General features: G+C 72.2%; 47 protein-coding genes and 3 pseudogenes. 27 read left to right on the top strand and 23 right to left on the bottom strand.

Features of this window, described 5'->3' with window-relative positions:
- Positions 1-222: 222 nt before the first annotated feature.
- Positions 223-813: a TetR/AcrR family transcriptional regulator gene (locus tag AC0B9F_RS36980; RefSeq protein ID WP_472010079.1), complete on the bottom strand. Its 591-nt coding sequence runs from the start codon at positions 811-813 to the stop codon at positions 223-225.
- Positions 814-1,005: 192 nt separating this feature from the next.
- Between AC0B9F_RS36980 and AC0B9F_RS36975 the strand changes: the two genes are divergently transcribed.
- On the top strand, positions 1,006-2,958 hold the full coding sequence (locus AC0B9F_RS36975; protein ID WP_472010077.1) for a serine/threonine-protein kinase: 1,953 nt from the start codon (positions 1,006-1,008) through the stop codon (positions 2,956-2,958).
- Between the two features lie 119 nt (positions 2,959-3,077).
- On the opposite strand, the gene AC0B9F_RS36970 is transcribed toward AC0B9F_RS36975, so the two are convergent.
- Entirely contained in the window at positions 3,078-3,476 is a 399-nt protein-coding gene (locus AC0B9F_RS36970) for a PLD nuclease N-terminal domain-containing protein (protein WP_472010075.1), read from the bottom strand.
- Positions 3,477-3,564: 88 nt separating this feature from the next.
- On the opposite strand from AC0B9F_RS36970, the gene AC0B9F_RS36965 reads away from it, so the two are divergent.
- The 11 genes from AC0B9F_RS36965 to AC0B9F_RS36915 all read left to right on the top strand — a co-directional run bounded on the left by AC0B9F_RS36965 (position 3,565) and on the right by AC0B9F_RS36915 (position 12,597).
- On the top strand, positions 3,565-5,016 hold the full coding sequence (locus tag AC0B9F_RS36965; RefSeq protein ID WP_472010073.1) for a menaquinone biosynthesis decarboxylase: 1,452 nt from the start codon (positions 3,565-3,567) through the stop codon (positions 5,014-5,016).
- Complete coding sequence (mqnP, locus tag AC0B9F_RS36960; protein WP_472010071.1) at positions 5,013-5,915, top strand: menaquinone biosynthesis prenyltransferase MqnP; 903 nt, start codon at positions 5,013-5,015, stop codon at positions 5,913-5,915. Before AC0B9F_RS36965 ends, mqnP begins: the two co-directional genes overlap by 4 nt.
- 146 nt (positions 5,916-6,061) lie before the next feature.
- A complete protein-coding gene (locus tag AC0B9F_RS36955) occupies positions 6,062-6,730 on the top strand; it encodes a UbiX family flavin prenyltransferase (RefSeq protein ID WP_472010070.1) in 669 nt (222 codons plus the stop codon).
- Positions 6,731-6,850: 120 nt separating this feature from the next.
- Positions 6,851-7,306 (top strand): Lrp/AsnC family transcriptional regulator, encoded by a 456-nt coding sequence (locus AC0B9F_RS36950; RefSeq protein ID WP_472010068.1) that lies wholly within the window; start codon positions 6,851-6,853, stop codon positions 7,304-7,306.
- A 38-nt stretch (positions 7,307-7,344) separates the two neighbouring features.
- The gene (gene mqnE, locus AC0B9F_RS36945) at positions 7,345-8,508 is read left to right on the top strand and encodes an aminofutalosine synthase MqnE (RefSeq protein ID WP_472010066.1); all 1,164 of its coding nucleotides are present in this window, start codon (positions 7,345-7,347) and stop codon (positions 8,506-8,508) included.
- 109 nt (positions 8,509-8,617) lie between these two features.
- Positions 8,618-9,265 carry a UdgX family uracil-DNA binding protein gene (locus AC0B9F_RS36940; RefSeq protein ID WP_472010064.1) on the top strand — a complete coding sequence of 216 codons (648 nt, stop codon included), beginning with the start codon at positions 8,618-8,620 and terminating at the stop codon, positions 9,263-9,265.
- 16 nt (positions 9,266-9,281) lie between these two features.
- Complete coding sequence (locus AC0B9F_RS36935; RefSeq protein ID WP_472010062.1) at positions 9,282-9,806, top strand: GNAT family N-acetyltransferase; 525 nt, start codon at positions 9,282-9,284, stop codon at positions 9,804-9,806.
- Positions 9,807-9,893: 87 nt separating this feature from the next.
- A complete protein-coding gene (locus AC0B9F_RS36930) occupies positions 9,894-10,205 on the top strand; it encodes a DUF4229 domain-containing protein (RefSeq protein ID WP_472010060.1) in 312 nt (103 codons plus the stop codon).
- A 137-nt stretch (positions 10,206-10,342) separates the two neighbouring features.
- A complete protein-coding gene (locus tag AC0B9F_RS36925; protein WP_363268919.1) occupies positions 10,343-10,444 on the top strand; it encodes a putative leader peptide in 102 nt (33 codons plus the stop codon).
- A gap of 64 nt (positions 10,445-10,508) precedes the next feature.
- Entirely contained in the window at positions 10,509-11,825 is a 1,317-nt protein-coding gene (locus tag AC0B9F_RS36920; protein ID WP_472010058.1) for a dicarboxylate/amino acid:cation symporter, read from the top strand.
- 115 nt (positions 11,826-11,940) lie between these two features.
- Complete coding sequence (locus AC0B9F_RS36915; RefSeq protein WP_472010056.1) at positions 11,941-12,597, top strand: TetR/AcrR family transcriptional regulator; 657 nt, start codon at positions 11,941-11,943, stop codon at positions 12,595-12,597.
- A 38-nt stretch (positions 12,598-12,635) separates the two neighbouring features.
- Here the strand turns inward: AC0B9F_RS36915 and AC0B9F_RS36910 are convergent, their stop codons facing one another.
- Entirely contained in the window at positions 12,636-13,475 is an 840-nt protein-coding gene (locus tag AC0B9F_RS36910; protein ID WP_472010055.1) for a MaoC family dehydratase, read from the bottom strand.
- Positions 13,475-14,881, bottom strand: a complete 1,407-nt coding sequence (locus tag AC0B9F_RS36905) for a 3-oxoacyl-ACP reductase (protein ID WP_472010053.1) — start codon at positions 14,879-14,881, stop codon at positions 13,475-13,477. Before AC0B9F_RS36905 ends, AC0B9F_RS36910 begins: the two co-directional genes overlap by 1 nt.
- A 394-nt stretch (positions 14,882-15,275) precedes the next feature.
- Here AC0B9F_RS36905 and AC0B9F_RS36900 point away from each other — a divergent pair, with 394 nt between their 5' ends.
- Both AC0B9F_RS36900 and AC0B9F_RS36895 read left to right on the top strand, forming a co-directional pair.
- On the top strand, positions 15,276-17,204 hold the full coding sequence (locus tag AC0B9F_RS36900) for an AMP-dependent synthetase/ligase (protein ID WP_472010051.1): 1,929 nt from the start codon (positions 15,276-15,278) through the stop codon (positions 17,202-17,204).
- Positions 17,205-17,251: 47 nt separating this feature from the next.
- Positions 17,252-17,701, top strand: coding sequence for a nucleoside deaminase (locus AC0B9F_RS36895; RefSeq protein ID WP_472010049.1), 450 nt, complete (start codon positions 17,252-17,254; stop codon positions 17,699-17,701).
- Positions 17,702-17,745: 44 nt separating this feature from the next.
- On the opposite strand, the gene ccsB is transcribed toward AC0B9F_RS36895, so the two are convergent.
- The 7 genes from ccsB to hemL form a co-directional block, all read right to left on the bottom strand.
- Positions 17,746-18,825, bottom strand: coding sequence for a c-type cytochrome biogenesis protein CcsB (gene ccsB / locus AC0B9F_RS36890; protein ID WP_472010047.1), 1,080 nt, complete (start codon positions 18,823-18,825; stop codon positions 17,746-17,748).
- The gene (gene resB, locus AC0B9F_RS36885) at positions 18,822-20,582 is read right to left on the bottom strand and encodes a cytochrome c biogenesis protein ResB (RefSeq protein WP_472010045.1); all 1,761 of its coding nucleotides are present in this window, start codon (positions 20,580-20,582) and stop codon (positions 18,822-18,824) included. The genes ccsB and resB overlap by 4 nt, the downstream gene beginning before the upstream one ends.
- Before the next feature lie 4 nt (positions 20,583-20,586).
- Complete coding sequence (locus AC0B9F_RS36880; RefSeq protein WP_472010044.1) at positions 20,587-21,366, bottom strand: cytochrome c biogenesis CcdA family protein; 780 nt, start codon at positions 21,364-21,366, stop codon at positions 20,587-20,589.
- A gap of 1 nt (position 21,367) precedes the next feature.
- Entirely contained in the window at positions 21,368-22,000 is a 633-nt protein-coding gene (locus AC0B9F_RS36875) for a TlpA family protein disulfide reductase (protein WP_472010042.1), read from the bottom strand.
- An 89-nt stretch (positions 22,001-22,089) separates the two neighbouring features.
- Positions 22,090-23,343, bottom strand: coding sequence for a polysaccharide deacetylase family protein (locus AC0B9F_RS36870; RefSeq protein ID WP_472010040.1), 1,254 nt, complete (start codon positions 23,341-23,343; stop codon positions 22,090-22,092).
- Between the two features lie 143 nt (positions 23,344-23,486).
- Positions 23,487-24,134, bottom strand: coding sequence for a histidine phosphatase family protein (locus AC0B9F_RS36865; RefSeq protein ID WP_472010085.1), 648 nt, complete (start codon positions 24,132-24,134; stop codon positions 23,487-23,489).
- A 35-nt stretch (positions 24,135-24,169) separates the two neighbouring features.
- Positions 24,170-25,486 carry a glutamate-1-semialdehyde 2,1-aminomutase gene (gene hemL, locus AC0B9F_RS36860; protein ID WP_472010038.1) on the bottom strand — a complete coding sequence of 439 codons (1,317 nt, stop codon included), beginning with the start codon at positions 25,484-25,486 and terminating at the stop codon, positions 24,170-24,172.
- Positions 25,487-25,781: 295 nt separating this feature from the next.
- Here hemL and AC0B9F_RS36855 point away from each other — a divergent pair, with 295 nt between their 5' ends.
- Positions 25,782-26,471 carry a hypothetical protein gene (locus tag AC0B9F_RS36855; protein ID WP_472010036.1) on the top strand — a complete coding sequence of 230 codons (690 nt, stop codon included), beginning with the start codon at positions 25,782-25,784 and terminating at the stop codon, positions 26,469-26,471.
- A 13-nt stretch (positions 26,472-26,484) separates the two neighbouring features.
- On the opposite strand, the gene AC0B9F_RS36850 is transcribed toward AC0B9F_RS36855, so the two are convergent.
- Positions 26,485-27,024 (bottom strand): flavoprotein, encoded by a 540-nt coding sequence (locus tag AC0B9F_RS36850; RefSeq protein WP_472010034.1) that lies wholly within the window; start codon positions 27,022-27,024, stop codon positions 26,485-26,487.
- Positions 27,025-27,157: 133 nt separating this feature from the next.
- On the opposite strand from AC0B9F_RS36850, the pseudogene AC0B9F_RS36845 reads away from it, so the two are divergent.
- A pseudogene (locus AC0B9F_RS36845) lies at positions 27,158-27,343 on the top strand (phosphorothioated DNA-binding restriction endonuclease family protein); the annotation flags it as partial.
- 61 nt (positions 27,344-27,404) lie between these two features.
- Here the strand turns inward: AC0B9F_RS36845 and AC0B9F_RS36840 are convergent.
- Positions 27,405-28,181, bottom strand: a complete 777-nt coding sequence (locus AC0B9F_RS36840) for an MBL fold metallo-hydrolase (protein ID WP_472010033.1) — start codon at positions 28,179-28,181, stop codon at positions 27,405-27,407.
- A gap of 93 nt (positions 28,182-28,274) precedes the next feature.
- On the opposite strand from AC0B9F_RS36840, the gene AC0B9F_RS36835 reads away from it, so the two are divergent.
- Positions 28,275-28,895: a CGNR zinc finger domain-containing protein gene (locus AC0B9F_RS36835; RefSeq protein WP_472010031.1), complete on the top strand. Its 621-nt coding sequence runs from the start codon at positions 28,275-28,277 to the stop codon at positions 28,893-28,895.
- A 379-nt stretch (positions 28,896-29,274) separates the two neighbouring features.
- Here AC0B9F_RS36835 and AC0B9F_RS36830 read toward each other — a convergent pair whose 3' ends face one another.
- The 5 genes from AC0B9F_RS36830 to AC0B9F_RS36810 form a co-directional block, all read right to left on the bottom strand.
- Positions 29,275-30,015 carry a GNAT family N-acetyltransferase gene (locus AC0B9F_RS36830; RefSeq protein ID WP_472010029.1) on the bottom strand — a complete coding sequence of 247 codons (741 nt, stop codon included), beginning with the start codon at positions 30,013-30,015 and terminating at the stop codon, positions 29,275-29,277.
- 194 nt (positions 30,016-30,209) lie between these two features.
- Positions 30,210-31,655 carry a sensor histidine kinase gene (locus AC0B9F_RS36825; RefSeq protein ID WP_472010027.1) on the bottom strand — a complete coding sequence of 482 codons (1,446 nt, stop codon included), beginning with the start codon at positions 31,653-31,655 and terminating at the stop codon, positions 30,210-30,212.
- A 1-nt stretch (position 31,656) separates the two neighbouring features.
- Positions 31,657-32,394 (bottom strand): response regulator transcription factor, encoded by a 738-nt coding sequence (locus tag AC0B9F_RS36820; RefSeq protein ID WP_472010025.1) that lies wholly within the window; start codon positions 32,392-32,394, stop codon positions 31,657-31,659.
- 233 nt (positions 32,395-32,627) lie between these two features.
- Complete coding sequence (locus AC0B9F_RS36815) at positions 32,628-33,236, bottom strand: FMN reductase (RefSeq protein WP_472010023.1); 609 nt, start codon at positions 33,234-33,236, stop codon at positions 32,628-32,630.
- The gene (locus AC0B9F_RS36810) at positions 33,233-34,345 is read right to left on the bottom strand and encodes an LLM class flavin-dependent oxidoreductase (protein WP_472010021.1); all 1,113 of its coding nucleotides are present in this window, start codon (positions 34,343-34,345) and stop codon (positions 33,233-33,235) included. The genes AC0B9F_RS36815 and AC0B9F_RS36810 overlap by 4 nt, the downstream gene beginning before the upstream one ends.
- Positions 34,346-34,444: 99 nt before the next feature.
- On the opposite strand from AC0B9F_RS36810, the pseudogene AC0B9F_RS36805 reads away from it, so the two are divergent.
- The 3 genes and pseudogenes from AC0B9F_RS36805 to AC0B9F_RS36795 all read left to right on the top strand — a co-directional run.
- Positions 34,445-34,631: pseudogene (locus AC0B9F_RS36805) on the top strand (hypothetical protein); the annotation flags it as partial.
- 173 nt (positions 34,632-34,804) lie between these two features.
- Positions 34,805-35,851 carry a hypothetical protein gene (locus AC0B9F_RS36800; protein ID WP_472010019.1) on the top strand — a complete coding sequence of 349 codons (1,047 nt, stop codon included), beginning with the start codon at positions 34,805-34,807 and terminating at the stop codon, positions 35,849-35,851.
- A gap of 101 nt (positions 35,852-35,952) precedes the next feature.
- Positions 35,953-36,672, top strand: coding sequence for a class F sortase (locus tag AC0B9F_RS36795; protein ID WP_472010017.1), 720 nt, complete (start codon positions 35,953-35,955; stop codon positions 36,670-36,672).
- On the opposite strand, the gene AC0B9F_RS36790 is transcribed toward AC0B9F_RS36795, so the two are convergent.
- Together AC0B9F_RS36790 and AC0B9F_RS36785 are read right to left on the bottom strand one after the other, a co-directional pair.
- Positions 36,669-37,142 carry a MarR family winged helix-turn-helix transcriptional regulator gene (locus tag AC0B9F_RS36790; protein WP_472010015.1) on the bottom strand — a complete coding sequence of 158 codons (474 nt, stop codon included), beginning with the start codon at positions 37,140-37,142 and terminating at the stop codon, positions 36,669-36,671. The genes AC0B9F_RS36795 and AC0B9F_RS36790 overlap by 4 nt on opposite strands.
- Before the next feature lie 88 nt (positions 37,143-37,230).
- Complete coding sequence (locus AC0B9F_RS36785; RefSeq protein ID WP_472010014.1) at positions 37,231-37,731, bottom strand: hypothetical protein; 501 nt, start codon at positions 37,729-37,731, stop codon at positions 37,231-37,233.
- A 486-nt stretch (positions 37,732-38,217) separates the two neighbouring features.
- Between AC0B9F_RS36785 and AC0B9F_RS36780 the strand changes: the two genes are divergently transcribed.
- Together AC0B9F_RS36780 and AC0B9F_RS36775 are read left to right on the top strand one after the other, a co-directional pair.
- Positions 38,218-38,556 (top strand): YnfA family protein, encoded by a 339-nt coding sequence (locus AC0B9F_RS36780; protein WP_472010012.1) that lies wholly within the window; start codon positions 38,218-38,220, stop codon positions 38,554-38,556.
- A gap of 78 nt (positions 38,557-38,634) precedes the next feature.
- Positions 38,635-39,411, top strand: coding sequence for an SDR family NAD(P)-dependent oxidoreductase (locus AC0B9F_RS36775; protein ID WP_472010010.1), 777 nt, complete (start codon positions 38,635-38,637; stop codon positions 39,409-39,411).
- 356 nt (positions 39,412-39,767) lie between these two features.
- Here the strand turns inward: AC0B9F_RS36775 and AC0B9F_RS36770 are convergent, their stop codons facing one another.
- Together AC0B9F_RS36770 and AC0B9F_RS36765 are read right to left on the bottom strand one after the other, a co-directional pair.
- Entirely contained in the window at positions 39,768-41,063 is a 1,296-nt protein-coding gene (locus AC0B9F_RS36770; RefSeq protein WP_472010009.1) for an MFS transporter, read from the bottom strand.
- The gene (locus tag AC0B9F_RS36765; RefSeq protein WP_472010007.1) at positions 41,060-41,599 is read right to left on the bottom strand and encodes an ArsR/SmtB family transcription factor; all 540 of its coding nucleotides are present in this window, start codon (positions 41,597-41,599) and stop codon (positions 41,060-41,062) included. Before AC0B9F_RS36765 ends, AC0B9F_RS36770 begins: the two co-directional genes overlap by 4 nt.
- Before the next feature lie 307 nt (positions 41,600-41,906).
- On the opposite strand from AC0B9F_RS36765, the pseudogene AC0B9F_RS36760 reads away from it, so the two are divergent.
- Positions 41,907-42,215, top strand: a pseudogene (locus AC0B9F_RS36760) (recombinase family protein); the annotation flags it as partial.
- A gap of 456 nt (positions 42,216-42,671) precedes the next feature.
- Entirely contained in the window at positions 42,672-43,943 is a 1,272-nt protein-coding gene (locus AC0B9F_RS36755; protein ID WP_472010083.1) for a GNAT family N-acetyltransferase, read from the top strand.
- On the opposite strand, the gene AC0B9F_RS36750 is transcribed toward AC0B9F_RS36755, so the two are convergent.
- Positions 43,933-45,126, bottom strand: coding sequence for an RtcB family protein (locus tag AC0B9F_RS36750; RefSeq protein ID WP_472010005.1), 1,194 nt, complete (start codon positions 45,124-45,126; stop codon positions 43,933-43,935). The genes AC0B9F_RS36755 and AC0B9F_RS36750 overlap by 11 nt on opposite strands.
- A gap of 200 nt (positions 45,127-45,326) precedes the next feature.
- Between AC0B9F_RS36750 and AC0B9F_RS36745 the strand changes: the two genes are divergently transcribed.
- The 3 genes from AC0B9F_RS36745 to AC0B9F_RS36735 all read left to right on the top strand — a co-directional run.
- A complete protein-coding gene (locus AC0B9F_RS36745; RefSeq protein WP_472010003.1) occupies positions 45,327-46,193 on the top strand; it encodes a DUF3558 domain-containing protein in 867 nt (288 codons plus the stop codon).
- 118 nt (positions 46,194-46,311) lie between these two features.
- Positions 46,312-47,250 (top strand): DUF3558 family protein, encoded by a 939-nt coding sequence (locus tag AC0B9F_RS36740; protein WP_472010002.1) that lies wholly within the window; start codon positions 46,312-46,314, stop codon positions 47,248-47,250.
- 154 nt (positions 47,251-47,404) lie between these two features.
- Positions 47,405-47,541 (top strand): DUF2637 domain-containing protein (locus AC0B9F_RS36735; RefSeq protein ID WP_472010081.1); only part of this gene is annotated, 137 nt, incomplete at its 3' end.

Raw genomic sequence — 47,541 nt, 5'->3', positions numbered from 1 at the left:
ACCGACCAACAGCGAGCGCGTCGGAAACGGCCGGCCGGACCGAGGACGGACACCCCCCACCCCGGCCCCGACCCACAACGCACCGCAGGCGCGACAGCAACCGACCACCGGACCGCAACGGGCCGCCGCAGGCACAAAAGGGGCGCGGGGAACGGCGCGACCAGCCACAACGCACCCGCAGACGAAACACGACCCAGCGCCGCAGGCACCCGCACCCGCCGACTAAACCCGAATCGCCCGCCAGATCCGCTCCGGCAGTACCCGCCCCGCCTCCTCCAGATCCACGTCCCCCACCGACAGCCACCGCCGCGCCACCCCGATCACCGGCCCCAGCACCAACGACTCCAGCAGCGCCGGCGGCAACTCCGCGAGCTCCCCCCTGCGGGCCCAGAGGGCAAACCGCTCCGCCAGCGGTGACAACCGTGCCTCCTGCGCGTCCCGCAGCTGCCTGCCCTGCGCCATCCCCAGCCGGTCCGCGTGCGAGGAGTGCAGCAGCATCCCCGCCTCCGGATGCTCCCGTACGAACGCCAGGTAGGCCCGTACGACCGCCCGCACCCCCGTCCGAGGCGTGCGCGCATGCTCCAGCGCAGCCCCCAGCTCCGTCAGCAACCGCTCCAGCCACCGCATCACCAGCGCGTTCATGAGCCCGTCGACGCTGCCGAAGTGGTGGTAGAGGCTCCCCAGACTCACCCCGCTGGCGCGCGTCACCGCACTGACCGTCAGCCCCTGCTCCCCCGCCTCCGCGTACACGCGCAGCGCGGCGTCCAGGAGCAACTCGGCGGTGGCCTCGCCACGTTGCTGCTTGGGGCTCATCGGCGGACCGTCCTCGCCTGCGGTGCTGGTCCGGCACCCCGTACGGCACCGTGACGGTCAGCGTAGAACACCTGCTTCCGCCCCGGCCCGCAAGGGAATTTCCCGAACTATTTTCTAGAAACCCATTCTAGTTCAGCGCCTCCCTGCGTCACACTGACGGAACCGTACGCACGCTGAACAAACGGGGAGAACGTGAACGGGGAAGACGGCTTCGACCTGGCCGGCAGCGGCGCCGAACCGCTCCAGGACGACGATCCGCGGCACATCGGACCGTTCCCGCTGCTGGGGCGGCTCGGCGCGGGCGGCATGGGCCGCGTGTACCTCGGCGTGCACGCCGCCGAGTACGCCGCGGTCAAGCAGGTCCTGCCCTCCGTCGCCGGCGAGGACAAGGACTTCCTGCGCCGCTTCGGGCACGAGCTGGACAACCTCGCCCGGCTCCCCGCGCACGCCACCGCCCGCCTCCTCGCCAGCGACCGCGAGGCCCACCCGCCGTGGTTCGCCACCGCGTACGTCCCCGGCCTGACCCTGCGCGAGGCCGTCGACCTGCACGGCGGCCCGCTCCCGGCGGACGCGCTGTGGCTGCTGCTGCACGAGTCCGCGAAGCGCCTCGCCGCGGTGCACGACCTCGGCATGGTGCACCGCGACGTCAAACCGTCCAACGTGATGCTCACCGTGGACGGGCTCACCCTCATCGACTTCGGCGTCGCCCGCGCCGCCGAGCAGAGCCAGCTGACCCGGACCGGCATGGTGGTCGGCACGCCCGCCTACATGTCCCCGGAGCAGGCGTCGGGCGCGCGCCGGCTGACCGGCGCCGTGGACGTGTTCGCGCTCGGCTCGGTCGTCGCGTACGCGGGATGCGGACGGCCGCCGTTCGGCGACGAGTCGGGGCACGCCGTGCTGTACCGGATCGTCCACGAGGAACCCGGCCTGGACCCGCTGCGCGCGCTCGACGCCGAGCTGGCGTCCGTGGTGGCGTCCTGCCTGGACAAGGACCCCGAGGGCCGCCCCACCGCCACGGAACTGCTCGACCTGGCCGCCCCGCACGTCCCGCGGGTCACCGCCTGGCCCGGCACCGTCACCGAACGCCTCGCCGAGCGGGCGTCCTTCGCGGCGACGACACCACCGGCACCGACCCCGACGGCCACCACACCGGCCCCCGCCCCCGCCCCCATCCCCATCCCCGTCCCCGCCTCGGGAGAACCGCAGCCAGGACAGGCCCCGGACGAGCCTCCCGTCGTCACCACCAAGGGCTCGCAGGACCGCGAGCGACGTGGCCGCCGTACGTTGCTGGCCGTCGTACCGGTCGTGGTCGTCGCGGCCACCACCACCGTCGTCCTGCAACTCCTCCCGTACGCCTCCGCGCCGTCCCACGGCGACGAGGGGCGGCCCGGCGCGTCCGCACCGGTGGCCTCGTCGGGAGGCCAGACCTCGACGGCGAGCGCCACGGCCACCGCGTCGACGAGCGCACGGCCCTCCGGCGACCGCCCTTCGGCCTCCCCCTCGCCCGGCGACCCGAAGGCCCCACCGGCCCCGGCGGGGGCGGCCGCCGGAACCACAGCCGACGCCGCACAAGGCGGCCAGACCGGCACCACCACTGGCGGCACCACCGGCTCCACCGGCTCCACCGGCTCCACCGGACGGAACGGCGCCGGAACCACCGGCGGATCAGGCTCCACCTCCACAGGAACCGACACCGGAACCGGAACCGGAACCGGAAGCAGCACGGGCACCGGCACCAACACGACCGCCGGAGGCACAGGCACCGCCCCCCATCCCCCCGCCCCCACCGCCGCCCACCTCCGCAACGCCGAGAACGGCAAATGCGTGACCCAGGTCTACGGCTCCACCACTCTCGGCGCCTGCTCCGGCTCCGCCGCCACCTGGGCCCTGCGCAGCGCCGGCAACGGCACCGTGAAGGTCGTCAACCAGTCCAGCGGCTCCTGCCTGAGTGCCAACTTCAACGGCCAGTCCGTCGTGGTCAGCGACTGCTCCCAGGCCACCAGCGCCGTGCTGTGGCGCACCGGCTCCGGCTCCACCCTGATCAGCTCGTTCAACGGCGGCTGCCTGGACGTCGCCTTCGGCGGCGGTGTGACGACGCAGACGTGCCAAAGCGGGGCGGCGTCCCAGCAGTGGGGGAGGTCATGACCGGCCCGCACCGACACCACCCCGGCCCGGTCCGCCGTGGCGCAACCGACCGTTGGGGCAACCGACCGTTGGGGCAACCGGCCGTGGGATAACCGGCCGTGGGGCAACCGGCCGTCGGCTCAGTCCGCCGCGGAGTCCTCGCCGCGCTCCTTGCGGCGCAGTTCCTCCTCGCGGCGGCGCAGGTCGGCCTCCCACTCCTTGAGCAGGGCCTCGTCCTTCTTGTTCTCTTCCTTCAGCGACTTCAGGAACTCGGGGTTGTCGTCGGGGGCGACCCACTCGGTGCGGTGCCCGCGGTGCCATTCCGACGGCGTCGAGCCGCCCGCCGGCCGCGGCCCCCGCTGCCTCCCGGCCACCAGCCAGGCGATCGGACCGACCAGCACCTCACCGAAGAGCAGGATGATGATCACCCAGACCACCTTCGGCAGCCCCCGCACCTCCTCCTCCGGAGTGTTCAGGCAGTCGATGAACGCGTAGATCCACAGCGCCAGCACCAGCAGGAACGGCAGATACCTGAGCATGGACGGGAGTTCCCCCAGCAGACGGCGAGGGGCACACGACGGGCCCCGGTGACGGGCTCAGACTAGCCCGTGCCGGATACTGGGACGCATGGCTTATGACGATCTTCGCTCCCTGCTCAGGGCGCTGGAGCGCGAGGGCGACCTCAAGCGCATCAAGGCCGAGGTGGACCCGTACCTGGAGGTCGGGGAGATCGTCGACCGGGTGAACAAGGCCGGTGGTCCCGCCCTCCTCTTCGAGAACGTCAAGGGGGCCTCCATGCCCCTGGCGATGAACGTCTTCGGCACCGATCGTCGCCTGCTCAAGGCGCTCGGCCTGAAGTCGTACGCGGAGATCTCCGAGCGGATCGGCGGCCTGCTGAAGCCCGAGCTGCCGCACGGGTTCGTCGGGGTACGCGAGGCGTTCGGCAAGCTCGGCGCGATGACCCACGTACCGCCGAGAAAGGTCAAGGACGCCCCCGTCCAGGAGGTCGTCCTCACCGGCGACGACGTGGACCTGGAGCAGCTGCCCGCGCTGTTCACCTGGCCCAAGGACGGCGGCTCCTTCTTCAACCTGGGCCTGACCCACACCAAGGACCCCGGGACGGGCGTCCGCAATCTCGGTCTGTACCGCCTGCAGCGCCACGACCGGCGCACCATCGGCATGCACTGGCAGATCCACAAGGACAGCCGCAACCACTACCAGGTGGCCGCGCGGCGCGGCGAGCGGCTGCCCGTCGCGATCGCCTTCGGCTGCCCGCCGGCCGTCACCTACGCCTCCACCGCCCCGCTCCCCGGCGACATCGACGAGTACCTCTTCGCTGGGTTCGTCGCGGGCAAGCGGATCGAGATGGTCGACTGCAAGACGGTCCCGCTCCAGGTGCCGGCGCAGGCCGAGGTGGTGCTGGAGGGCTGGCTGGAGCCGGGCGAGATGCTCCCGGAGGGCCCCTTCGGCGACCACACCGGCTTCTACACGCCGCAGGAGCCCTTCCCCGCCCTGACGATCGACTGCGTCACGATGCGCAGGCGCCCGCTGCTGCAGTCGATCGTGGTCGGGCGTCCCCCGACGGAGGACGGCCCGCTGGGCAGGGCGACGGAGCGGTTCTTCCTGCCCCTGCTGAAGATCATCGTCCCGGACATCGTGGACTACCACCTGCCCGAGGCCGGCGGCTTCCACAACTGCGCGATCGTCTCGATCGACAAGAAGTACCCCAAGCACGCGCAGAAGGTGATGCACGCGATCTGGGGTGCGCACATGATGTCCCTGACCAAGCTGATCGTCGTCGTCGACGCCGACTGCGACGTGCACGATCTGCACGAGGTCGCCTGGCGCGCCCTCGGCAACACCGACTACGCCCGTGACCTCACGGTCGTGGAAGGCCCAGTCGACCACCTGGACCATGCCTCCTACCAGCAGTTCTGGGGCGGCAAGGCGGGCATCGACGCGACGAGGAAACTGCCCGAGGAGGGCTACACGCGCGACGGCGGCTGGCCGGACATGGTCGAGTCCGACCCCGCGACGGCGGCCCTGGTGGACCGCCGCTGGAAGGAGTACGGCCTGTGAGCAGCGCGTCCGCAGCGATCCCCCAGCCGGGACGCACGAAAGCCTTCCTGCGCCTGGTGATGATCGAGCACTCGGTCTTCGCCCTGCCGTTCGCCTACATCGCCTCCCTGACGGCGATGTTCGCGTGGGACCGGAACATCCACTGGGCCCGGCTGCTGCTGGTCACCGTCTGCATGGTCGGCCTGCGCACCTTCGCGATGGCCGTCAACCGGATCATCGACCGTGAGATCGACGCCCGGAACCCGCGCACGGCCCACCGCGAGCTGGTCACCGGCGCGATGTCCGTCCGCCACGCCTGGACCGGCGCGCTGGTCGCCCTGGTGGTCTTCCTGGGCGCGGCCGCGCTGCTGAACCCGCTCTGCCTGGCGCTGGCCCCCGTCGCGGTGATCCCGATGGTGGTCTACCCCTACGGCAAGCGGTTCACGAACTTCCCGCAGGCCATCCTGGGTATCGCCCAGGCGATGGGCCCGATCGGCGGCTGGCTGGCGATCAGCGGCGAGTGGTCGTGGACGGCGGCGATCCTCGGTCTCGCCGTGGGCGTCTGGATCGGCGGCTTCGACCTGATCTACGCCTGCCAGGACGTCGAGACCGACCGCGAGATCGGCGTGATGTCGGTCCCGGCCCGCTTCGGCATCCCGGGGGCCATCTGGGGCGCGCGGGCCTGCCACGCCGTCACCACGGCCCTCTTCGCCTGGTACGCGGTGGTCACCCACGCCGGTGCCTTCTTCTGGCTGGGCCTGCTGATCGTCGCGGGGGCCTTCGTCTACGAGCACACGATCGTCCGCCCGCACGATCTGACCCGCCTGAACAGGGCCTTCTTCCAGGTGAACGGCTTCATCGGCATCGCCCTGTTCGCCTGCGCCCTGATCGACCTGCTGGTCCGCGGCCTGACCGTGTGACGCGGCCGGTCCCCGCCGGTGAAGGACGGCCGACCCCGTCGCAGTAGGCCGGCCGGCCCCGTCGCCGTAGGGCGGCCGGTCCCCGTCGGTGCGGCGCGGGCGGTCCCGGGCCGGGGCATCGCTGCACACCCCGGTACGCTCAAGCTGTGAACGCAGGGAAATCGCAGCGTGCGCCTTGGATCGTGGGGGTGTCCGGCGCGTCCGGGACGCCCTATGCCGCTGCCGTGCTGCGGGCGCTGATCGCCGCCGGGGAGAGTGTCGACCTGGTGGTCAGCCGGGCCTCGCGGCTCACGCTGCTCGACGAGACCGGCATCTCCTTCCGGGACGCGCACTGGCGGGAGGACCTCACCCAGTGGCTGGCGCGGGGCGCCGACGGCAAGCCGGACAGCTTCGCCGTGGACGTCTCCGGCGTGCGGTACTGGAACGCCGGTGACCTGGCCGCAGGGCCGTCGTCGGGGTCGTATCCGGCGAAGGGCATGCTGATCGTCCCGGCCTCCACGGCGTGTGTCGCCGGGGTGGCGCTGGGGCTGTCGAAGGATCTGCTCCAGCGGGCGGCGAGCGTCACCCTGAAGGAGCGCCGGACGCTGGTCGTGGCCGTACGGGAGACCCCCTTGAACGGCCAGACGCTGCGGCACCTGGTGGCTCTGGACGACGCGGGCGCGAGTGTGGTGCCTGCCTCGCCGGCGTTCTACGCGGGGGCGACGCACATCCAGGACCTGGTGGACTTCGTCGCCGGACGCGTCCTGGACGCCGCGGGTGTCCCGCACGACCTGTACCGCCGCTGGAAGGGCGAACTGGGCGGCGGCACCGGCTGACCGCCACGTCCGGCCGCGACGCCGGCCCGCATCCACGCCCCCACAGCTCTCACCGAACTCCCAGACGCTCAACCCCCAGACCTCAACTCCAGATCTTCTCAGCGGAAGGCTTTCAATCGCATGGACGCGGTGGACAGGCAGCTCATCCAGGCCCTGAGGGAGAACGGCCGGGCCTCCTACGCCGAGCTGGGGCGCCTCGTCGGCCTGTCGGGCCCCAGCGTCACGGACCGCATCAACCGGCTGGAGGCGGCCGGTGTCATCACCGGCTACCGCGCCACCGTCGACGCGCCCTCGCTCGGCCTCGGCGTCACGGCGCTGGTCGGCATCTCGCTGTCCGACGCCGCCGACCACGAGGACGTGGCGCACCGGCTGAAGGACCTGCAGGAGATCGAGGACTGCTGGTTCATCGCCGGCGAGGACTCCTACATGCTCAAGGTGCGCGCGACCGACGTGGACGGCCTGGAGAGGATCATCCGCCGGCTGTCCGGGACCCGGGGCGTCTCCCGCACCCGTACCACCATCGTGCTGTCGACGAAGTGGGAGAACCGGGTCGGGGAGCTTCCCGAAGAGGTCTAGGGATACCGTTGGCCGTGCTGTCGGAGAAAGGTGTTGGCATGGACGTCGGGCTCAAGCGCGAGCTGGAGGAGAAGGTCCGCTCCGGTGAGCGGCTGACCCGCGAGGACGGCATCGCGCTGTACGAGTCGGACGACCTGGCGTGGCTGGGCGGTCTGGCGCACGAGGTGCGGACGCGGAAGAACGGTGACGTCGTCCACTTCAACGTCAACCGGCACCTGAACATGACCAACGTGTGCACGGCCTCCTGTGCGTACTGCTCCTTCCAGCGCAAGCCGGGCGAGAAGGACGCGTACACGATGCGCATCGAGGAGGCCGTGAAGCTCGCCAAGGCGATGGAGTCGGACAACCTCACCGAGCTGCACATCGTCAACGGGCTGCACCCGAACCTGCCGTGGCGCTACTACCCGCGGTCGCTGCGGGAGCTGAAGGCGGCGCTGCCGGAGGTGTCGCTGAAGGCGTTCACGGCGACGGAGATCCACCACTTCGAGACGATCTCGGGGCTGACCGCCTCCGAGATCCTCGACGAGCTGATCGACGCGGGGCTCGAGTCCCTCACCGGCGGTGGCGCGGAGATCTTCGACTGGGAGGTGCGGCAGCACATCGTGGACCACAAGACCCACTGGGAGGACTGGTCCCGCATCCACCGGCTGGCGCACGAGAAGGGCCTCAAGACGCCGTGCACCATGCTGTACGGCCACATCGAGGAGCCCCGTCACCGCGTGGACCACGTGCTGCGGCTGCGTGAGCTGCAGGACGAGACCGGCGGTTTCCAGGTCTTCATCCCGCTGCGCTACCAGCACGACTTCGTGGACATGAAGGACGGCAAGATCCGCAACCGGCTCCAGGCGCGGACGCAGATGGCGACCGGGGTGGAGGCGCTGAAGACGTTCGCCGTCTCGCGGCTGCTGTTCGACAACGTCCCGCATGTGAAGGTGTTCTGGGTGATGCACGGTGTGCAGACGGCCCAGCTGGCGCTGCAGCACGGTGCGGACGACATGGACGGCTCGGTCGTCGAATACAAGATCACGCATGATGCGGACAACTTCGGCACGCCGAACAAGCTGACCCGTGAGGATCTGCTGGAACTGATCCGCGACGCGGGGTTCCGGCCGGTGGAGCGGAACACGCGGTACGAGATCATCCGGGAGTACGACGGGCCGGACGCCGGGCGCCGGGAGTCGCCTCAGCCGATGCGGGTCTGAGCGCCGGCAGGCAGTCGTTCGGGTGCGGGCGCGTGGGGGCCGGTCGCGCCCACGCGGCGGAGCCGCATATCGACGGGGTCCCGCGCCCTTGGGTGGGTACTCGTGGTGCATGCCCACGACGGCGCCCGAAGATCAGTACACCGCCACCCCCTTCGTTCCCGAGCGCGGCGGGCTTCCGGCCCTGCGCAAAGCCGCCGCCGGCTGCCGGGGCTGCCCCCTGCACCGGGACGCGACGCAGACCGTCTTCGGCGCCGGGGACGCGCACGCGCGCGTGATGCTCGTCGGGGAGCAGCCCGGGGATCAGGAGGACCGGCAGGGCAAGCCGTTCGTCGGCCCGGCCGGCAAGCTGCTGGACCGGGCGCTGGCGGAAGCCGGCCTGGACCCGGCGGAGGCGTACGTCACCAATGCCGTCAAGCACTTCAAGTTCACCCAGGCCGAGCCGCGCAAGCGGCGGATCCACAAGGCGCCGAGCCTCAAGGAGATGACGGCGTGCGGGCCGTGGCTCGCCGCCGAGCTGGCCGTGGTGGAGCCGGAGCTGATCGTGGTGCTGGGTGCCACCGCGGGCAAGGCGCTGCTCGGCTCGTCGTTCAAGGTGACCGAGGTGCGCGGGACGGTGCTGGAGCGGGAGATCCAAGGGCGCAGCGAGCGGCTGGTGCCGACCGTGCATCCGTCGTCGGTGCTGCGCGCGGAGGACCGTGAGTCGGCGTTCCAGGGGCTCGTCTCGGATCTCAAGACGGCGGCTCGCGTCCTGTCGTAATAGATACGATGGGCCAATGCCCCTTACCTTCACCTTGGACCCCGCCGTCGACGCCGGTCTGCGCGACGGCATCCTCGATCTGTGGACGGACGTCTCCAACGCCGGCGGGGCCGTCGGTTTCGTGGCGCCGGTGACGCGGGAGACGATCCGGCCCGAGCTGGTGCGGCACTTCGCGGCGATGGCCGAGGGACGGACCCGGCTGCTGGCCGGCCACGACGAGGGCGGGCGGGTCGCGGCGACGGCCTTCTTCTCCTTCAACAGCCACCGGCTGATGACGCACTGGGTGTGGCTGTACACGGTGATGGTGCACCCGCGGCACCAGGGCCGGGGCTACGGCCGTGACCTGCTGGCGGCCGCGGCGGACGCGGCGCGCGGTTTCGAGGGCATCGAGGCGATCCGGCTGACCTGCCGGGGCGGCCTCGGCCTGGAGCGGTTCTACGGCTCCTGCGGCTACAAGGAGGTCGGCCGGGTGCCCGGGGCGATCCGGGTGGCGCCGGGGGACGACCGGGACGACATCACCATGCTGCTGCCGCTGCCCTGACGCGCGGACGCACCCCCCTCAGTGATCGGTACCAGGGCGTGCTTCACTGGAGACTGCCCCTGTTTGGATTCGGAAGAGTGGATTGAGATGCTCCGCTACACGCTGATGCGCCTCGGGATCTTCGTGGCCTGCCTCGTGGTCGTCTCGGGTCTCGTCTACTCCGGTGTCGTGCCGCGCGGCCTCGGCTCGTCCAACGGCATGTGGGCCGTTCTGCTCGCGCTGGTGATCTCCGCGCCGATCAGCTTCGTCGCGCTGCGCGGGGAGCGGGACCGGGCGTCGCAGAAGATCGCCCCCAAGGTGGACCGCATGCGCGCCAACATGCAGGCGAACCTGCAGGCGAACCAGAGCCAGGAGGACGTCGCCGACGACGCCGCCCGTGCGCAGGGCCAGCCGTCGTAAGGCACTCCGTCGCGCTGACAGCAGCGCCCCGGTGACCTCGGTCGCCGGGGCGCTTTGCGTTGTATGGGTCGATGCGGTGTCCGGCCTCTCAAAGCAAGGCTTTGAGATTCTCAAAGTTCAAGTGTTAACGTCTTGGGGTGAAGTCAGCAGCCGCGTCCCCTCAGTTCCCGAGCCTTCTGCTCGTGGCGCGCCTGCACGTGGATCTCTGCCGGTGCGCGTCCGGGATCTGTCGCCCCTGACGTCTCGCGACCTCTGTCTCGCGACCGCTCGTCCACGTCAGCCCCTACGCGTCCCCAACGGAGCATGTCCGTGTCCTCGAACACGAAGTCCTTCAAGGTGCCCTTCTGGGCCCAGATAGCCGCCGGCCTCGCCCTGGGTGTCCTGCTGGGCTGGATCGCCCGCAGTCAGGACGTGTCCTGGCTGGTGACCACCCTGGAGAAGATCGGCGACACCTTCATCGGCCTGCTGAAGCTCGCCGTCGCCCCGCTCGTCTTCTTCGCGATCCTGGTCTCGATCACCAACCTGCGGAAGGTCAACAACGCGGCGCGGCTGGCGACCCGCACCCTTCTGTGGTTCATGATCACCTCGCTGATCGCGGTGAGCATCGGTCTCGCCATCGGTCTGCTCACCCACCCCGGCGCCGGCACCGGGCTCACCCCGGCCGACGGCGGCAAGCCCCAGCACACCGGTTCCTGGCTCGACTTCCTCACCGGCATCATCCCGACCGACGTGATCACGCCGTTCACCGAACTGAACGTGCTCCAGATCGTCTTCATGGCCGCCGTCGCCGGTATCGCCGCGCTCCAGCTCGGCGACAAGGCCCAGCCGATCCTCACCCTGAGCGAGTCCGTGCTGGAGCTGCTGCAGAAGGCCCTGTGGTGGGTCATCCGGCTCGCCCCGCTCGGCACCGTCGGCCTCATCGGCCGCGCCATCGCCACCTACGGCTGGGACCTGATCGGCAAGTACGCCACCTTCACCGCCGACATCTACGCCGGCTGCGCGATCGTCCTCTTCGTCGTCTACCCGACGCTGCTGGCGACCGTCGCCAAGGCCAACCCGCTGCAGTTCTTCAAGGGCGCCTGGCCCGCGATCCAGCTGGCGTTCGTCTCCCGCTCCTCCGTCGGCACCATGCCGGTCACGCAGAAGGTCACCGAGCGGCTCGGCGTGCCGAAGGAGTACGCCTCCTTCGCGGTGCCGTTCGGCGCGACCACGAAGATGGACGGCTGCGCCGCGATCTACCCGGCGATCGCCGCGATCTTCGTCGCGCAGATCTTCGGCATCCAGCTGAACGTGGGCGACTACCTGCTGATCGCGTTCGTCTCCGTGGTCGGCTCCGCCGCCACCGCCGGCCTCACCGGCGCGACGGTCATGCTGACGCTCACCCTGTCCACGCTGGGCCTGCCGATGGAGGGCGTCGGCCTGCTCCTCGCGATCGACCCGATCCTGGACATGATGCGCACCGCCACCAACGTGGCCGGCCAGGCCCTGGTCCCGGTCATCGTCTCGGCCCGCGAGAACCTCCTGGACCGCGAGGCCTACGACGCGGTGGGCGGCGCCTCCCCGGTGGACGAGCCGGAGCACAGGCCGGAGCCGGAGCCGGCGACGGCGGCAGCGGCCTGACCGGCCAAGCCTCCGGGCACCAAGGGCGGCGGGACGATTCCCGCCGCCCTTCGGCATGCCCGGCGTCCTCGCGGACCGGGGCGGTGGTGAGCGAGCGGCCCGTACGCTGGTGCGCATGGGTTCGGGTTCGGGTTCGGTGAAGACCAGGCGGATGCCCCGGGCGGTCCGTGAGCGGCAGATGCTGGACGCGGCCGTACGCGTCTTCGGCCGGCGCGGCTACATGGCCGCCTCCATGGACGACATCGCCGAACACGCCGGTGTCTCCAAGCCGTTGGTGTATCTGTACCTGAACTCCAAGGAAGACCTCTTCACGGCCGTCATCCGCCGGGAGGCCACCGCGCTCACCGAGGCCGTCCGTCTCGCCGTCGACCCGGAGCTGCCCGCCGACCGCCAACTGTGGGACGGTCTGCTGGCGTTCTTCACGCACACCGCGCACCACCCGGACGCCTGGTCCGTGCTGCACCTGCAAGCCCGCACCCACGGGGAGCCGTTCGCCACCGAGGTCGCCGCGCGGCGCGCGGAACTCGTCGCCGTCGTGACCCGGCTGATCGTGGTCGCGGCCCGCGACGCCCACCACAACCCCGACCTCGCCGAGCGTGAGGTCGCCGGGCTGGCCGAGGCCCTGGTCGGCGCCGCCGAGTCCCTCGCCGCCTGGGGCAACGCCACCGACGGCGTCTCGGCCCGGCAGTCGGCGGCCACCCTGATGAACTTCGCCTGGTCGGGCCTCGGCAACCTGATGGCGGGACACCGCTGGTCACCCCCGCCGGCGTGAGCCGGGTGCCACCTCCTCGCATGCGACTCCGGCCCGCGTCACCCGAGCGGTGTGACGCGTCCCGTCAGGTGCACCGTCTCGGCGCCGCGCAGCGCGAACCGTCCCTCGCCGTCCGCCGCGTACCGCACCGTGCCCGGCAGGAGCACCGGCGCCCGGAACTCCGCCCGGACGAACGCCGCTTCGGGCACGCCGTGCGCGGCCAGGCAGCGCGCCACGGTCCACATGCCGTGCGCGATGGCCCGCGGGAAGCCGAACAGCCGGGCGGTGAGCGGATGCAGATGGATGAGGTTGCGGTCGCCGGAGACGGCGCCGTAGCGGCGGCCGAGGTCCGCGCCGAGCCGCCACTCGCCGACCACGGGAGGCGGCTGCGGGGCGGCCCCGGTCTGTCCGGCGGCCTCCGGCGCCGTGCGGTGCCGCGCCAGATACGTGCTCGTCGACTCCCATACGACGCCGCCACCGGCCCGCAGTTCGGTCACCACGACCGCCTCGGTGCCGCGCCGGTGCGGTGCCAGCCGCTCGACGCGCACCCCCACGTCGTACGTCCCCGTGGCGGTGAGCGCCGTGTGCCGGGTGATCTCGATCGACGTGTGGACCAGGCCCGGCAGCGGCAGCGGGAAGTCACGGGCGCTCATCAGGCGCAGGGCGAGCGGGAAACCGAGAAGGTGCGGGTAGGTGACCGGCAGGGCGTCGTCGCCGGCGAAGCCGCACACCCGCTCGTAGGCGGCCAGGCGCGCGAGGTCGACGCGCAGGCCGGGCAGCAGCAGCCGGACGGCGGGGGCGGCCGCGCCGGGGCGGGGCCGCTTCAGCGGGGACAGCAGCGCGCCGCGCACCAGCAGGGGCGTGAGGGCCGGCGGCCGGGTGAGGGTCTTCTCGCGCATCACGCCCCCAGCAGGCTCTGCCCGCAGACCCGCACGACCTGCCCGTTGACCGCGCCGGAGGCCGGGTGGGCGAGCCAGGCGGTGGTCTCGGCGACGTCGACGGGCAGTCCGCCCTGGGCGAGGGAGTTCATACGGCGGCCCGCCTCGCGGATGAACAGCGGTATCGCGGCCGTCATCGCCGTCTCGATGAAGCCCGGCGCCACCGCGTTGACGCTCACCCCGTGCTCGGCGAGCGCCCGCGGCGCCAGCGCGCGCACGAGCCCGGCGATGCCCGCCTTGCTCGCGGCGTAGTTGGTCTGCCCCGCGTTGCCCGCGAGCCCGGCGATGGAGGCCGTGGCCACGATCCGCCCGCCGCGCCTGAGCGTGCCCCGGTCGAGCAGCGCGTCCGTGGTGCGCAGCACGCTCGCGAGGTTGACGTCGAGGACGGAACTCCACCGGTCGGCGGGCATGTTGGCCAGCCGCCGGTCGCGGGTGATCCCGGCGTTGTGGACGAGCACGTCGAGGCCGTCGGGCAGGGCCGCGGCGATGCGCTCGCCCGCGTCGGCGGCCGTGATGTCGAGGGCGAGGGCGCTGCCGCCGAGCCGCTCGGCGACGCGCCGGGCGTCCGCCTCGGCCTGCGGCACGTCGAGGACGACGACCCGTGCCCCGTCCCGGGCGAGGGTCCTGGCGACCGCCTCGCCGATGCCGCGGGCGGCGCCGGTGACGAGGGCGGTGCGGCCGGCCAGGGGCCGCTCCCGGCCGTCCGGCACCGCACCCTGGACGTCCGGCACCTCACCCCGGGCGTCCGGCACCTCACTCCGGGCGTCAGGCGCCTCACCCCGGGCGTCCGGCACCCCGCCCCGGTCGTCCGGCGCCTCGCCGGGGAAGGCGCCGACCTCGATCACCTGCCCGCTGACGTATGCGGACTTCGGCGACAGCAGGAAGCGCAGGGTCGACTCCGCGGCGGCCGCGTCGGTGAGCCGGACCAGGTTGACCGTGACGCCCCGGCCGATCTCCTTGCCGAGGGAGCGGGTGAAGCCCTCCAGGGCCTGCTGGGCGGCGGCCCGGTGGTGGTCGCCCGGGTCGAGCGGCGCGCCGAGGACGACGATCCGTCCGCTGGTGGCGACCGACCGGACGACCGGGTGCAGGGCCGCGTGCACTTCGGCCAGCGCGGTCACGCCGGTGACGCCGGTGGCGTCCAGGACGACGGCGGCCGGACGCCCGGTGGCGGCGCCGAGGCCGGTGCGGGCCAGTACGGGTGCGAGGTCGAGCCGCGAGGGGCCGGCCCTCAGGTGCAGCAGTCCGCCGGTGAGCGCCGGCGCCTCGGGCGACCAGCGGTGCAGGGCCGCGGGCCGGGGCAGGCCGAGCCGGCGGGTGAGGAAGCGGCCGGGCGCGGTGGCGGTGAGGCTCAGGTAGCGGTCGGCCATGGAGCGCTGTCTCCTCGGGGATGCATAGTGCTTACTCATGAGTAAGGTTACCGCCGGTAAGGCTATGCCACGCGGGAGGAGCGGGTCGAGATGAACCCCTGACGCGCCACCGGGCCCCCTGCCGGACGGGCGCCCCTTCCGCCGGCCGCCGACGCGCCGTATCCCGTGTGACCTGCGCAACGTCAGCCCCTCTCACACGGTTCCCGACGCTGCACAGCCCCGGCTCCGGACCCCCTCGGAACCCGCACACGCCCCCCACAGGGGCCCCGTACGATTCCCCTGCCCGACCGCCGGTAACCGTCCGCCGACGCCACCGCCGGTGAACGCCCCGCCGGGCGAGGCACGTACGTCTTGCAGCCAGCAGTGCCGCTGCTGCACGCACCAGGAGCCGCCCGTGTCCACGCCGTACCCCACCTCCGCCGACTACGCCGGCCTCCGGGGCCCCGTCCTGGTGGCGCCGGAGACCAAGCGGATGGGCGGGGCGGTACGCGAGGCGTACGTCCCGGCCCTCGCCCGGCCCGTCCGCCACGGCTCGCTCGCCGACCTGCCCTTCGACAACGCCGACGCCGCGCCGGACGCCGTGGTGCTCAGCCGCCGCGACCCCTCCGGCAGCTGGCGGGACGTGACGGCGGCCGCCTTCGCCGCCGAGGTACGGGCCGTGGCGAAGGGACTGCTCGCCGAAGGCCTGATGCCGGGCGACCGCATCGCGATCATGGCGCGCACGACGTACGAGTGGACGCTGCTCGACTTCGCCGCGTGGGCGGCCGGCCTGGTCACCGTGCCGGTCTACCCGACCTCCTCGCCCTTCCAGACCCGCTGGATCCTGCAGGACTCCGGCGCGGTCACCCTGGTCACCGAGACCGTCGCGCAGGCCGCGGCGATCGGACCCGAGCGGGACCGCCTGCCGGACCTGCGGCATGTGTGGGTGATGGAGAAGGGCCACGTGGAGCAGCTCGCCGAGGTCGGCGCGGCGCACGTGCCCGACCAGGAGGTGGACGTACGGCGCGGGATGCTCGGCCCCGGCACCCTCGCCACCCTGATCTACACCTCCGGCACCACCGGCCGCCCCAAGGGCTGCGCGCTCAGCCACGGCAACTTCTTCGCCGAGGTCGACAACGCGATCGAGCTGCTCTACCCCGTGTTCCGGGCCAAGGGCGAGGACGAGCCGTCGGTGCTGCTGTTCCTGCCGATGTCGCACGTCTTCGGCCGCATGGTGGCGATCGCCTGCGTACGCGCCCGCGTCCGGCTCGGCCACGCCCCCAGCCTGAAGCCGGACGAACTGCTGCCCGACCTGGCGGCCTTCCGGCCGACCTGCCTGCTCACCATCCCGTACATGCTGGAGAAGGTCTTCAACTCCGCCCGTGCCAAGGCCGAGTCGGGCGGCAAGCTGTCCGCCTTCGACCGGGCGGTGGCGGTGGCCCGGCGCTACGGCGAGGCGGTCGAGGACCGGCAGACGGGCACCGGAAGCGGCCCGGCGGCGGCGCTGAAGGCGGGGCGGGCGCTGTACGACCCGCTGGTCTACCGCAAGATCCGGCAGGCCATGGGCGGCCGGGTGCGGTACGCGATCTGCGGCGGCTCCCCGCTCGGCCGGCGCCTCGCCGCCTTCTACGCGGGCGCCGGCATCGAGATCTTCGAGGGCTACGGCCTGACCGAGACGACCGGCGCGACGACGGTGACGCCGCCGCTCAAGCCGCGCCTGGGCACGGTCGGCTGGCCGCTGCCCGGCACCCGCGTCCGGATCGCCGCCGACGGCGAGATCCTGGTCGCCGGCGACCATGTGCTGCGCGGCTACTGGGACCCGGCGGCCGGCGGCGTGGTCCCGGCCGCGCAGGACGGCTGGCTGGCCACCGGCGACCTCGGCGAGCTGGACGACGAGGGGTACCTGACGATCACCGGCCGCAAGAAGGAGCTGCTGATCACGGCCGGCGGCAAGAGCGTGGCCCCGGCGCCGCTGGAGAACTGGCTGCGCTCGCACCCGCTGATCTCCCAGGTCATGCTGGTCGGCGACGGCCGCCCCTACGTCTCGGCGCTGATCACCCTCGACATGGACGGCGTCAGCCACTGGCGCCGGATGAACGGCAAGCATCCCGTCCCGGCCGAACTCCTCATCGGCGACCCCGAGCTGTACGCCGTCCTGCAACGCGCGCTCGACGAGGCCAACCGGATGGTCTCCCGCCCCGAGTCCATCCGCCGCTTCGCCGTCCTGCCGGTGGACTTCACCGAGGAGGCGGGCCACCTCACCCCGTCGATGAAACTCCGCCGCGAAACGGTCCTGAGCGACTTCGCGGACGTGGTCGAGGGACTGTACGGCGACCGCCGCTGACCCACGCGCGCCTTGCCCGCCGCCGTCCCGCCCCGCACAGTGATCCCATGGATCAAGCACAGGCACGGCAGTGGCTCGCCACGGCCGTCGACGAGGCGCGGGCCGGGCTCGCCGAGGGCGGCATCCCGATCGGCGCCGCGCTCTACGGCCCGGACGGCACCCTGCTCGGCCGCGGCCGCAACCGGCGCGTCCAGGACGGCGACCCCTCGCTGCACGCGGAGACGGCGGCCTTCCGCGCCGCGGGACGGCAGCGGTCGTATCGCGGGACGACGATGGTGACGACCCTCTCGCCCTGCTGGTACTGCTCGGGGCTGGTCCGGCAGTTCTCCATCTCGCGGGTGGTGATCGGCGAGGCGACCACCTTCCACGGCGGCCACGACTGGCTCGCCGAGCACGGGGTGGAGGTCGTCGTCCTGGACGATCCCGCGTGCGTCGCGCTGATGCGGGACTTCATCCAGGACGAGCCGGCGCTGTGGAAGGAGGACATCGGCGAGTGAGGCTGCGGCGCCCCCGACGCCGGTAGCAAGGGACCCGTGCCGGCTCAGACGCCCGCGTAGGAGTGCTTGCCGGTGACGAAGAGGTTCACGCCGTAGTAGTTGAACAGCCAGCACGCGAACGCGAGCAGCGCCAGGTAGGCGGCCTTGCGGCCCTTCCAGCCGGCGGTGGCGCGGGCGTGCAGGTAGCAGGCGTAGGCGACCCAGGTGATGAAGGACCAGGTCTCCTTCGGGTCCCAGCCCCAGTAGCGGCCCCAGGCGTCGCCGGCCCAGATCGCGCCCGCGATGATCGTGAACGTCCACAGCGGGAAGACGGCCGCGTTGATCCGGTAGGAGAACTTGTCCAGCGAGGCCGAGGACGGCATGCGCTCCAGCACCGAGCGGGCGAAGGTGCCGGGCTTGCCGCCGCTCACGAGCTTGCTCTCGTACGCGTCCTTGAACAGGTACATGATCGTCGCGACCGCGCCGACGTAGAAGGTCGCGCCGCAGAAGATCGCGGTGGAGACGTGGATGTAGAGCCAGTACGAGTGCAGCGCGGGCACCAGCTGGTCGCTGGCCGTGTACAGCACGGTGACGGCCAGGCCCAGGTCGAGCAGGACCGTGGTGATCAGGAACAGGCCGAGCCAGCGGACGTTCTTCTTCAGCGCCAGCAGGCCGAGGTACACGGCGACCGCGACGGTGGAGAAGGTGATGTTGAACTCGTACATGTTGCCCCACGGCGCCCGCTGCACCGACAGCGCGCGTGTGAGGACCCCGGCGAACTCCACCAGGAAGGCGAGCACGGTCAGGGAGATCGCGATGCGGCCGTACAGGTCGCCCTGCGCGTCCCCGCCGTGCGCGCCGGGCCCGTCGGGGACGTCGCGGGAGCCGGTGGCGGAGCGCACGGTGACCTTGGGCCGCTCCAGTACGGCGGTGCCGCCGGCCTTGTTGACGGTGACGGCCGGGGCCGTCGCCGCCTTGGACTCGGCGGTCAGCGCGGCCGCCGTGCGGGCGACCTTGCTGCGGCTGCCGAAGAGCCACTCGGCGATGTAGGCGAAGAAGGCGAGGGTGTACACGGCCATCGCGGAGTAGACCAGCACATTGCTGATGTTCGCGAGGTGTTCGTTGGTGGCGGCGGCGAGGGTCACTGCTTCTCAGCCCCTTCGGCGGGTACGGAGACTTCTGAGGGGTCGGCCAAACGGCCGGTTTCGGGCTCGGGGCCGCTTTCGGGCTCAGGGCCGGTTCCGGGCTCGGGGGCGCCCGGTGCCTGGTCGTAGAGGATTCCGGCGAGCTGCCCGAGCTCCTCGGGCACCTTCGCGGACTCGCTGCGGCCGAGCCCGGCCATCTCGACGACCGTGACGCCGTCGGCGCCGCGGACCGCGCGCACCCAGACGCGGCGGCGCTGGATGAACAGGGACGCGGCGAGACCGAAGACCGCGGTGATGGCTCCGCCGAGGGCCCAGCCGCTGGCGGGCTGCCGGGTGACCTGGAAGCCCGCCCACTCCTTGACGCCGTCGAAGGTGATCGAACCGGCGCCGTTCGGGAGCTGCATGGTCTGGCCGGCCTTGAGGCGCTCGGCGAGCGGGTCGCCGTTCGCCTTCTTGAACTGCTTCAGGTGCTCGGTGTCGAGCTGGTACACGCTCTGCGGGATGCCCGCGTCGACGCCCAGGTCGCCGTGGTAGGCGTTCAGCGCCAGCCGGGGGTTCAGCAGCGCCGGGAACTGGGAGAGCATCGTGCCCCGGCCCTCGCCGGCGAAGGTCGGGATGAAGACGGCCTGGAAACCGAGCTGGTCCTTCAGCCCCTGCGCGTTGCGGTAGCCGTCCATCACCTTGATCGCGCCGGAGGAGGTGACGTTGCCGTCCTGCGGCAGCAGCGGCACGGCGTCCTTCATGACGACGTCGCCCTTGCCGTCGCGGACGGTGACGACGGGCGCGTACCCGTGGCTGACGAGGTAGACCTTGGAGTCGCCGATCCTGAGCGGCTCGTTGACCTTGACGGTGGTCTTCTTGTCCTTGCCGTAGGCGCCGACGCTGTAGGTGAGGTGCGCCTCGTAGGTGCGCGGCGTGCCCCGGTTGGGTCCGGTGACCTCGTACGTGCCCTTGAAGTCGTCGAGCTTGAAGCTGAACGAGTCCAGGTCGTCGGGGGAGAAGAGGCTGCCGGACTTGAAGTCGTCGTACTGGGTGAGCGTGTTGGAGAAACCGCTGCCCTCGATGATGAGCTTGTCGCCCTCGGACTTGAACAACTGGCCCGCGGCGAACGCCACCAGCATCACGATCAGCGCGATGTGGAAGGCCAGGTTGCCCACCTCACGCAGATAGCCCTTCTCGGCGGCGACGGCGTCCCCGGCGACATGGGCGCGGAAGTGGCGCTTCTTCAGCAGGGCGAGCGCGGCCTCGCGGACCTGCTCGGGTGCGGCCTCGGTGCGCCAGGCGGTGTGCGCGGGCAGCCGGGTCAGCCGCTTGGGCGCGGCCGGCGGGCGGCCGCGCAGCTGGCCCACGAACTGCCAGGTGCGCGGGATGATGCAGCCGATGAGGGAGACGAACAGCAGGATGTAGATCGCGGAGAACCACACCGAGCTGTAGACGTGGAACAGGCCGAGCTTGTCGTAGACCGGCGCCAGCGTGGAGTGGTCGCGGCGGAACAGCTCGACCTTGGTGGCGTCGATGCCGGTCTGCGGGATGAGGGAGCCGGGGATCGCGCCCAGCGACAGCAGCAGGAGCAGCAGCAGCGCGACCCGCATAGAGGTGAGCTGGCGCCAGAACCAGCGGGCCCAGCCGATGACGCCGAGCGAAGGCGGAGCGGACAGCTCCTCCTGGGGCGCGGTGGAGAGCTGGGAGCCGGCCGCTCCCAGCTCCTCGGCGTCGGACGGGGCCGGGTCGGACCCGTACTTCGAGGTAGTGCTCATCGAGTCAGATCCCCACAGTGAAGCCGTCGGACCAGGTCTGCATGTCCTGCACGAGGCGGTCCCAGGCGCCGGTCAGCAGCAGCAGACCGGTCGCGATCATCATGGTGCCGCCGACGCGCATCACCCAGACATAGTGGCGCTTGATCCAGCCGAAGGCGCCGAGCGCCTTGCGGAAGGCGACCGCGGTGAGCACGAAGGGCAGTCCGAGGCCGAGGCAGTAGGCGACGGTCAGCAGGGCGCCGCGGCCCGCGCTCGCCTGGTCCATGGCCAGTCCCTGCACGGCGGCCAGCGTCGGGCCGATGCACGGGGTCCAGCCGATGCCGAACAGCGCGCCGAGCACCGGCGCGCCGATGAGTCCGGCCACCGGCCGGGTGTGGAAGCGGAACTCGCGCTGCGTCAGCCAGGGCATCAGGCCCATGAAGAAGACACCCATGAGGATCATGACGACGCCGAGGATCTTGCTCAGGACGTCCTTGTGCTCCTGGACGCTCTGGCCGAAGTAGCCGAAGAAGGCGCCGGTGGAGACGTACACGGCGGTGAAGCCGAGGACGAACAGGGAGGCGCCGGCGACCATCCGGCCGCGCCGGGCGTCGGCGAGGTCGGTGCCGCTGACCCCGGTGACGTAGGAGAGGTAGCCGGGGACGAGCGGCAGGACGCAGGGCGAGAAGAAGGAGACGAGCCCGCCGAGCAGGGCGATGGGCAGGGCCACCAGCAGGGCGCCGTTGAGCACCGTGCCGTTGGGGTCCGAGACCGCCGCCGCGGCGAGGGTGGTGACTTCTCTCACGTCACTTCTCCGCCAGTACCGGCTTGATCATCGACCGCAGCTTGTCCTCCGACAGGGGCTGCAGCGTGCGGGCCGCGATCTTCCCCTGGCGGTCGATGACGAGCGTGGACGGGATGGACTGCGGGTTGAGGGTGCCCTTCTTGAAGCGGAGCATCAGCTTGCCCGTCGGGTCGTACAGGCTCGGGTAGCTGATGCCGAACTCCTTGTCGAAGGCCTGGGCCGGGCCGGTGGAGGTGTCGCGCGTGTTGATGCCGACGAACTGCACGCCCTGGCCCTTGAGCTCCTGGTACACGTTCTCGAAGCCGGGCGCCTCGGCGCGGCAGGGCGGGCACCAGGAGCCCCACACGTTGATGACGACGACCTTGCCCTTGTACGCGGCGACATCGAGCTGCTTGCCGTCGACGGTCTCGCCGGACAGGTCGGGTGCGTCGGCGCGCTTGCCCTGGTCGGCGGTGGCGATGCCGTTCTTGCCCATGACGAAGTTGCTCTGGCCACCCCCGCCGGACGTGCCGCCGGAGCTGCAGGCGGACAGGGTCAGCGCGGCCGCCGCGGCCGTCGCGGCGAACACGGCGGCGCGGCTACGGGTGACCCGGGTGCGGGACGAGCGCTGGGGGGCGCGGCTGGCGGCACTCATGTGAAAAGTTTCGCATGTCCGTATCGGGGATCTCGGGCACCCCCCTTGCGGGCGGAAACCCGCATTTCAGGCGGCGTTTCGCGAGCCGCTCAGGCGGCCGTCAGCTGCTTCCAGCCGCCGGCCGGGCGCTGCCCGACCTCGAGAGTGCGCAGCTTGGCGAGCACCTCGGGCTTCTGGACGTCCATCCAGTCCACGAACTGCCGGAAGGAGACCATGCGTACGTCGGCGCCCTTCTCCTTCTCCCGGGCGATGTGCTTGAACGCCTCCTCGACGGCGTCCATGTAGATGCCGCCGTTCCAGTGCTCGAAGTGGTTGCCGATGAAGAACGGCGCCCGGTTTGTCTCATATGCCCGCTGGAAGCCGGATATGTACGCCTGGGCGGACTGCTGCCGCCAGCCCGGGTAGTTGGCGGGCGGGGCCTTCGTGGAGTTCTTGGACTGGTTGGCCAGCATGTTGTAGTCCATCGACAGCACCTCGAAGCGGCGGCCGGGGAACGGGATCTGCTGGAGCGGGAGGTCCCAGATGCCCAGCTTCTTGCTCGGCCACGTCTGGCGGCCGCCCGGCGAGGAGGCGTCGTAGCGCCAGCCGAGCTCACGGGCGGTGGGCAGCAGGTTGTCCTGGCCCAGCAGACAGGGCGTACGACCGCCGGTCAGCTCCTTGTCGTAGTCGAACGGCAGCGGCGGCAGGTCGCTCCAGCCGGTGTTGGTCCGCCACTGCTTCACGAACGACTTCGCCTGGTCGATCTCACTGCGCCACTGCTGCGGCGTCCAGTGGGCGACGGTGCCGTGCCCGGAGCAGAAGTGGCCGTTGAAGTGGGTGCCTATCTCGTGGCCCTCGAGCCAGGCGCGGCGGACGTTCTCCAGCGTGGAGCGGATGTGCGCGTCGGTGAGGTAGCCGATGTCGGAGGCGCCGCGCCGGTTGTTCGGCGGGTCGTACAGGCGCTTCTTCGACTCGGGCAGCAGATACAGCCCGGACAGGAAGAAGGTCATGCTCGCGCCGTGCTCCTTGGCGAGGTCCAGGAAGCGCGGGAAGAGGCCGTTGCCGACCTCGCCGGCCCCGTCCCAGGAGAAGATGACGAACTGCGGCGGCTCCTGCCCCGGCTCCAGCGGCTGCGGCGCGTCCGGCTGGTGCGGCTGCTTGCCGCTGTACGCCGTCGAACCGTCCCCTATCGGCCGGGCGGCGGTCGTGGGGGTGCCGGAGGGGTCCTTCCCGGAGCCGTCACCGCCGCCCGAGCCGGCCCCGTGGCCCGACCCGCCCGACGACGTGCCGCAGCCCGCGAGTGAGGCGGCCGCGGCGGCGCCCGCGCCGAGGCCGAGCATTCCCCTGCGGGAGAAGGTGCGCATGAGAGTTCCCCGATTCGTCACGTCCTTGGGTGGTCACCCAGTCAGAGGGCGCGACGAACCGGGGGGTTCCGCGAGGGCGTATGCGTTACGCCACGAACGTAACAAAACTGTGCCAACTGACACGCCGTCAGCTCACGGCAGTGTCACGCGCCGAAGGCCTTGCCCTGGCCCTTCACCGGCTTGGCGCCGGCCAGCAGATGGGCCGGGACCAGGTCGCGGGCCGGCTCGGTGTAGCCGACGGAGACGATCCGGTCGCCCTGGTACGTGAACGTCGTCAGCGAGGCGAGCGTGCACTGCCGCTTGCGCGGGTCGTGCCACAGCCGGCGCCGCTCGACGTAACTGCGCACGATCCAGATCGGCAGCTGATGGCTGACGAGCACCGCCTCGTGCCCGCGCGCGGCGTCCTTCGCGGCGTTCAGCGCGCCCATCATCCGCACGACCTGGTCGACGTACGGCTCGCCCCAGGACGGCTTGAGCGGGTTGACGAGGTGCTTCCAGTTGCCCGGCTTGCGCAGCGCGCCGTCGCCGACACCGAAGGTCTTGCCCTGGAAGACGTTCTCGGCCTCGATGAGCCGCTCGTCGGAGGCGAGGTCCAGGCCATGCGCCTCGGCGATCGGCGTCGCCGTCTCCTGCGCCCGCTCCAGCGGGGACGCGCACACATACGTGACGTCCCGGGAGGAGAGGTGGTCGGCGACCCGCTCGGCCATCTTGCGGCCCAGCTCGGACAGGTGGTACCCGGGCAGGCGGCCGTAGAGGATGCCGTCCGGGTTGGCGACCTCGCCGTGCCGCATCAGGTGGACGACGGTGATGTCCTTGCTGCTGTCGCTCACGCGGTGGCCTCCGCCGCGGCTCGGGCCGCCGCCGGGAGGGCGTCGGCGATCTTCTGGACGGCCCGCTCGTCGTGCGCGGTGGACACGAACCACGACTCGAAGGACGACGGCGGCAGATACACGCCGTTCTCCAGCAGGGAGTGGAAGAACGCGGTGAAGCGGAACGACTCCTGCTTCTTGGCGTCCTCGTAGTCGCGGACCTCCCGGTCCGTGAAGAACACGGAGAACATGTTGGAGGCGGTCTGCAGCCGGTGCGCGACACCCTCCTTGGCCAGCGCCTCGGTGACGAGGGAGCGGATCTGCTCCGACACGGCGTTCACCCGGTCGTAGGCGGCGTCGTCGAGGAGGCGCAGCTGGGCGAGGCCGGCGGCGGTGGCGACGGGGTTCCCGGAGAGGGTGCCGGCCTGGTAGACGGGCCCGGCCGGAGCGAGGTGCGCCATGACGTCGGCGCGCCCGCCGAACGCGGCGGCCGGGAAGCCGCCGCCCATGACCTTGCCGAACGTCATGAGGTCGGGCCTGACCCCGTCGACGCCGTACCAGCCGGCCCGGCTGGTGCGGAAGCCGGTCATGACCTCGTCGGAGATGTACAGGGCGCCGTTCTTCTGGCAGGCGTCCTTCAGCCCCTGGTTGAACCCGGGCTGCGGCGGCACGACGCCCATGTTGCCGGGCGACGCCTCGGTGATCACACAGGCGATCTCGCCGGGGTGCCGGTGGAAGGCCTCCTGCACGGCCTCCAGGTCGTTGTACGGCAGCACGATCGTGTCGGCGGCCTGCGCACCCGTGACACCCGGGGTGTCCGGCAGCGCGAAGGTCGCCAGGCCGGACCCGGCGGAGGCGAGCAGCGAGTCGACGTGCCCGTGGTAGCAGCCGGCGAACTTGATCACCTTGGAGCGCTGGGTGAACCCGCGGGCGAGCCGGATGGCCGACATGGTCGCTTCCGTACCACTGCTGACCAGCCGCACCTGCTCGACGGGCGCCACCCGGGCGACGATCTCCTCGGCGAGCGCGACCTCGCCCTCACCGGGCGTGCCGAAGGACGTACCGCGGGCGACGGCCTCCTGCACCGCGGCGATCACCTCGGGGTGCGCGTGCCCGAGGATCATGGGCCCCCAGGAGCAGACGAGGTCGACGTACTCGCGCCCGTCGGCGTCAGTGAGGTAGGCCCCCTTCCCCGACACCATGAACCGGGGCGTGCCGCCGACGGCGCGGAAGGCCCGCACCGGCGAGTTCACGCCACCCGGCGTGACGACCGCCGCACGGTCGAACAGTGCCTGGGAGGCAGGCGCTTCGTAGGGATAGGGCAGTTCGCTCATGACGTGCGGCTTCTCCGACCTCTTCCGGGACCAGCTCCGGCTGTGCTGCCGGGTGACCTCCTCAGGGTAGGCCGACCGCGCCGATACGAGAGATCCGCACCCCGCCCATCTGAGAAACTGGTCCTCGCATACGTATGGACATGACGAAAGGTCGTGTCGGGGGCTTGTTCGACAGAACCTGCGGACAGCTGTTCCAGCGCACGTTTCGGCGTGTGACCGTGGGGGAGGTCACTGTCACGATGATCGGGTTGCGCGGCCCCGGGCACGCAGCCTAGAAAAGCAGTCGGGTGGAGATATGCATCGCGGTGGCGGACTGGGCGAGGGGACCGACGACCTGGGTCCTCGACGTGCCCGGCGGGGAAGGCACCGGCGCGACGCGGAGGCAGCGAACGACGCACGTCAGCAGGCACAGGGTGCACCGAACGAGCCCGACCGGCCGGCCGGGCCGGACCGGGTGGACCGGGTGGACCGGGTGGACCGCAGCGGCCGGCCCGACCGGCTGAGCCGGGTGGACCGCCTTGAGGCGGGGAGCAGGAATGGTGGTCGGGTGGGGGTGACGTACAAGTACTTCGGCGCGCCGGACGGTGCGACGGCGGCCCGCGTCCCGATCTCGATGCGCCCCGAGGAACTCGGCGGCGACGAGCTCGGCATGAACGGCATGTTCACCAAGATCAAGCCGGAGACGATGGCCGCGATGGTCCTGACGGGCATCGAAGGCGTCCCCCTGCACAAGGTGCCGCCGCTGGAACTGGTCGTCCTGCACCCCGACTACGCGGTCGTCAAACTCCCCATGACGGTCGTCGACCCCCTGCGCGACATCGGCGAGGAAGCGGTCGGCGCGGCGGCCTTCATCTGGTCCACGGTCCCGGACCGCGGCGGCCCCCGCGACGCGTTCAACGTGTACCAGCTGCTGCACGAGTGGCAGGACTTCAGCCACCGGCTGCATGAGGCGGGGCATCAGCCGTACTGCCTGGTGTGGCCCTGAGCCGGCCTCGGACTCACTCCCGCCCCGGCTCCAGCAGTTCCAGTGCCTCCTCCCAGCGGAAGGAGAACACGCCTCCCCCGGCCTCGGTCCCCGGTTGCGGCTCGCGGCCGCCGATGCGTACGCCCATGGCGCGCAGGCGCTCCAGGCTCTGCCGGTAGGCGGGGTGGGCGGCCTGGGCCGTGTTCAGACAGGGCAGGGCGGCGATGGGTATGCCCATGCCGTACGCCTCGCACAGGATGCCCAGGGCGAGGGTGTCGGAGATGCCTGCGGCCCATTTGTTGATCGTGTTGAAGGTCGCCGGGGCGACGGCGATCGCGTCCGCCGGAGGCAGCGGGCGGGGGTCCCCCGGGCGGCGCCACGCGGAGCGGATCGGGTAGCCGGTCTGCGCCTCGACCGCGCCGGCGTCGAGGAAGCCGAGGCCCTGCGGGGTGGCGACGACGCCGACGTCCCGGCCCCGCCCCTGCGCCGCCGTGATCAGTTCGCCGACGTCACCGGCGATCCCGGCCGCGCAGACGACGACGTACAGGAACGGCTTTTTCTCAGGGGTGGTCACGCGGGCACTCCCGGGGTCGGCTGTCGTGGTGCGGCTTCGGCAGCGTACGGGGACCGGCCCTGACCGGGTGGGGCGGGGGGCGCGAACGTCCCGGCCGACGCGGCGCGTTGGGCCGCGTCTACGATCGGCCGCCATGGACTGGCCGGGGCGCATCGCGACGTCGAGGCAGTGGAGCAGGAACGGCACCCGGGCCCCGCACAAGCCGTTGCTGCTGCTGTACGCCCTCGGCCGGCACCAGGAGGATGCGGGTGGCGAACTGCCGTACACCGCCGTGGAGCAGGACCTGCAGCGGCTGCTGACCGAGTACGGGCCGCCCCACCCGGGCGGAACTGTGACGGGGCGGGGCGGGCCGGTGCGGGGCCGGGCCGCCCCGTGCGGCGTCAGTCCACGGTGAGCCGGTCGCCGAGGCCGGCCTCGGCGAACGCCTTGACCACGTCCTCGCGGCCCTCCGTGAAGTGGGCCCAGCTGTCGCAGTGCACGGGGACCACCCGGCGGGCGCCGAGCAGCCGGGCGGCCTCGGCGGCGCCGGCGCCGTCCAGGACGAGCAGCGCGTCGTCGAAGATGCCCGTGCGGGGCGCCCCGGCGAAGAGCACCGCGGTGTCGACGGGAGCGAACCGGTCGGCGATCTCCCGGACCGCGTCCAGTGAGGCGTTGTCGCCGCTGACGTAGACCGTGGGCAGCCCCTCGCCGGTCAGTACGAACCCGGTGACCTGGCCGCTGACGGGCTCGACCTGCTCCTTGGTGCCGGGGCCGTGCACGGCGGGGACGCCGGTGACCGTCACCGTGCCGCCGCCGGGCCGCTCCAGCTCGACCGCCTCCCACGCCGTGAGGCCCTTGGCGCCGGCGCCGAGCCGGGTCGCGCCGCCGGTCGTGGTGAGCGTGAGCGGTACGCCGGCGAGCAGGGCGCGGCCGGAGTGGTCGAGGTTGTCGGGGTGCTCGTCGTGGGAGAGCAGGACGACGTCGACGCGGCCGAGGGCGGCCGGGGTGGTGCGGGACGGGGCGGTCTTGGTCAGGGAGCGGCCGCCGCCGATCGGGTAGACGCCGGGCTCGTCGAAGGTGGGGTCGGTGAGGAAGCGCAGGCCGCCGTACTCGAAGAGGGCGGTGGGGCCGCCGTAGAGGTGGACGGGGAGGTCGGGCGAGGAGACGGAAGCGGACATGAAGCAGCACCTCACAGGTGAGTCTCACGGATGGCCGATTGGCTATCCGTGAGAGACGGTAGCGGTGTCTCACGGATGTGCGCAAGCCGTACCATGAGATGCATGATGGAGACCGCGCCCGCCGAGCCCCTGGAGCCGGCCGCCCCGCCCGCGCCGGGCGCCGAGCAGTACCAGGCGCTCGACCTCGCCAACAGCGCCATGGCCCTGCCCGGCGGTCACACCCTCGATCTGCTGTCGAGCCCGGCGGACGCCACCCGCTGGCTGGCCGAACGCGGCCTCGCCCCGGCCGACGCCGGTCTGCGGGAGATGTGCGCGGCGCAACTGCGCTCGCTGCGGGAGCAGATCCGCGCGCTGATCGCCTCGCGCGTCGACGGGCAGCCCGCGCCGGCCGGCGCCCTGGCCGCGGTCAACGAGGCGATGACGAAGGCCCCGGCCACCGCGCTGCTGCGCTGGGACGCCACGCGCGGACTGCACCGGGCCGCCGCCCATCCCACCACCCAGATCCTCGAACACGCCCTCGCGGCCCTCGCCGCCGACGCCGCCGACCTGCTCACCGGCCCCGACGCCGACCGCCTCACCGCCTGCGGCTCACCCCCGTGCACCCGCTACCTGCTGCGGCACGGCCGCCGCCAGTGGTGCTCCACCCGCTGCGGCGATCGCGCCCGAGCAGCCCGCGCGTACGCCCGCCGCACGGGCCGGGACCCTCAGCACTGACGGCCCGGCGCGGGCGGGAGGACCGGTTCAACTGGCTCGGCCCGGGGGCGACTTGATTCACCGGGTTCGGCCCGGGGGGCTACCCGGGGTTGACCCCACCCCTGTCCGGGGGCGACTCGGTCCACCCCGCCCGGCCCGGCCCGGACGGCGCCCCTTCGCACACCGTCCCGGCCCCGGGGGCGACCCGGTCCGCCCGCCTGGCCCGGGAGGCGAGCCTATGCATCCCGCCCGGCCCGGGGGCGACTCGGCCACCGCTGCCCGGCCCAGGGGGAATCTTGGTTCATCGTGCTCGGCCGGGGGGCTATCCGGGTTGACCTCCGCCCCGATCCGGGGGCGGGGTCAACCCTCCCCGCCCGGCCCGGGGAGGGCGCGACGCGGTTCACCCGGCGAGGGCCCGGCGTTCCGTGAGGGTCGCCGCGGCGAACCGCCGTGACGTCATTCCGGCCCGCTCGTACGCCGTGATCGCCGCCGTGTTGTCCTCGTCCACCATCAGCGCGGCGCGGCCCCGCTCCCGTACGAGTGCCGCCGTCACGAAGCGGGACACCGCCGAGGCCAGGCCGCGGCCCCGCGCCGCCGGGTCGGTGACGACGCCGGCGAGGAAGCCGCACCCGGGCGCCGACCAGGCGTCCGCGGCGACCGCCGGCAGCCGGCCCGCGTCGTCGTGGACGCCCGCCCAGCGGTGTACGCCGGGGCGGCCTGGCTGGGCGTAGGAGCCGGGGAAGTACCGGTCGAAGAGCGCACGCGCCTGCCGCTGACCGGCGGCGTCCAGCCAGCGCACGGCCGTCGCCGGCGGCTCGGGAGCGTGCGGGGTGTCCATCCAGCGAAACGGCGGCCCGGCCTCCAGCCCCGGGAGCGCTCGGGCCAGCGCCGCGATCAGCGTCGCGTCCCCGAACGGCCGGTACGCGGGCCCGGCCTCCCGCAGCGCCTGTCGTACGAGGGGCAGCGCGTCGTCGGCCGGGCCGGCCACGGCGACGCGGTCCCGCCCCGACAGGGCCGGAGACGCCACGGCGACCGCCGCGCCGGCCCGGTACACCCGCACACCGGGCCCGGGCCGCCCGTCCGCGCGGGCCTGCACGGCCCATACGACGTGCGCCTCGTCCTCCGCCAGGACCTCAGCCATCGATGTCCTCCACCCTCGCCTCAGCCACCGCTGCCTCCACAAGCGCCTCAGCCCCGCTGCCTCCACAGTCGCCTCAGCCCCGCTGCCTCCACCCTCGCCTCAGCCACCGCTGCCTCCACAGTCGCCTCAGCCCCGATGCCTCCAACAAGCGCCTCAGCCCCGCTGCCTCCGCGGTTGCCTCGGCCGCCCCCGCCTCAGCCGCCCTCGTCCTCGCGGCGTGTCTGCGCTCCCGCGACCGTGAAGCCGATCACCGAGCCGCCGCCCTCGCGGTGCTGGGCGAAGGGTGCTCCGCCGTGGGCCAGGGCCACCTCCCGCACGATGGACAGGCCGAGGCCGGAGCCGGGCAGGGAGCGGGCGTCGGCGGCTCGGTAGAAGCGGTCGAAGACGCGCAGCAGGTCCGTGTCGGTGATGCCCGGCCCGCGGTCGAGGACCTCGACGCGGACCGAGCCGGGGCGGGCCGGACCGGCGACGTTGATCTCGATGGGCGAGGTGCCGTCGCGGTCGAACTTGGTGGCGTTCTCCACCAGGTTGGACACCGCCCGCTGGAGCATGCCCGGCCGGCCGTACGTCGTCGTGTCGCCGCTCGCGCGCAGCAGGATCTCGCGGCCGGTGCGGCGGCGGGCGAGGCCCGCGACGTCCTCGGCGAGGTCGGCGAGGTCCACGCGCTGCGGCGGTTCGCTGTCGGACTGCCCGGCGGCGAGGTCGACCAGCTCGTTGACCAGGTCGGTCAGCTCGCGGGCCTCCTGGCCGAGGTCGGCGACCAGTTCCTCGCGGGAGGCGGGCGGGAGTTCGTCGATCCGCTTCAGCAGGGAGATGTTGGTCCGCAGCGAGGTCAGCGGGGTGCGCAGCTCGTGCCCGGCGTCCTGGACCAGGCGCCGCTGGTCCTCCTCGGACTGGGCGAGCCGGCCCAGCATCCGGTCGAAGGCACGGCCGAGGCGGCCGACCTCGTCGTAGCCGGTGACGGGCACCTGGATGCCGAGCCGGCGGGTGCGGGCGACGTCCTCGGCGGCGGCGGTCAGGACGATCAGGCGGCGGGTGATGCGGCGGGCCAGCCACCAGCCGAACAGCCCGGCGGCGACCACGACCGCCGCCATCAGGATCAGCGTGCGCTGCTGCAGCGCACGCAGCAGGTCCTCGGTGTCGCTGAACTCCTGCGCGACCTGCACCGCGCCGCGCCTGCCGCCGAGGGAGACGGTGGCGACGCGGTACACGTCATTGCCGACGTCGACGTCCTTGTGCAGCACCATCCGCCCGGCGCCGCCGGCGGCCGCGACGGTCCGGTCGGCCTCGGTGACCGGCAGCGCGGGGCTGCCGCTGTCGGAGACCGCGCCGTCCGCGCCGAGCACCTGCACGTTGGTGCGGGCCGGGCGGACGACGTCGTGTCCGGGCGCGGAGGAGGAGAAGTCCTCCGGGGACATCCGGTGCTGGCGCACCTCGCTGCGCACGTCCTGCACGACCTCGTCGAACACCGACTGCTGGTCGACGCGCACCAGGCGGGCGGCCGCGTTGTACGACAGGATGCCGACCAGGATGGTGACTGCGGCGGCGACGGCCGCGAACGACACGGCGAACGTGGTCCGCAGGGACACCAGCCCGGGCCGCCGCCCGGACACCAGGCGGCGCAGGCGGCCGTGCCCCATGTCAGTCCTCCCGCAGCACGTAACCCACGCCGCGCACCGTGTGGATCAGTTGCGGGGCGCCGGGCTCGTCGAGCTTGCGGCGCAGGTAGCCGACGTACACGGCGAGGTTCTTGGAGCCGGGGCCGAAGTCGTAGCCCCAGATGCGGTCGTAGATCGTGGAGTGGTCGAGGACGATGCCCGCGTTGCGCACGAGCAGTTCGAGCAGTTCGAACTCGGTGCGGGTGAGTTCCAGCTCGCGTCCGCCGCGCCAGGCCCGGCGGGCCTGCGGGTCCATGCGGATGCCGGCGGCCTCGATGTGCCGCTGCGGCGGTTGCGGCTGCTCCTCGCGGGCGGCGCCGGCCGAGGGGGCGGGCGCGGGGGCGGGGGCGTCGGGGGTGGTGCGGCGCAGCAGGGCGCGCAGCCGGGCGAAGACCTCCTCGACGTCGAACGGTTTGACGACGTAGTCGTCGGCGCCGGCGTCGAGCCCGGCGATCCGGTCGGCGGTCTCCACCAGCGCGGTCAGCATGAGGATGGGCGTGCGGTCGCCCTCGGCGCGCAGCACGCGGCAGACCTGCAGTCCGTCGATGCCGGGCATCATCACGTCCAGGACGAGCACGTCCGGCGGCGACGTGTGGGCCTGCGCGAGCGCCTCCACGCCGTCGGCGACCGCCGTCACCTGGTAGCCCTCCAGGGTGAGGGCGCGTTCCAGGGCGTGGCGGATGGCGCGGTCGTCTTCGGCGAGGAGCACTGTCTGGGGCACCCGCCCAGTCTGCCAAGGCCACGGGCGACGCGGCCGGGCGAGCGGTGCGACGATCACCCTTCTTACTCGGATCTCACCGTCCTGGGCCCCTGACCGGGGGCCTCGACGGGCTGCGGCGCGGGCCGGGTGCGGCGTGGGAGGGGGCCGCCGGGCGGGGCTGGACGGGGGACGGTCCCCCAGCGATTCCCCGCCAGGAACCGGTGTCCCGGGGCGGGTGAGCCCCCGGCGCTCCCTCACCCCGTGGGACGCAGCGCGGCCAGTTGTTCCTCGAAGGGGATGACGGCGAAGGCGTCGTCCCGCTGGGCCGGGGGCCGGGCCGTGGACGGTCCGCCCATGAGCGTGGCCAGCTCGCCCGCCGCCCGTTCGATCCGCTCCGGCAGGCCTTCCGCGCCCCAGTCCTCGGAGGCGGCGTAGACGCCGGTCGGGACGACGACGGCCCGCAGGTAGGCGAACAGCGGCCGCAGGGCGTGGTCCAGCACCAGGGAGTGCCGTGCGGTGCCGCCGGTCGCCGCGATCAGCACCGGTTTACCGGCGAGCGCGTCCCGGTCGTGGGCGCCGAGCGCGTCGAAGAAGGACTTGAACAGTCCGCTGTAGGAGGCGGAGAACACGGGCGTGACGACGATCAGTCCGTCCGCCCCGCTCACCGCGTCGAACGCGGCGGACAGCTCGGCGCCCGGGAAACCGCTGGTGAAGGTGTGCGCGATCGCCACGGCGAGGTCGCGCAGCTCGATCACCCGCACCTGCGCCCCGGTGCTCCCGGCGGCCGCGGCGGCCAGCCGGTCGCCGAGCAGCCGGGTGGAGGAGGGCACGCTCAGCCCCGCGGAGACGACGACGAGCTTCATACGGCGGCCTCCTCGGCGTTCGCCTCGGTGGTTCCCCTGCGGGCGGCGGCGAGCAGCGAGGCGTGGGTCGGCGCCTCGGGCACGCCGGCCGGACGGCCGACGGCGAACTCCTTGCGCAGCACCGGCACGACCTCCTCGCCGAGCAGGTCGATCTGCTCCAGCACGGTCTTCAGCGGCAGCCCGGCGTGGTCCATCAGGAACAGCTGGCGCTGGTAGTCGCCGGCGTACTCGCGGAAGGACAGCGTCTTGTCGATGACCTGCTGCGGGGAGCCGACGGTCAGCGGGGTGTCCCGGGTGAAGTCCTCCAGGGAGGGCCCGTGGCCGTAGACGGGGGCGTTGTCGAAGTACGGGCGGAACTCGCGCACCGCGTCCTGGGAGTTCTTCCCCATGAACACCTGCCCGCCGAGGCCGACGATGGCCTGCTCGGGCGTGCCGTGGCCGTAGTGGGCGTACCGGTTGCGGTACAGCTCGATCATCCGCTTCGTGTGGTCGGCCGGCCAGAAGATGTTGTTGTGGAAGAAGCCGTCGCCGTAGTACGCGGCCTGCTCGGCGATCTCCGGGGAGCGGATGGAGCCGTGCCAGACGAACGGCGGTACGCCGTCCAGCGGGCGCGGGGTGGAGGTGAAGCCCTGCAGCGGGGTGCGGAACTTTCCTTCCCAGTTCACGACGTCCTCGCGCCACAGGCGGTGCAGCAGGGCGTAGTTCTCGATGGCGAGGTTGATGCCCTGCCGGATGTCCTGCCCGAACCAGGGATAGACCGGTCCGGTGTTGCCGCGGCCCATCATCAGGTCCGTGCGCCCGTCGGCCAGGTGCTGGAGCATCGCGAAGTCCTCGGCGATCTTCACCGGGTCGTTGGTGGTGATCAGCGTGGTGGACGTGGAGAGGATCAGCCTCTCGGTCTGCGCGGCGATGTAACCGAGCATGGTCGTCGGGGACGAGGGCACGAACGGCGGGTTGTGGTGCTCCCCGGTGGCGAACACGTCGAGCCCGGCCTCCTCGGCCTTCAGCGCGATCGCGACCATGGCCTTGATGCGCTCGCGTTCGGTCGGCGTCCGGCCGGTGGTGGGGTCCGGCGTGACGTCGCCCACGCTGAAGATACCGAACTGCATGGTCGCTCACCCTCCAGTTAGTTGATTGTTGAACTATACCGCAAACCGCGGCCTCACCTCGCGTATTCCGCCACCCTCGGGCCACCGCCCCTGCCCCACCTCACGCGGGCCGTCACCCCGTCCGTCCCGGTCCGCGTCGACTCCGCGCTCACCCCGCTCGGCAGCAGCCTCGCCGCCCTGCTGACCGCCGACCGCCGTGAAGGACTGGGCGGAGACCCACTTCGACGAGGTCCACACGGCCCGCGAGCGCTACGACGCGAAGAACGGCGGCAGGCCGGAGAAGTGAGCCGTCGCCCTGTTACGCAGCGGTGACGGATCCCGCACCGATCAAGGTCATGTGGCCAGCAGACTTCAGGCATCGCACAGCGCAGGGCCGAACCCGGGGGGCCGGACGGAGAACCGCGCGGAGCGATCTCCTTGCCTTCACGCACCACTTCTGCCGTCCCTGGGGGGATCACCATGTCTGCTGCGTTCTCGCGCCACCGCGTCGCACTCCGCGCCGCCGTCGCCACCGCCGCGCTCGCCGGCGCCCTGCTCACGCCGGCCGTCGCCTTCGCCGCCGACGGTCAGGGCGGCACCGCCGCGCACTGCACCGCGACGCAGACCATCCCCTCCGCGTTCGGCGGCTGGACGGTCGACCTGACCAACAGCCTCTCGGCCGGCCCGAAGGCCGTGCTCAAGGACGACAAGGGCAAGGCGGTCGCCACCGTCGACCGCGCCCACCCCGAGGACCTCACCAACGGCCTCAAGATCAAGAACGCGGACACCACCAGCCCGCTCTTCCTCGACCGCTCCCAGGGCGACCCGGCCCCGTGGCGCGAGACGCCGTTCCCGGCCCTGCCGCAGGACTGCGTGCAGACGGGGACTGGGACCGGCTCGGGGACGGGGACCGGCTCGGGGACGGGGACCGGCACCGGGACTGGGACCGGCACCGGCACCGGCACCGGCAAGGTCACCGTCATCGGTAAGTGCACCGTGATGCAGACCGTCCCCTCCGCGTTCGGCGGCTGGACGGTCGACCTGACCAACAGCCTCTCCGCGGGCCCGAAGGCCGTACTCAAGGACGACAAGGGCAAGGCGGTCGCCACCATCGACCGCGCCCACCCCGAGGACCTCACCAACGGCCTCAAGATCAAGAACGCGGACACCACCAGCCCGCTCTTCCTCGACCGCTCCCAGGGCGACCCGGCCCCGTGGCGCGAGACGCCGTTCCCGAAGCTCCCCAAGGACTGCCCGGACACGGACACCGGCACGGGCACGGGGACGGCGACGGGCACCTCGAAGCACACGGGCTCCGGCACCCCGCAGAGCACCGAGTCCCCCCGGACCACGCACACCACCCAGACCAAGGTCGTCCCGGCCGGCGGCGTGGCCGCGGGTGCCGAGGAGGGCACCGGTGGTCAGCACGGCACCGCGATGCTCGCGGGCGGCGCGGCCGTGGCAGCGGCCGGTGTAGCCGGCCTCGGTTACGTGGTGCGTCGCCGCCGTACCGGCGCGGGCGTCTGATCCTCCGTCACCACCTGACCCAGGGCGGGCCGCCGGTCGTCACCGGCGGCCCGCTTCACGTCCGGCCCAGCGCAACCCCGAGCGACACCCGAGGAACCCCGATGAACGCGCCGCCCACCCAGGACGCCCCGCCCCCGCCCTCCCGCGGCCGCCTGCGCTGGATCGCGCTCACGGCCGTGGCCGCGCTGGCCGTCGGCGGCTGGATGACGGTCACCGCCCTGCGGGCCGGCACCCCGGCGCCGGCCGCACACGGTCCGGCCGCGAACATCGCCGTCTCCACGCCACCGCCGTCGGCCCCGCCCACCCCGGCCGCGTCCCCGTCCCCGCCCCCACCGGCGCCGCTGCCCGCCGCCGAGCCCGTCCGGGTCCGCATCCCGGCCGCCGGCGTCGACACCGCACCCGTCCTCCAACTCGGCCTGGCCTCCGACGGAACCGTCCAGGTGCCGTCCGTCGCCCAGGCGGACCGCATCGGCTGGTACCGGGAGGGCGTCACCCCCGGTCAGAGAGGACCGGCCGTCCTGATCGGCCACTTCGACACCGTCAAGGGCCCGGCGGTCCTGCGGAACGTGGGCCGGGTGCGTCCCGGCGACACCATCACCGTCGACCGCGCCGACGGCTCCACCGCCGTCTTCGCCGTCCGCACCCTGCAGCAGGTGGACAAACAGCACTTCCCCACCCAGCGGGTGTACGGCGACACCACCCGCCCCGAACTGCGCGTCATCACCTGCGGCGGCGACCTGCGCGCAGGCCACCGCCCCGACAACATCATCCTGTACGCCGACCTGGTGCGAACCTCCGCAAGCCAGGCCGCCGGAAACTAGACGTCCCCCGCCCGCAACCGCGCCACCTGCTCCGCGCCGAACCGCGTCGTACGGCGCATGTGGTCGACGATGACGCCGAGCTGGGACTCGTCCAGGTGGTCGAAGAGGGCGTACCAGCCGCCGCCGAGCCGGTCCCACATGCGGCCGAACTCGGCGATGCGCTCCGGCACGGTCACCACCAGCACCTTGCGCCGGTCCGCCGCGTCCCGCTGCCGGCGCACATAACCGGCCTTCTCCAGCCGGTCCACCAGCCGTGTCGCCGACCCGGTCGTCAGCCCCGTCAGCTCCGCGATCCGGCCCGTGGTCACGGGCCCCTCCTCCAGCGCGAGGAGGTTCAGGCACTGCACATCCGTGGGATGCAGCCGCAGATGGTCGGCCACGGCCTGGTTGAACAACGCGTACGACGCCATGTACCGCCGGGACACGCCCGACAGCTCCTCCAGCAGCCGCGCCCGCCCGTCCCGCGCCATCCGCCACACCCCTTCGTTTGCGTGATGCAGAAAGCGTACGACGCAGCGACGGCAGGGCAGGGCGGCGGCGCGGGCGGGGCCGGGCCGGTCAGAAGGGGTACGCGTCCCCGGTGTCCAGCACCAGCACCTGGTAGCGGTCGTTCGCCCGGTTGTGGTCCGCGACGCCGCCGCGCCACACCGTGCCGATCTCCAGCCGCACCTCCGCCGGCCGCCCGCGCAGCCGCAGGTCGAGCTCGATCCGCTCGCCCACCTCGCCCGCGCCGAGCGCGCCCGTACGGCACACCACGTCCCGCTCGCCGGTGCGCACACACCCGCCCGGCAGCCGCTGCCCGGCGTCGGCGAGCGGCACGGACCAGCGCAGCCGCACCGCCGCCTCCGGTACCGCCGCCGGCCCGTGGTTGCGCGGCGTCAGCTCGACCCGCACACCACCCCGGCTGAGCACCACCGTCCCGTGGTACGCGAGGTCCGCCTCCCGCACCACCTGCCCGGCCCCGGTCCCGGCCACCGCGACGGCGGCGCCCGCCGGCCCGCCCGCCGTGACCGCGCCCAGCGCCGCCAGCGCCGTACCCCACATCGCAAGCCCGCGCACGCCACCCACTCCTCACCCGGCCGTCCGGCACATCGCAGCCATGTATCCCCCACCGGCCCCGCCCCAGGCGCCGTCCATCAGGTGACACCACCCCACCACCGCCCCCGGCCTCCGGCCGCTCTGCCGGCGCCGGCGCCGGCGCCCGGAAGTACCACGCCCCCACCGCCGCAGGGCCGCCCACGCCACCGTCCCCGACCGGTGCGGCGGCACCACCGCACGCCCCGACCACCAGAGCCCGGGGCCGACGCGCAACCGGCCCACCACACACCGGCCACCACCGACCCTGCGACCTGTGCCCTGCGTCCTGTGCCCTGCGTCCTGTGCCATGCACCCTGCGCCCTGCGCAAGCCACCACCCGCCCACCCGCCCGCCGCACACCCCGCGCCCCCACCCACCCCGCCCGGCCCCCACCCCGCCTGGCACGCACCCCACCCGGCCCCCGGCCGCCCGCCCCCGCCCGCCCCGGCCCTGTGCCAAGCTGCCCGCATGCTCATCGTCCGCTCCGCCGCCCTGTTCCTTCTCGCCGCGGTCCTGGAGATCGGGGGCGCCTGGCTGGTCTGGCAGGGAGTGCGCGAACACCGCGGCTGGATGTGGGCCGCCGGCGGGGTCCTCGCTCTCGGCGCGTACGGGTTCGTCGCCACCTTCCAGCCCGACGCCCACTTCGGCCGCGTCCTCGCCGCCTACGGCGGGATCTTCGTCGCCGGGTCCCTGCTGTGGGGCGCCGTCGCGGACGGCTACCGGCCCGACCGCTGGGACGTGGCCGGTGCCCTCGTCTGCCTGGCCGGCATGGCGTTGATCATGTGGGCGCCGCGCGGCGACATCTGACCGGCCCCGACCGCACGTCGGCGCCGCCGCCTATCCTGGGCCGAGCCAGCGCACGCACGCACGTACGAGGAGCAGCCCATGGCCCCCGCCGCACCGTCCGCCGCCTCCCGCATCGCCGTCGTCACCGGCGCGAGCAGCGGCATCGGCGCCGCCACGGCCCGCCGGCTGGCCGCGGCCGGCTACCGCGTCGTCCTCACCGCCCGCCGCAAGGACCGCATCGAGGAGATCGCCGAGGAGATCACCGCCGCCGGCCACTCCGCGACGGCGTACCCGCTGGACGTCACCGACCGCGCCGCCGTCGACGAGTTCGCGACCGCCTTCACGGCGATCGGGGTCCTGGTGAACAACGCCGGTGGCGCCCTCGGCGCCGACCCGGTCGCCACCGCCGACCCGGACGACTGGCGCACGATGTACGAGACGAACGTCATCGGCACCCTCCATCTCACCCAGGCCCTGCTGCCCAAGCTGGAGGCGAGCGGCGACGGCACGGTCGTCGTCGTGTCGTCCACCGCCGGCCACGGCACCTACGAGGGCGGCGGCGGCTATGTCGCCGCCAAGCACGGCTCCCACGTCCTCGCCGAGACGCTGCGCCTGGAGATCGTCGGCAAGCCGGTCCGCGTCATCGAGATCGCCCCCGGCATGGTCAAGACGGACGAGTTCGCCCTCACCCGCTTCGGCGGCGACCGGGAGCGGGCGGAGAAGGTCTACGAGGGCGTCGCCGAGCCCCTCACCGCCGACGACGTCGCCGAGACCATCACCTGGACCGTCACCCGCCCCAGCCACGTCAACATCGACCTGCTGGTGGTCCGCCCGCGCGCCCAGGCGTCCAACACCAAGGTCCACCGGGACCGCTGATGGCCGACGACGAGGCCGAGCCGTCGCCGGAACAGCGCCGCCTGGCCCAGGAGACGAAGGACGAACGCCAGGTGTGGATCTTCCTCGGGCTTGAGTAGTCGCGGTACAGAAAGCGCCACTGAGATTGATCATGGTCGGCTAGCACACGAAGACGCAGCTGCCGCTGGGGTTCGTGGAAAGATCACCGGGCGGCTGTTGGCGCTGGCTACGGTCCGGTCGTGCCGCGCCCCTTCCGGGCCCCGGACGCCGCCGAGGACGACGAGGATTGACGGCCGGCACACCCGACCGGCCCGGCCACTCGTTGCGCCCCGCGGGGGCCTGGCACCCGACTTGTTGTGACGCCGTCGCGGCAGGCGTCACAACAAGTCGGGCGCACTCTCCTGGACGGGATCCTTGCCTGCCGGGTGATCCGGACCGTCGGCCGGGGCGGCGGCACGCAGTGCCGCTTCGACCCGGCGGTTGCTGGTCATGGATGCCGTGACGGCCGTCATCGCCAGGAGGAGGACGGCGGCGGCGTAGAGCGGGGAGCGGATGTCGTAGGTAGTGGCCAGCCAGCCGCCGAGGAAGGCCCCGATGGGGGCGGCGCACATGGCCAGCATGCGGGAGGTGGAGGCGACCCGGCCCATGAGGTGGGCTGGGACGATCGCCTGCCGGAGGGAGGGCCCGAGCACCATCGTGGCGCCCATGCCGGCCCCACAGACGGCGAGCGCCAGCCCGGCCACGTACGGGTTGGGGGCAGCGGCCAGGCCCAGGATGGCAAGCCCTTCGACGGCGGCTGTGCAGGTCAGTGCGGTGCCGGTGCCGAGTCGTCGGCCAAGGTAGGAGGCGATGCCTGCACCGAGCAGACCGCCGGTGGCCTCCGCCGTGAGGAGCAGGCCGAAGCCGTAGGTGTCGATGCTGAGGCGGTCGTGGGCGAAGAGCGCGAGGACGGTCTCCACGGCGAGGAAGGCGACGTTCCCGACCGCTGGGCGGAGCGCGAGGCCGAGCAGCACCCGGTCCCGGAAGACGTACGAGGCCCCGGCCCGCGCTTGCCGGAGCAGCGACTCGCGGACCTCCGGCACGGGTCGGGGCATGGCAGGCAGCGTACGTACGAGCAGTGCGGAGAGCATGAACGACACCGCGTCGGTGAGCAGCGGAACCGCCCGCCCGAGCGCGAGCAGCGCACTGCCCGCAGGCGGCCCCGCGAAGCCGGACATGGCGGTCTGGGCTCCGCGCAGGCGGGAGTTGGCGCGCTCCAGGAGTGCGGGGTCGCGGCGGAGCAGATCCGGCAGATAGGCCGTGGCGGCCGTATCGAAGAAGAGTCCGCCGAGGCCGAGCAGGAAAGCAACGGCCGCGAGCAGCGGAATGCTCAGCACGTCGAGCATGGCCGCTGCCGCGGGTATCCCGAGCAGCAACGCACGTGCTGTGTCCGCGACCCACATCGTGCGCCGGCGGTCCCAACGGTCCACCAGCGCACCGCCGAGCACCCCGAAGAGCAGCCACGGCAGCGTCCCCGCGGCCGTGACGACGGCGAGCGCCATCGGATCCCGCGTCAACGTCAACGCCAGCAGCGGCAGCGCGGCATGCGTTACCCCGTCACCGAGCGAGGAGATCGTCTGCGCGGTCCACAGCCGTCCGAACCCGGTCGGCAACTTCCGGACGTCTGAGGTCACTTGGCCTCCCCTTCTGCCTGCTCGCGCGGTGCCGGGTGGAACAGTGCGAAGACAAGTGACGCGTCCGGCAGCGAGGGATCGGACAGCTCCCGGTACTCGTCCGCCAGTGCCTGCAGCCGCGCCCCCAGCTGTGCGAACTGCTCCTCGGTGAGCCGCAGATGCGCCATCCGCACGTGCCGCTCACCATCCGCGGGCGCTGCCTCCAGGTCCGCCACCGCGTGCCGCATCAGCACATCAGGCCCTCCGTCGCCCGGATCCGGCAGCACGATCGCCCGTGCGGCCATCGTGTAGTACCGCTCGGTGACTCCCCGGACCTTCCGCGTTCGTACCACCTTCACCAGGCCGGCCCGCTCCAGCAGCCGCACGTGATAGCTGGAACTCCCCTTCGCGAGGCCAACCCGCTCGGCGATCTGCGTAATCGTCGCCGGCTCGTAGCGGAGCACGGCCATGATCCGGTGACGCGTGCGATTGGAGACGGCGCGCAGCTGTTCGTCAGTGGCGATGTGAAGCGTCTCGGGAAGATCATCGGCAGGCATGCGAGCAATGGTCAACGATTATTGACCATTGCGCAAGGGGTTTCGCGCGGACTCCCGAATCTGCTGTCCGGCGCGCGAGATCTTCCACCAAAGCCCTCAGCTGCCGATCCGGGGAGCTGTCAAAACCTTCGTTTTCTGAAGATCGCTCCCAATGAGTCGCCCAGCCCCCTCGGGCGCCTTCAAAAAGCCCTTCAAGATCCTCGGATGTTCAAGAACCCCGGACCGCCGTTTTCTGACATGATCCGGGGCCACGACGACCACTCAGGAGCCAGCGCACGACGCGGACCCGCTCGTCGCCGAACCGCTCGTGCGCACCGAGATCAAAATCGGGTACGCCCGGGTGTCGACCGGCGGACAGAAACTGGAGCGGCAGCTCGACGCGCTCACTGCCGCCGGGTGCCGGAAGATCTTCGCGGACAAGAAGGCCGGGAAGGACGCGCTCCGTCCCGAGCTGAAGGCGTGCCACGCGTTCCTCGACGTGGGCGACACACTTGCCGTCCCCTCGCTCGACCGCTACGGCCGCAGCCTCCAAGACCTCATCAACATGGTCGCCGAGCTGCGCGAGCGAGGCATCGGCTTCACTTCGCTGCGCGAGAACCTGGACACCACCACCCCCGGCGGCCGACTCGTCTTCCACGTCTTCGCCGCGCTAGCGGAGTTCATTCGCGAACTCATCGTCATCGGCGCACCAAGGAGGGCCTCGCCGCCGCCCGCGCCCGCGGCCGGGTCGGCGGACGTCCCAGCGTCGCCACCGAGGAGATCATCCGGGCCGCCCGTGACCTGCCGCCCGACCCGGGCCGCTCGATCACCTCGATCGCCAAGCTGCTCGGCGTCTCGCCGGGCACGCTCTACAACCACATCCCGGACCTGCGCGAGCTGCGCGCCGGCGCAGTGCCCCGCCAGCTCGAAGCCCCCACACAGTAGGCAGGTCAGACCAAGAGCAATCTCAGCGGCACTTTCCGTGCCTCAACTACTCACACCCGTTCCTGGCGTACTTCCTCTTCGGCATCCACATCGTGGCGTTCGTCATGATCTACGCCGTCCGGCACGCCAAGTAGGGCTGAATAGAAGGGTGGACAGACACATACCCTTCGACGCCCTGCGCAACTTCCGTGACCTGGGCGGCTATCCGACCGCGGACGGCGCCCACCGCGTCCGCGCCGGCCGTCTCTACCGCTCCGGCTCCCTCGGCACGCTCACCGAGGGCACGGCGGACTGGGACCGCTTCCTGTCCCTCGGCGTCGGCACGGTCATCGACCTGCGCCACCCGTGGGAGATCGAGCGCACCGGCCGCGTCCCCGAGCACGCCTCGCTCACGTACCACCACCTGAGCATCGAGCACCGCCCCTACGACGAGCCCGCGTTGACACCCGGCATCGACCCGGGCCCCTATCTGGCCGAACGCTATATGGAGGTGGCGGAGGACGGCGTCAAGGAGATCCGCGAGGCGCTGGAGACCATCGCGGAATCCGCCCGGCGCGGCACGCCCGTCGTCTTCCACTGCGCCTCCGGCAAGGACCGCACCGGCGAGATCGCGGCCCTCGTCCTCGCCCTCCTCGGCGTCGACGAGCCGACGATCGCCGAGGACTTCAGCCTGACGGAGCTGGCCTCCGAGGCCCTGCTCGCGGACTGGCGCGCCCGCAACGGCGGCGCGTCCCCCGCCTGGCCCGGCTTCGGCCGCGCCCCCGCCGCGGTCATGCGCCTGTTCCTGGCCGCCCTGAACGAGCGGTACGGCAGCGTCGAGGCGTACGTCGCCCAGGCCCTCGGCATGGACGCGGCGGCCCTGTCGGCGGACCTGCGCGAAGCCCTCCTGGAACCCCGCCCCACGACCCACCCGCCCCTGGCCTACCGCGAAGCCACGGAAGCCGACGCCCCCCTCCTGGTCCGCCTGCGCGACACCGCGGCCCTGTGGCAGCTGGCCCGCGGCATCGACCAGTGGAAGCCCGGCGAGAAGGACGAGGCGCACTTCGTCCGCCGTATGCGCGAGGGCGAGGTCTGGCTCGCGTACGCCGGCGACGCCCTCGTCGGCGCCTGGGAACTGTGGTGGACCGACGAGGCGGCCTGGGGCCCCCGCCCCGCCGACGCCGGCTACATCCACCGCCTGATGACCACCCCGCACACGACCCCGCCCGGCGCGGGCCGGGCGATGCTCACCCAGGCGGAGTCCCGCATCACGGCAGCGGGCCGCCCCCACGCCCGCCTGGACTGCCTCTCCACCAACCCCCGCCTGCGCGCCTACTACGAGTCGGCGGGCTACCGGGTCGTCGGCGAACAACAGGCCAAGACGGACGGCGCAGGCAGCCCGTACGCCGTGACACTGCTGGAGAAGCGGCTCAGCCCTTGACGCACACGAACTGCTTCAGCTTCGCCACGACCTCGACGAGGTCCCGCTGCTGGTCGATGACCTGATCGATCGGCTTGTAGGCGCCCGGGATCTCGTCGACGACGCCGGAGTCCTTGCGGCACTCCACGCCCTGGGTCTGCTCCTCCAGGTCCTTGGTCGTGAAGCGCCGCTTGGCCGCGTTGCGGCTCATACGACGGCCCGCGCCGTGCGAGGCGGAGTTGAAGGACTTGTCGTTGCCGAGACCCTTCACGATGTACGAGCCGGTGCCCATGGAGCCGGGGATGATCCCGTAGTCGCCGGAGCCGGCCCGGATCGCGCCCTTGCGGGTCACGAGCAGGTCCATGCCGTCATAGCGCTCCTCGGCCACGTAGTTGTGGTGGCACGAGATCTCCTGCTCGAAGGCCGGCTTCGCCTTCTTGAACTCCTTGCGGATCACGTCCTTGAGGAGCGCCATCATGATCGTGCGGTTGTACTTGGCGTACTCCTGCGCCCAGAAAAGATCGTTGCGGTACGCCGCCATCTGCGGCGTCTCCGCGACGAAGACCGCGAGGTCGCGGTCGACCAGGTCCTGGTTGTGCGGGAGTTTCTGGGCCACGCCGATGTGGTGCTCGGCGAGTTCCTTGCCGATGTTGCGGGAGCCGGAGTGCAGCATCAGCCAGACAGAACCTGCCGTGTCCGTGCAAACTTCAACAAAATGATTGCCGGACCCGAGCGTTCCCATCTGCTTGGTCGCCCGCTCCTCGCGGAACTTGACCGCTTCCGCGACGCCCCCGAACCGCCCCCAGAAGTCGTCCCACCCGGCCGTTGCCAGCCCGTGGAACCGCCCCGGGTCGACGGGGTCGTCGTGCATCCCCCGCCCCACCGGGATCGCCTGCTCGATCTTCGAGCGCAGGCGTGACAGGTCGCCCGGCAGGTCGTTCGCCGTCAGTGACGTGCGCACCGCCGACATCCCGCAGCCGATGTCGACCCCGACCGCCGCCGGGCACACCGCGCCCTGCATCGCGATCACCGAGCCGACCGTCGCGCCCTTGCCGTAATGGACGTCGGGCATGACGGCCAGGCCCTTGATCCAGGGCAGGGTCGCCACGTTCCGCAGCTGCTGCAGCGCCACGTCCTCGACCGTCGCCGGATCCGTCCACATGCGGATCGGCACCTTGGCGCCCGGCAGCTCCACGTACGACATCTCGACTTCCTCATTCCCCCGGAAAACAGAACAAAAGACCTGGATCGCAAAAACCGGCGCCAAGGTCGATGAATGAGACAACGGACCGGCGTCCACGGTCGTGCGTGCGATACACATGGTGCACTGGGGGCGCCCCCGTGCGGCAAGCGAATAACCAGCGCGGACACCACCCGTCCGCACCGTCGAGAGGAGCCTCACCCGTGCAGCGCAAGGCGTACGTACCCGGCACCGTCGCGCTTCTCGCGGCGCTGCTGGCCGCCTGCACCAGCGGCTCCGACGAGGGCGGCCGCACCGACAACTCCAACCCCGGCGGCCCCGGCACGGCCACCGCGGTCGCCGAGCCCGGCAAGTACCGCACGCTGCCCGAGCCGTGCGGCGTGATCGGCCACGACACCCTGGACGCGCTGCTGCCCGGCATCCGCCAGATCACCGACGCCGAGCAGCAGCTGAAGGCCTACCAGGGCGAGGCGGCGCTGACGTACAACACCGACCGCAAGGTCGGCTGCCGTTGGAAGGTGGAGTCCGCGACCGCCACCGACCATCTCTCCGTGGACTTCGAACGGGTCGTCTCCTACGACAGCGCCGTCAGCGACGACAGCCAGGCCGAGCAGCTCTTCGCGCGCCTTCAGGCGGCGGCCGACCTGCCCGCGCCGAGCACCTCGGCCACCGCGGACTTCGACACGGCGAGCCCGTCCGGGACACCGTCCACGTCCACGACAGCGCCCACCCCGCCCTCCACCGGCTCCTCCGCTTCGCCGTCCGGCGTGCCGTCCGGGTCCGCGTCCGGCTCCTCCTCCTCGTCGCCGTCGCCCTCCTCCACCACCGATCTGCAGCCCCGCACCCTGGACGACGTCGGCGACGAGGCGTTCCTCGACGACCAGCTGGGCGGCCCCGGTTCGACGGCCAAGCAGCGCACGGTGACTGTGGCGTTCCGCACGTCGAACGTCATCGTGACCATCCGGTACGAGGAGCAGCCGACGTCCGTCACCGTGGTTCCGGACAGCAAGGAAATGCAGGACAGGGCCCGGAAACTGGCGGCGCAGCTGGACGATTCGCTGTCCGGCTGAGCCGTCCGGCGCTGCCCGGCGCGTGCGTCCGGTGAGCGGACGAAGCAGGACCGCGTGGCTTCGGCACCGCGTACCGTGGCCCCTCGGACCCGTTCCGACCGCAGGAACCACGAGCCACATGAGTGAAGGAACCATGCAGCGACGAGCCCAGCGTGACGACCAGCGTGAGATCCGTACGAAGCGCCCGCAGCGCGCAGCGCGGCTGAACCGCCTCCTTGTCTGCGCGGCCGCCGTCCCGGTGATGCTGGTGGCCGCCGGTTGCTCCTCCTCGGACTCCGGCTCCGGCTCCGGCTCCGGTGACCAGGGGAAGGCGGCCGGCTCCGGCGCGAGCAGTTCGTCGTCGTCGTCGCCGAGCGCGTCGCCGACCGTGCAGGCGGCGGCGTACGCCAAGCTGCCGCAGGCGTGCGGGGTGCTGACGAAGAAGACGCTGGACGACCTGGTGCCCAAGGGCGCCAAGGGCAAGGAGGGCAGCTCCAGCGACCTGGCCACGCGGGCCAGCTGCTCCTGGAACAGCCTGGACAACAACGGGGTGAAGGGCTCGCAGTTCCGCTGGCTGAACGTCAGCCTGCTGCGCTTCGACTCGGATGCCTCGCGCGGCTCCGGCAACGAGCAGGCCCACGCGTACTTCGTGAAGCAGGTGCAGGAGGCGAAGTCGACGGCGGGTGCGAAGAACACCACGTCGCAGCCGGTCGCCGGGACGGGCGACGAGGCGACGGCGGTGCGCTACGACCTGAAGAAGAAGGAGGGCGACTTCAAGCAGCAGACGGTCGTCACCCGGGTCGAGAACGTCGTCGTCACCCTGGACTACAACGGTGCCGGTCTGGCCGGCGACAAGGCGCCCGACGCCGACGAGCTGACGAAGTCGGCGGAGCAGGCGGCGAAGGAGGCCGTGGCGTCGGTGGCGTCCGCGAACGGTGACGGCGGCGGCACGGGCGGCGGCACGGCCCCCGCGTCCCCGTCGACGTCCGCGTCGAAGCCGGCGTCGAAGTCCGCGTCCCCGTCGGCCTCCGCGTCGAAGTCCGCCTCTGCGTCCGCCGCGGCGGCGAAGAAGAGCTGACGCCCCCGTAACGCGTCAACAGGCCCCGGTCTGGGCGTGTTTGCCGGAGGCCGGCCCTCCGCGGGGCCGGGCTCCGGCCATACCGGCACCACGTTCGCCGTACACATGTGCCACCCTGTTGCGCGCAACAGCATGCAAGGGGAGGGGAGTACGAGTGGCCGCGTCACCGCAGCTGACTCGGATGCACCGCATTCTCATCGGTGTGGTCGTGTCCGGTGCCCTGATCATCGCGGGGATCGGTTTCGCCGGTTCCTACGCGGCCGTCCGGCAACTGGCGATCCAGAAGGGCTT

The organism is Streptomyces sp. NPDC097129 (assembly GCF_055668065.1).
Note: the sequence above shows the minus strand (reverse complement) of the source record. Positions and strands in the feature narration are given on the sequence as shown.

Excerpts from the sequence above, each read along its gene's own strand:
- AC0B9F_RS36980 (WP_472010079.1), bottom strand. The coding sequence starts at position 813 with ATGAGCCCCAAGCAGCAACGTGGCGAGGCCACCGCCGAGTTGCTCCTG.
- AC0B9F_RS36970 (WP_472010075.1), bottom strand. The coding sequence starts at position 3,476 with ATGCTCAGGTATCTGCCGTTCCTGCTGGTGCTGGCGCTGTGGATCTAC.
- AC0B9F_RS36965 (WP_472010073.1), top strand. The coding sequence starts at position 3,565 with ATGGCTTATGACGATCTTCGCTCCCTGCTCAGGGCGCTGGAGCGCGAG.
- AC0B9F_RS36950 (WP_472010068.1), top strand. The coding sequence starts at position 6,851 with ATGGACGCGGTGGACAGGCAGCTCATCCAGGCCCTGAGGGAGAACGGC.
- mqnE (WP_472010066.1), top strand. The coding sequence starts at position 7,345 with ATGGACGTCGGGCTCAAGCGCGAGCTGGAGGAGAAGGTCCGCTCCGGT.
- AC0B9F_RS36940 (WP_472010064.1), top strand. The coding sequence starts at position 8,618 with ATGCCCACGACGGCGCCCGAAGATCAGTACACCGCCACCCCCTTCGTT.
- AC0B9F_RS36935 (WP_472010062.1), top strand. The coding sequence starts at position 9,282 with ATGCCCCTTACCTTCACCTTGGACCCCGCCGTCGACGCCGGTCTGCGC.
- AC0B9F_RS36930 (WP_472010060.1), top strand. The coding sequence starts at position 9,894 with ATGCTCCGCTACACGCTGATGCGCCTCGGGATCTTCGTGGCCTGCCTC.
- AC0B9F_RS36920 (WP_472010058.1), top strand. The coding sequence starts at position 10,509 with ATGTCCGTGTCCTCGAACACGAAGTCCTTCAAGGTGCCCTTCTGGGCC.
- AC0B9F_RS36915 (WP_472010056.1), top strand. The coding sequence starts at position 11,941 with ATGGGTTCGGGTTCGGGTTCGGTGAAGACCAGGCGGATGCCCCGGGCG.
- AC0B9F_RS36910 (WP_472010055.1), bottom strand. The coding sequence starts at position 13,475 with ATGCGCGAGAAGACCCTCACCCGGCCGCCGGCCCTCACGCCCCTGCTG.
- AC0B9F_RS36905 (WP_472010053.1), bottom strand. The coding sequence starts at position 14,881 with ATGGCCGACCGCTACCTGAGCCTCACCGCCACCGCGCCCGGCCGCTTC.
- AC0B9F_RS36895 (WP_472010049.1), top strand. The coding sequence starts at position 17,252 with ATGGATCAAGCACAGGCACGGCAGTGGCTCGCCACGGCCGTCGACGAG.
- resB (WP_472010045.1), bottom strand. The coding sequence starts at position 20,582 with ATGAGCACTACCTCGAAGTACGGGTCCGACCCGGCCCCGTCCGACGCC.
- AC0B9F_RS36875 (WP_472010042.1), bottom strand. The coding sequence starts at position 22,000 with ATGAGTGCCGCCAGCCGCGCCCCCCAGCGCTCGTCCCGCACCCGGGTC.
- AC0B9F_RS36870 (WP_472010040.1), bottom strand. The coding sequence starts at position 23,343 with ATGCGCACCTTCTCCCGCAGGGGAATGCTCGGCCTCGGCGCGGGCGCC.
- AC0B9F_RS36865 (WP_472010085.1), bottom strand. The coding sequence starts at position 24,134 with ATGCGGCACGGCGAGGTCGCCAACCCGGACGGCATCCTCTACGGCCGC.
- hemL (WP_472010038.1), bottom strand. The coding sequence starts at position 25,486 with ATGAGCGAACTGCCCTATCCCTACGAAGCGCCTGCCTCCCAGGCACTG.
- AC0B9F_RS36855 (WP_472010036.1), top strand. The coding sequence starts at position 25,782 with ATGCATCGCGGTGGCGGACTGGGCGAGGGGACCGACGACCTGGGTCCT.
- AC0B9F_RS36840 (WP_472010033.1), bottom strand. The coding sequence starts at position 28,181 with ATGTCCGCTTCCGTCTCCTCGCCCGACCTCCCCGTCCACCTCTACGGC.
- AC0B9F_RS36835 (WP_472010031.1), top strand. The coding sequence starts at position 28,275 with ATGAGATGCATGATGGAGACCGCGCCCGCCGAGCCCCTGGAGCCGGCC.
- AC0B9F_RS36830 (WP_472010029.1), bottom strand. The coding sequence starts at position 30,015 with ATGGCTGAGGTCCTGGCGGAGGACGAGGCGCACGTCGTATGGGCCGTG.
- AC0B9F_RS36825 (WP_472010027.1), bottom strand. The coding sequence starts at position 31,655 with ATGGGGCACGGCCGCCTGCGCCGCCTGGTGTCCGGGCGGCGGCCCGGG.
- AC0B9F_RS36815 (WP_472010023.1), bottom strand. The coding sequence starts at position 33,236 with ATGAAGCTCGTCGTCGTCTCCGCGGGGCTGAGCGTGCCCTCCTCCACC.
- AC0B9F_RS36810 (WP_472010021.1), bottom strand. The coding sequence starts at position 34,345 with ATGCAGTTCGGTATCTTCAGCGTGGGCGACGTCACGCCGGACCCCACC.
- AC0B9F_RS36800 (WP_472010019.1), top strand. The coding sequence starts at position 34,805 with ATGTCTGCTGCGTTCTCGCGCCACCGCGTCGCACTCCGCGCCGCCGTC.
- AC0B9F_RS36795 (WP_472010017.1), top strand. The coding sequence starts at position 35,953 with ATGAACGCGCCGCCCACCCAGGACGCCCCGCCCCCGCCCTCCCGCGGC.
- AC0B9F_RS36790 (WP_472010015.1), bottom strand. The coding sequence starts at position 37,142 with ATGGCGCGGGACGGGCGGGCGCGGCTGCTGGAGGAGCTGTCGGGCGTG.
- AC0B9F_RS36780 (WP_472010012.1), top strand. The coding sequence starts at position 38,218 with ATGCTCATCGTCCGCTCCGCCGCCCTGTTCCTTCTCGCCGCGGTCCTG.
- AC0B9F_RS36775 (WP_472010010.1), top strand. The coding sequence starts at position 38,635 with ATGGCCCCCGCCGCACCGTCCGCCGCCTCCCGCATCGCCGTCGTCACC.
- AC0B9F_RS36765 (WP_472010007.1), bottom strand. The coding sequence starts at position 41,599 with ATGCCTGCCGATGATCTTCCCGAGACGCTTCACATCGCCACTGACGAA.
- AC0B9F_RS36750 (WP_472010005.1), bottom strand. The coding sequence starts at position 45,126 with ATGTCGTACGTGGAGCTGCCGGGCGCCAAGGTGCCGATCCGCATGTGG.
- AC0B9F_RS36740 (WP_472010002.1), top strand. The coding sequence starts at position 46,312 with ATGAGTGAAGGAACCATGCAGCGACGAGCCCAGCGTGACGACCAGCGT.